General features: G+C 69.4%; 54 protein-coding genes and 1 pseudogene (1 of these 55 only partly in view). 27 read left to right on the plus strand and 28 right to left on the minus strand.

Annotated features, from left to right (window positions below):
- Positions 1-26: 26 nt before the first annotated feature.
- Positions 27-2,291, minus strand: a complete 2,265-nt coding sequence (ptsP, locus tag MKK58_RS14260; RefSeq protein ID WP_243912673.1) for a phosphoenolpyruvate--protein phosphotransferase — start codon at positions 2,289-2,291, stop codon at positions 27-29.
- A gap of 65 nt (positions 2,292-2,356) precedes the next feature.
- Positions 2,357-3,592, minus strand: a complete 1,236-nt coding sequence (locus MKK58_RS14265) for an aspartate kinase (protein WP_243912674.1) — start codon at positions 3,590-3,592, stop codon at positions 2,357-2,359.
- Between the two features lie 219 nt (positions 3,593-3,811).
- Between MKK58_RS14265 and ubiG the strand changes: the two genes are divergently transcribed.
- The 3 genes from ubiG (at position 3,812) to MKK58_RS14280 (ending at position 6,236) form a co-directional block, all read left to right on the plus strand.
- Positions 3,812-4,576 carry a bifunctional 2-polyprenyl-6-hydroxyphenol methylase/3-demethylubiquinol 3-O-methyltransferase UbiG gene (gene ubiG / locus MKK58_RS14270; RefSeq protein WP_243912675.1) on the plus strand — a complete coding sequence of 255 codons (765 nt, stop codon included), beginning with the start codon at positions 3,812-3,814 and terminating at the stop codon, positions 4,574-4,576.
- A gap of 50 nt (positions 4,577-4,626) precedes the next feature.
- Complete coding sequence (locus MKK58_RS14275; RefSeq protein WP_243912676.1) at positions 4,627-5,187, plus strand: YbhB/YbcL family Raf kinase inhibitor-like protein; 561 nt, start codon at positions 4,627-4,629, stop codon at positions 5,185-5,187.
- Positions 5,188-5,261: 74 nt separating this feature from the next.
- Entirely contained in the window at positions 5,262-6,236 is a 975-nt protein-coding gene (locus tag MKK58_RS14280; protein ID WP_243912677.1) for an NADPH:quinone oxidoreductase family protein, read from the plus strand.
- Positions 6,237-6,318: 82 nt separating this feature from the next.
- Here MKK58_RS14280 and MKK58_RS14285 read toward each other — a convergent pair whose 3' ends face one another.
- The 3 genes from MKK58_RS14285 to MKK58_RS14295 form a co-directional block, all read right to left on the minus strand.
- Positions 6,319-7,332: an adenosine kinase gene (locus tag MKK58_RS14285; protein ID WP_243912678.1), complete on the minus strand. Its 1,014-nt coding sequence runs from the start codon at positions 7,330-7,332 to the stop codon at positions 6,319-6,321.
- A gap of 83 nt (positions 7,333-7,415) precedes the next feature.
- Entirely contained in the window at positions 7,416-7,748 is a 333-nt protein-coding gene (locus tag MKK58_RS14290; RefSeq protein WP_243912679.1) for a hypothetical protein, read from the minus strand.
- Positions 7,749-7,825: 77 nt separating this feature from the next.
- Positions 7,826-8,740, minus strand: coding sequence for a sulfite oxidase heme-binding subunit YedZ (locus MKK58_RS14295; protein WP_243912680.1), 915 nt, complete (start codon positions 8,738-8,740; stop codon positions 7,826-7,828).
- A 248-nt stretch (positions 8,741-8,988) separates the two neighbouring features.
- Between MKK58_RS14295 and ligA the strand changes: the two genes are divergently transcribed.
- Positions 8,989-11,448, plus strand: coding sequence for an NAD-dependent DNA ligase LigA (gene ligA, locus MKK58_RS14300; protein WP_243912681.1), 2,460 nt, complete (start codon positions 8,989-8,991; stop codon positions 11,446-11,448).
- A 90-nt stretch (positions 11,449-11,538) separates the two neighbouring features.
- Positions 11,539-12,411, plus strand: a complete 873-nt coding sequence (locus MKK58_RS14305; protein ID WP_243912682.1) for a 3'-5' exonuclease — start codon at positions 11,539-11,541, stop codon at positions 12,409-12,411.
- Positions 12,412-12,420: 9 nt separating this feature from the next.
- Here the strand turns inward: MKK58_RS14305 and MKK58_RS14310 are convergent, their stop codons facing one another.
- Entirely contained in the window at positions 12,421-12,867 is a 447-nt protein-coding gene (locus tag MKK58_RS14310; RefSeq protein WP_243912683.1) for a DMT family transporter, read from the minus strand.
- Between the two features lie 94 nt (positions 12,868-12,961).
- Here MKK58_RS14310 and MKK58_RS27155 point away from each other — a divergent pair, with 94 nt between their 5' ends.
- The gene (locus MKK58_RS27155) at positions 12,962-13,285 is read left to right on the plus strand and encodes a LysR family transcriptional regulator (RefSeq protein ID WP_409565249.1); all 324 of its coding nucleotides are present in this window, start codon (positions 12,962-12,964) and stop codon (positions 13,283-13,285) included.
- Positions 13,286-13,467: 182 nt separating this feature from the next.
- Here MKK58_RS27155 and MKK58_RS14320 read toward each other — a convergent pair whose 3' ends face one another.
- Positions 13,468-14,460: an SH3 domain-containing protein gene (locus MKK58_RS14320; RefSeq protein WP_243912684.1), complete on the minus strand. Its 993-nt coding sequence runs from the start codon at positions 14,458-14,460 to the stop codon at positions 13,468-13,470.
- A gap of 283 nt (positions 14,461-14,743) precedes the next feature.
- On the opposite strand from MKK58_RS14320, the gene MKK58_RS14325 reads away from it, so the two are divergent.
- Complete coding sequence (locus MKK58_RS14325) at positions 14,744-16,114, plus strand: hypothetical protein (RefSeq protein ID WP_243912685.1); 1,371 nt, start codon at positions 14,744-14,746, stop codon at positions 16,112-16,114.
- 12 nt (positions 16,115-16,126) lie between these two features.
- Here MKK58_RS14325 and queC read toward each other — a convergent pair whose 3' ends face one another.
- The 3 genes from queC to queE are packed head-to-tail and all read right to left on the minus strand — an operon-like array spanning position 16,127 to position 17,894.
- Positions 16,127-16,849: a 7-cyano-7-deazaguanine synthase QueC gene (gene queC / locus MKK58_RS14330; RefSeq protein WP_243912686.1), complete on the minus strand. Its 723-nt coding sequence runs from the start codon at positions 16,847-16,849 to the stop codon at positions 16,127-16,129.
- Between the two features lie 11 nt (positions 16,850-16,860).
- On the minus strand, positions 16,861-17,226 hold the full coding sequence (gene queD / locus MKK58_RS14335) for a 6-carboxytetrahydropterin synthase QueD (RefSeq protein ID WP_243912687.1): 366 nt from the start codon (positions 17,224-17,226) through the stop codon (positions 16,861-16,863).
- Between the two features lie 35 nt (positions 17,227-17,261).
- Positions 17,262-17,894, minus strand: coding sequence for a 7-carboxy-7-deazaguanine synthase (queE, locus tag MKK58_RS14340; protein WP_243912688.1), 633 nt, complete (start codon positions 17,892-17,894; stop codon positions 17,262-17,264).
- Between the two features lie 355 nt (positions 17,895-18,249).
- Between queE and MKK58_RS14345 the strand changes: the two genes are divergently transcribed.
- From MKK58_RS14345 to MKK58_RS14355, 3 genes are all read left to right on the plus strand, one after another.
- Complete coding sequence (locus MKK58_RS14345; protein WP_243912689.1) at positions 18,250-19,803, plus strand: D-alanyl-D-alanine carboxypeptidase family protein; 1,554 nt, start codon at positions 18,250-18,252, stop codon at positions 19,801-19,803.
- Between the two features lie 97 nt (positions 19,804-19,900).
- Positions 19,901-21,016 carry a CobW family GTP-binding protein gene (locus tag MKK58_RS14350; protein WP_243912690.1) on the plus strand — a complete coding sequence of 372 codons (1,116 nt, stop codon included), beginning with the start codon at positions 19,901-19,903 and terminating at the stop codon, positions 21,014-21,016.
- A gap of 115 nt (positions 21,017-21,131) precedes the next feature.
- Positions 21,132-22,010: a hypothetical protein gene (locus MKK58_RS14355; RefSeq protein WP_243912691.1), complete on the plus strand. Its 879-nt coding sequence runs from the start codon at positions 21,132-21,134 to the stop codon at positions 22,008-22,010.
- 6 nt (positions 22,011-22,016) lie between these two features.
- On the opposite strand, the gene MKK58_RS14360 is transcribed toward MKK58_RS14355, so the two are convergent.
- The 5 genes from MKK58_RS14360 to MKK58_RS14380 form a co-directional block, all read right to left on the minus strand.
- Complete coding sequence (locus MKK58_RS14360) at positions 22,017-22,331, minus strand: HPr family phosphocarrier protein (protein WP_243912692.1); 315 nt, start codon at positions 22,329-22,331, stop codon at positions 22,017-22,019.
- A gap of 115 nt (positions 22,332-22,446) precedes the next feature.
- Positions 22,447-22,848 carry a PTS sugar transporter subunit IIA gene (locus MKK58_RS14365; RefSeq protein ID WP_238276371.1) on the minus strand — a complete coding sequence of 134 codons (402 nt, stop codon included), beginning with the start codon at positions 22,846-22,848 and terminating at the stop codon, positions 22,447-22,449.
- Between the two features lie 125 nt (positions 22,849-22,973).
- A complete protein-coding gene (locus MKK58_RS14370; RefSeq protein WP_243912693.1) occupies positions 22,974-23,486 on the minus strand; it encodes an HPr kinase/phosphorylase in 513 nt (170 codons plus the stop codon).
- A gap of 17 nt (positions 23,487-23,503) precedes the next feature.
- Positions 23,504-25,216 (minus strand): sensor histidine kinase, encoded by a 1,713-nt coding sequence (locus tag MKK58_RS14375; protein ID WP_243912758.1) that lies wholly within the window; start codon positions 25,214-25,216, stop codon positions 23,504-23,506.
- A 101-nt stretch (positions 25,217-25,317) separates the two neighbouring features.
- Positions 25,318-26,028, minus strand: coding sequence for a response regulator transcription factor (locus MKK58_RS14380; RefSeq protein ID WP_055947774.1), 711 nt, complete (start codon positions 26,026-26,028; stop codon positions 25,318-25,320).
- A 341-nt stretch (positions 26,029-26,369) separates the two neighbouring features.
- On the opposite strand from MKK58_RS14380, the gene MKK58_RS14385 reads away from it, so the two are divergent.
- Positions 26,370-27,161 carry a HugZ family protein gene (locus tag MKK58_RS14385; RefSeq protein WP_243912694.1) on the plus strand — a complete coding sequence of 264 codons (792 nt, stop codon included), beginning with the start codon at positions 26,370-26,372 and terminating at the stop codon, positions 27,159-27,161.
- A 27-nt stretch (positions 27,162-27,188) separates the two neighbouring features.
- Here the strand turns inward: MKK58_RS14385 and MKK58_RS14390 are convergent.
- From MKK58_RS14390 to MKK58_RS14400, 3 genes and pseudogenes are all read right to left on the minus strand, one after another.
- Positions 27,189-28,304: pseudogene (locus MKK58_RS14390) on the minus strand (methyl-accepting chemotaxis protein); the annotation flags it as partial.
- A 15-nt stretch (positions 28,305-28,319) separates the two neighbouring features.
- Complete coding sequence (locus tag MKK58_RS14395; RefSeq protein WP_243912695.1) at positions 28,320-28,850, minus strand: hypothetical protein; 531 nt, start codon at positions 28,848-28,850, stop codon at positions 28,320-28,322.
- A gap of 23 nt (positions 28,851-28,873) precedes the next feature.
- Positions 28,874-29,863, minus strand: coding sequence for a cytochrome-c peroxidase (locus MKK58_RS14400; RefSeq protein ID WP_409565250.1), 990 nt, complete (start codon positions 29,861-29,863; stop codon positions 28,874-28,876).
- 558 nt (positions 29,864-30,421) lie between these two features.
- On the opposite strand from MKK58_RS14400, the gene lepA reads away from it, so the two are divergent.
- Complete coding sequence (lepA, locus tag MKK58_RS14405; RefSeq protein WP_243912696.1) at positions 30,422-32,227, plus strand: translation elongation factor 4; 1,806 nt, start codon at positions 30,422-30,424, stop codon at positions 32,225-32,227.
- Positions 32,228-32,233: 6 nt separating this feature from the next.
- Here lepA and MKK58_RS14410 read toward each other — a convergent pair whose 3' ends face one another.
- The 8 genes from MKK58_RS14410 to MKK58_RS14445 all read right to left on the minus strand — a co-directional run bounded on the left by MKK58_RS14410 (position 32,234) and on the right by MKK58_RS14445 (position 39,654).
- A complete protein-coding gene (locus tag MKK58_RS14410; RefSeq protein WP_243912697.1) occupies positions 32,234-32,641 on the minus strand; it encodes a hypothetical protein in 408 nt (135 codons plus the stop codon).
- Between the two features lie 15 nt (positions 32,642-32,656).
- Positions 32,657-33,664 (minus strand): inorganic phosphate transporter, encoded by a 1,008-nt coding sequence (locus tag MKK58_RS14415; protein WP_243912698.1) that lies wholly within the window; start codon positions 33,662-33,664, stop codon positions 32,657-32,659.
- Between the two features lie 4 nt (positions 33,665-33,668).
- The gene (locus MKK58_RS14420; protein WP_243912699.1) at positions 33,669-34,325 is read right to left on the minus strand and encodes a DUF47 domain-containing protein; all 657 of its coding nucleotides are present in this window, start codon (positions 34,323-34,325) and stop codon (positions 33,669-33,671) included.
- A gap of 214 nt (positions 34,326-34,539) precedes the next feature.
- Positions 34,540-35,544: a GGDEF domain-containing protein gene (locus MKK58_RS14425; RefSeq protein ID WP_243912700.1), complete on the minus strand. Its 1,005-nt coding sequence runs from the start codon at positions 35,542-35,544 to the stop codon at positions 34,540-34,542.
- A 241-nt stretch (positions 35,545-35,785) separates the two neighbouring features.
- Positions 35,786-36,187, minus strand: a complete 402-nt coding sequence (locus tag MKK58_RS14430; protein ID WP_243912701.1) for a hypothetical protein — start codon at positions 36,185-36,187, stop codon at positions 35,786-35,788.
- 172 nt (positions 36,188-36,359) lie between these two features.
- On the minus strand, positions 36,360-36,746 hold the full coding sequence (locus MKK58_RS14435; protein WP_243912702.1) for a hypothetical protein: 387 nt from the start codon (positions 36,744-36,746) through the stop codon (positions 36,360-36,362).
- Positions 36,747-36,812: 66 nt separating this feature from the next.
- A complete protein-coding gene (locus MKK58_RS14440; RefSeq protein WP_243912703.1) occupies positions 36,813-38,672 on the minus strand; it encodes a methylmalonyl-CoA mutase subunit beta in 1,860 nt (619 codons plus the stop codon).
- 178 nt (positions 38,673-38,850) lie between these two features.
- Positions 38,851-39,654, minus strand: coding sequence for an undecaprenyl-diphosphate phosphatase (locus MKK58_RS14445; RefSeq protein WP_238279900.1), 804 nt, complete (start codon positions 39,652-39,654; stop codon positions 38,851-38,853).
- Between the two features lie 259 nt (positions 39,655-39,913).
- On the opposite strand from MKK58_RS14445, the gene MKK58_RS14450 reads away from it, so the two are divergent.
- The 3 genes from MKK58_RS14450 (at position 39,914) to MKK58_RS14460 (ending at position 42,677) form a co-directional block, all read left to right on the plus strand.
- Positions 39,914-40,606, plus strand: coding sequence for a glutathione S-transferase family protein (locus tag MKK58_RS14450; RefSeq protein ID WP_238279890.1), 693 nt, complete (start codon positions 39,914-39,916; stop codon positions 40,604-40,606).
- A 68-nt stretch (positions 40,607-40,674) separates the two neighbouring features.
- Positions 40,675-41,820: a tRNA epoxyqueuosine(34) reductase QueG gene (gene queG, locus MKK58_RS14455; protein ID WP_279578383.1), complete on the plus strand. Its 1,146-nt coding sequence runs from the start codon at positions 40,675-40,677 to the stop codon at positions 41,818-41,820.
- The gene (locus MKK58_RS14460) at positions 41,817-42,677 is read left to right on the plus strand and encodes an SDR family oxidoreductase (protein WP_243912704.1); all 861 of its coding nucleotides are present in this window, start codon (positions 41,817-41,819) and stop codon (positions 42,675-42,677) included. The genes queG and MKK58_RS14460 overlap by 4 nt, the downstream gene beginning before the upstream one ends.
- Positions 42,678-42,683: 6 nt before the next feature.
- Here the strand turns inward: MKK58_RS14460 and MKK58_RS14465 are convergent, their stop codons facing one another.
- A complete protein-coding gene (locus MKK58_RS14465; protein WP_243912705.1) occupies positions 42,684-43,721 on the minus strand; it encodes a GNAT family N-acetyltransferase in 1,038 nt (345 codons plus the stop codon).
- Positions 43,722-43,921: 200 nt separating this feature from the next.
- On the minus strand, positions 43,922-44,311 hold the full coding sequence (locus tag MKK58_RS14470) for a DUF2267 domain-containing protein (protein ID WP_238279887.1): 390 nt from the start codon (positions 44,309-44,311) through the stop codon (positions 43,922-43,924).
- 156 nt (positions 44,312-44,467) lie between these two features.
- Here MKK58_RS14470 and MKK58_RS14475 point away from each other — a divergent pair, with 156 nt between their 5' ends.
- The 12 genes from MKK58_RS14475 to MKK58_RS14530 all read left to right on the plus strand — a co-directional run.
- Positions 44,468-46,000 carry a helicase HerA-like domain-containing protein gene (locus MKK58_RS14475; RefSeq protein WP_243912706.1) on the plus strand — a complete coding sequence of 511 codons (1,533 nt, stop codon included), beginning with the start codon at positions 44,468-44,470 and terminating at the stop codon, positions 45,998-46,000.
- 191 nt (positions 46,001-46,191) lie between these two features.
- Positions 46,192-47,877 carry a methyl-accepting chemotaxis protein gene (locus MKK58_RS14480; RefSeq protein WP_243912707.1) on the plus strand — a complete coding sequence of 562 codons (1,686 nt, stop codon included), beginning with the start codon at positions 46,192-46,194 and terminating at the stop codon, positions 47,875-47,877.
- Positions 47,878-48,117: 240 nt separating this feature from the next.
- A complete protein-coding gene (gene rplU / locus MKK58_RS14485) occupies positions 48,118-48,432 on the plus strand; it encodes a 50S ribosomal protein L21 (protein ID WP_056215136.1) in 315 nt (104 codons plus the stop codon).
- 39 nt (positions 48,433-48,471) lie between these two features.
- Positions 48,472-48,738: a 50S ribosomal protein L27 gene (gene rpmA / locus MKK58_RS14490; RefSeq protein WP_238279885.1), complete on the plus strand. Its 267-nt coding sequence runs from the start codon at positions 48,472-48,474 to the stop codon at positions 48,736-48,738.
- A 134-nt stretch (positions 48,739-48,872) separates the two neighbouring features.
- Complete coding sequence (gene obgE, locus MKK58_RS14495; RefSeq protein WP_243912708.1) at positions 48,873-49,907, plus strand: GTPase ObgE; 1,035 nt, start codon at positions 48,873-48,875, stop codon at positions 49,905-49,907.
- 76 nt (positions 49,908-49,983) lie between these two features.
- Entirely contained in the window at positions 49,984-51,120 is a 1,137-nt protein-coding gene (gene proB / locus MKK58_RS14500; protein ID WP_243912709.1) for a glutamate 5-kinase, read from the plus strand.
- A 108-nt stretch (positions 51,121-51,228) separates the two neighbouring features.
- A complete protein-coding gene (locus MKK58_RS14505; protein ID WP_243912710.1) occupies positions 51,229-52,527 on the plus strand; it encodes a glutamate-5-semialdehyde dehydrogenase in 1,299 nt (432 codons plus the stop codon).
- Positions 52,528-52,554: 27 nt separating this feature from the next.
- A complete protein-coding gene (locus MKK58_RS14510; protein ID WP_243912711.1) occupies positions 52,555-53,178 on the plus strand; it encodes a nicotinate-nucleotide adenylyltransferase in 624 nt (207 codons plus the stop codon).
- 63 nt (positions 53,179-53,241) lie between these two features.
- Positions 53,242-53,685: a ribosome silencing factor gene (rsfS, locus tag MKK58_RS14515; RefSeq protein ID WP_243912712.1), complete on the plus strand. Its 444-nt coding sequence runs from the start codon at positions 53,242-53,244 to the stop codon at positions 53,683-53,685.
- 16 nt (positions 53,686-53,701) lie between these two features.
- Complete coding sequence (gene rlmH / locus MKK58_RS14520; RefSeq protein ID WP_243912713.1) at positions 53,702-54,202, plus strand: 23S rRNA (pseudouridine(1915)-N(3))-methyltransferase RlmH; 501 nt, start codon at positions 53,702-53,704, stop codon at positions 54,200-54,202.
- Complete coding sequence (locus MKK58_RS14525; RefSeq protein ID WP_243912714.1) at positions 54,199-55,539, plus strand: murein hydrolase activator EnvC family protein; 1,341 nt, start codon at positions 54,199-54,201, stop codon at positions 55,537-55,539. Before rlmH ends, MKK58_RS14525 begins: the two co-directional genes overlap by 4 nt.
- Positions 55,539-55,560, plus strand: the 5' end (the start) of a protein-coding gene (locus tag MKK58_RS14530; RefSeq protein ID WP_243912715.1) for a S41 family peptidase. Its footprint extends 1,301 nt past the window's final position; 22 of the gene's 1,323 nt are visible here — the first part of the coding sequence; its start codon is at positions 55,539-55,541; the stop codon falls past the right edge of the window. Before MKK58_RS14525 ends, MKK58_RS14530 begins: the two co-directional genes overlap by 1 nt.

Consider the following 55,560-nt stretch of genomic DNA (forward strand, 5'->3'; position numbering starts at 1 on the left):
GACCCGTTCAGATAGGCACGCCGGACCTAAATTGGCACACCGTGCGCCTTCGCGAAGGCGGCCAGCGTTGGGCGGAGGGAGGCACCGTCCCCCGCACGGGCGAGTTCGGTGTCGATCAGCGCCGCCACCGCCTTGGCGTCGAGGCCCAGCACCATGGCCTTCACGGGGCCGATGGCGGCGGGCGACATCGAGAGGTTGCGGAAGCCGAGCCCGATCAGCGCCATGGCCTCCAGCGGACGCCCGCCGATCTCGCCGCAGACGGTGGCAGGGCAGCCGGCCGCGGCCGCTCGCTCGGCAATGACACGGAAGGCCCGCAGGGCCGGAACGCTCAGGGTGTCGAAGCGGTCGGCGACGCGGCGGTTCTCGCGGTCCACCGCGAACAGGAACTGCATGAGGTCGTTTGAGCCCACCGACAGGAAGTCGGCGGCCTTGGAGATCTCGTCGATCTGGAACAGGAGCGAGGGCACCTCCACCATCACGCCGAGCTTGCAGTCGCTGGGCAGGGCATGGCCGTGCCGGCGCAGGTGCGCCTTCTCGCGCTCGACGATGGCCTTGGCGCGGGTGAACTCGTCCACCGTGGCCACCATCGGGAACATGATCTTGAGGGGGCGCCCGCCAGCCGCCTTCAGGAGCGCACGCAGCTGCACCCTGAGGAGGGCGGGCCGGTCGAGACCGATGCGGATCGCGCGCCAGCCGAGCGCCGGATTCTCCTCCTCGAGGGCCGGCATGTAGGGCAGGATCTTGTCGCCGCCGATGTCGAGGGTGCGGATCGTGACGGGCAGGTCGCCGGTGGCGGCGAACACCGCCTCGTAGAGCGTCTGCTGCTCGGCGGCCGAGGGCATGCGCTGGGCCACCATGAACTGCAGCTCGGTGCGGAACAGGCCGATGCCGTCCGCGCCGGTCTCGTGCAGGTGGCTCAGGTCGATGAGGAGGCCGGCATTCAGCTGCAGGCCGATCTTGGTGCCGTCGAGGGTGACGGCCGGCACGTCGCGAAGGGCCCGGTACTGCTCCTGCCGACGGGCGCGCAGGCGCACCATCTCGGCATAGGCCGCCTCGATCTCGGGGCCGGGCCGCACCTGGATCTCGCCCGTGGCTCCGTCCACGATGATCGCGTCACCGGCATCGCAAAGCGCGGTGGCGTTGGCGATCTCGCCCACCGCCGGGATGCCGAGGGCGCGGGCCACGATGGCGATGTGGCTCGTCGGCCCGCCTTCCTCCAGCACGACGCCGCGCAGGGCCGTGCGGTCGTAGTCGAGGAGGGCCGCCGGGCCCATGGAGCGCGCCACCAGGATCGCGTTCTCGGGCAGGACGCGCTGCGCGCCGTTGCCCTCCGCGCCGATCAGGGTGCGCAGCAGGCGGTTGGCGAGATCGTCGAGGTCGTGCAGGCGGTCCCGGAGATAGGGGTCGCTCTGGCGCATCATCCGAGCGCGGTTGTCCGACTGGACGCGCTCGACGGCGGCCTCGGCGGTGAGGCCCGAATGCACGGCCTCGCGCATCCGGCGCAGCCAGCCCTTGTCGTGGGCGAACATGCGCACCGTCTCCAGCACCTCGCGGGATTCCCCCGTGCCGATGCTGTCGCCGCGCTCGACGAGATCGTCGATGGCCGAGCGGACTTCGCCGATGGCCTGCTCCAGGCGCTCGACCTCGCGGTCCACGTTCTCGGCGATGAGCTGCTTGATGACGATGCGCGGCTCGTGCAGCACCACGTGCCCGAGGCCGATGCCGTCGGCCAGCGCCACGCCGCGCTGGCTCACCGCCCGGCGCGCGGCCGAGCCGGCCCCCGGCGCCAGCGCCTGCAACTCGCCCGACGCGATCATCTCCGAGAGCACCATGGCGGTGGTCTGGAGCGCTTCGATCTCTTCCTCGGAATAGACCCGGTAGGTCTTGTTCTGGACGACGAGGACGCCGAGGGTGTTGCCCGCGCGCAGGAGCGGGACGCCCAGGAAGGCGTGGTAGGCCTCCTCGCCCGTCTCCGGGCGGTAGGAGAAGGACGGGTGCGACTGGGCGTCGGAGAGCGAGAGCGGCTCGGCGGTCTTGGCGATGAGGCCGACGAGACCCTCGTCCGCCCGCAGGCGGGTCAGGTGGACAGCCTCGCGATTGAGACCCTCGGTTGCAAACAGTTCGAGGATGTTGTCATCGCTGAGCACGTAGACCGAGCACACCTCCGCGATCACGTTGGCGGCGATCAGCGTGACGATGCGGTCGAGACGCGCCTGCGGGCTGACCGGCTCCGCCATCGCTTCGCGGAGGCGGCGCAGAAGCAGGCGCGGGCCTCCGGGCGCAGCGGGCATGGTCTCCTCGATCCGGCTTCGGCCTCATCCGGTTGGCGCGCCTGGCGTTCGCGCGCTCCGGGACTTCAGGCCTGGTCGAGGCCGTATAGCGAGTGGAGCGTGCGAACGGCAAGCTCCGTGTAGGCGGCATCGATCAACACGGAGAACTTGATCTCCGACGTCGTGATGGCGCGGATGTTGATGCCCTTCTGCGCCAGGGCGCGGAAGGCCTTGGCGGCGACGCCCGCGTGGCTGCGCATGCCGACGCCGATGGCCGAGACCTTCACCACGTCGGTGGCGCCCTCGATCTGGCCGAACTCGATCGCGCCGCTCTGCGCGTCGAGGATCTTGCGGGCGCGCTCGTAATCGGCCGATGGGACCGTGAAGGTCATGTCGGTGGTCGACTGGTCGCCCGACACGGTCTGGATGATCATGTCGACGTTGATGTTGGCATCCGCCAGCGGTCCGAAGATGGCGGCGGCGATGCCGGGGCTGTCCTTCACGCGGCGAAGCGTGATCTGCGCCTCGTCTCGGGAGAAGGCGATCCCGGTGATGATCTGCTGTTCCACGATGTCGTCCTCGTCGCAGATGAGGGTGCCGGGCCGGGCATTGTCCGGCGGATCGAAGGAGGAGCGCACCGTGGTCGGCACGCGGTGGACCATGGCGAGCTCGACGGAGCGGACCTGCAGGACCTTGGCGCCGAGCGACGCCATCTCCAGCATTTCCTCGAACGTCACGCGCTCCATGCGCTTGGCCTTCTGGACCACGCGCGGATCGGTTGTGTAGACGCCGTCGACGTCGGTGTAGATGTCGCAGCGCTCGGCGCCGATGGCGGCCGCGATCGCCACGGCGCTGGTGTCGGAGCCGCCGCGGCCCAGGGTGGTGACCCGGCCGGTATCCTGGTGCATGCCCTGGAAGCCGGCGATGACCGCGACCTCGCCGCGCTGGAATCCGGCATCGAGGCGGGCGCCGTCGATGCCCTCGATGCGGGCGGAGCCGTGGGCGTCCGAGGTCAGGATCGGGATCTGCCAGCCCTGCCAGGAGCGGGCCTTGATGCCGTTCTTCTGGAGCGCGATCGCCAGCAGTCCGGCGGTGACGAGTTCGCCCGAGGCGACCACGGCGTCGTACTCGGCCTCTTCGTAGATCGGGTTCGCGTCCTTGACCCAGGCGACCAGCTCGTTGGTCTTGCCGGACATGGCCGAGACCACGACGGCCACGTCGTAGCCGGCCGCGACCTCGCGCGCCACGTGGGCGGCCACGTTGCGGATGCGCTCGACATTCGCGACGGACGTACCGCCGAACTTCATCACCAAACGGGGCATGTTCTCACCAGACGGAGCCTGTCGCGGCCGCGACACATCGCAGGACCCAGGGATTCCGGCATGACCAGAGATTGATCGGGCCGCGGGACGGATTTCCCCGCCCGGACGGCCTGCCGCGTCGCTTGGCTGCTGTACCGGGCAGGGCTTCGGCGGGTACAAGGGCCGCCCGGGCGTGTCAACAATGGTGCGCGCCCACCCCGCACGAGACATGCCGAGACGATGACCGGACCCACAGGTGCCTCCATCGACCGCGACGAGGTCGCCCGCTTCGAGGCCATCGCGGCGACGTGGTGGGACGAGGCCGGGCCGATGCGGGTGCTGCACCGCTTCAACCCCGTCCGCCTCGCCTACATCCGCGACACGGCCTGTCGGCATTTCGGGCGCGATCCGCACGCCCCCTTCGCCCTGGACGGCCTGACCGTCGTGGATATCGGGTGCGGCGGCGGCGTGCTGTCCGAGCCGCTGGCCCGCCTCGGCGCGCGGGTGACCGGGCTCGATCCGGCGCCCACGAACATCAAGGTCGCGCAGGCCCATGCCGATGCGGAGGGCGTACCGGTGGATTATCGCGCCCGCACCATCGAGGACGTGGTGGCCGGGGGCGAGCGCTTCGACATCGTGCTCGCGATGGAGGTCGTGGAGCACGTCGTCGACATGCCGGCCTTCGTGGCGCAGGCGGCTCGGGCGGTGAAGCCGGGTGGCCTCCTGTTCGCCGCCACCCTGAACCGGACCCTGCGCTCCTTCGCGCTGGCGATCGTCGGCGCCGAGTACGTGCTCGGCTGGCTGCCCAAGGGCACGCACGACTGGGACAAGTTCGTGCGCCCCGACGAACTCGCCCGTGCGGTGAATGACGGCGGCCTCACCGTCACCGACACGACCGGCGTGGTGCTCAACCCCCTGGACGGGTCCTGGCGGGCGAGCCGGGATACGGCGGTGAACTACATGATTACGGCGCAGCGCCCGGTCGGCGCCGGGCACCCGGCCTGAACCTTCCGGGGCATGCGCGGTTGGTCGCCATAGCTCGTGGGAGACCGACCTTGCTCGAAAAGATTCCGCACGCCGTGGGCGCCGCCCTGTCCGGCCTGAAGGCCGGGCTCGACAAGACCGCCTATCGGACCGCGTTCGCCGCGGTGCCCGAAGGCCTCGCGCTCACCAGCCTGGCCTTCGCGGACGGCAGCCCCATGCCGGCGCGCTTCACGGCCGATGGACCGGGCGCATCGCCGCCGTTGGCCTGGACCGGCCTGCCGCCCGGCACGACGCGGGTCGTCCTGCTCTGCGAGGATGCCGGCAGCCCGACGCCCAGCCCCCTGGTCCACCTGATCGCCTGGAACCTCGACCCCGGAGCGCCGCTGGCGGAGGGCGCGGCGAGCCAGCCCGAATCGGGGCTCGACCTCGGCCAGAACAGCTTCCTGAAGTCGGGCTGGCTGCCGCCCGACCCACCCACCGGTCACGGGCCCCACGTCTACCTGTTCCAGGCCTATGCCCTCGACCGCGCCCTGGACCTGCCCGAGCATCCCGGTCGGGGGGCGCTGCTGGAGGCGATGGTGGGACGCGTCCTCGCCAAGGGCAACCTCGCCGGGACCTACGAACGCCCCTGACCCGATCCGGCGCTTGCGCGGGCGCCCGTGCCGGTGCAAGCGCCCGGGAACGAAGTTCAGGCGGAGGTTTGGGCATGAAGGCGCTGCTGTGCACCCGGCTCGGGGGACCGGAGGATCTGGAAATCGCGGATCTGCCCGATCCGGTGGCCGGGCCGGGCGAAGCGCTGGTCCGCATCACGCTCGCGGCGCTCAACTTCTTCGACACCCTGATCATCGCCGGGCGCTACCAGGTGAAGCCCGACCTGTCGTTCTCGCCCGGCGGCGAGGCCTGCGGCGTGATCGAGGCCCTGGGCGACGGGGCCGAGGGCTTTTCGGTCGGCGACCGCGTCATCGTCCACCAAAAATTCGGCACCTGCCGCGAGCGGATCGCGGTCGCCACCCGCCATCTCACGCCCGTGCCGGCGGGCGTCTCGGACGAGCAGGCGGCCGGGCTGACCATCACCTACGGCACCTCGCTCCACGCCCTTCGCGACCGCGCCCGGCTGCAGCCCGGCGAGACCCTGGCGGTGCTCGGCGCCTCCGGCGGCGTCGGCCTCGCGGCGGTGGAACTCGGCGCGATCATGGGGGCCCAGGTCATCGCATGCGCGTCCTCCCCGGAAAAGCTGGCGACCGCGCAGGCCCACGGCGCCACGCGCACGGTGGACTACGCCGCGGACAACCTGCGCGAGGCCCTGCGCACGCTCACCGACGGGCAGGGCGTCGACGTGATCTACGATCCCATCGGCGGCGAGTACGCCGAGCCGGCCCTGCGGTCCCTCGGCTGGAAGGGCCGCTATCTCGTCATCGGCTTCGCGGCCGGCGACATTCCGCGCATCCCGCTCAACCTGGCGCTTCTCAAGGGAATCGACATCCAGGGCGTGCACTGGGGCGTGTTCGTGGATCGCGAGCCCGAGGCGCACCGGGCCAACCAGGAGCAACTGCTCGCCTGGGTGGCGGAGGGGCGCCTCACCGCGAAGGTTCACGGCGTATACCCGCTCGCCGGCTACGCGGCGGCGCTCGGCATCCTCAAGCGGCGCGAGGCCGTCGGGAAGGTGCTGCTGCGGCTGTGAACGCCGACCCCGCGCGGGATGGTCCCCGCGCGGACCCCGGGGGCCGCCGACCCGGGAACGCCCCGCGCTCGACGGGACGGCGTCAGAGCAGACCCTGCGCCTTGGCGAGGGCGACGAGATCGTGCTGCGGCCGGGCGCCGATGTGCTGGATCACCTCGGCGGCGGCCAGCGCCCCGAGTCGGGCGCTGGTCGTGTGGTCGAGGCCGCGGGCATGTCCGGCGAGGAAACCGGCCGCGAACAGGTCGCCCGCGCCGGTGGTGTCGACGAGTTCGTGCACCGGCGATGCGGAGACGGCCTGCACGTTGCCGCCCTGGATCACGAGGGCGCCATCGGCCGAGCGGGTGACGAGGCCGAGGAGGTCCTTGCCGCGGGCCGCGCTCTCGTCGCGCAGGGCCTTGATGGCGGTCTCGGCGTCGTCGGTCTCGTAGAGGCTCTGCAGTTCGGCCATGTTGGCGAACAGGATGTCGATGCTGCCGTCGCGGATCAGGCCCAGGAACTCGTCGCGGTAGCGGCCGACGCAGAACGCGTCCGACAGGGTCAGCGCCGCGGCGTTGCCGGCCTCGTGGGCGATGGTCACGGCCTTGCGGAAGGCGTCCTTGGCGGCCGGCGGATCCCAGAGATAGCCTTCGAGATAGACCACGCGGGCGCTCGCCACGGTCGCGGCGTCGACGTCGGCCGGGGACAGGCCCTGGCAGGCGCCGAGATACGTGTTCATGGTGCGCTCGCCGTCCGGCGTGACCAGGATGAAGCAGCGGGCCGTGGCCGGGCCGTCCGTGGCGGCCGCGACCGGGAAGCGCACGCCGGTGGCCTTGAGGTCGTGCGCGAACAGGCCGCCGAGCTCGTCGTCGCGGACCTTGCCGACGAAGCCGGTCCTGGCGCCCAGCATCGCCGCGCCTACGGCCGTGTTGGCGCCCGAGCCGCCCGACACGATGGTGGCCGGTCCCATGGCGGCGAAGAGCGATTCCGCCCGTGCCTCGTCGATCAGCTGCATCGCGCCCTTGGGCACGCCCTGCGCCGCGAGGAAGTCCTCCTCGGTGCGGGCGATGAGGTCGACGATGGCGTTGCCGAGAACGAGAAGGTCGAGGGATTCGGGCATCGGGCCGTCCAGTCTGGCGAAGGAGAAATCTGCGCCGGGCTGTGGCACCGCCCCCGTCGGGGGTCAAGCGAGCCCTGGAGCGATCATCGCTCCTGCAGGGTCTTCACCTCACACTGCGCGTAGTCGCTGCTCGCCTTCACGTAGGCGTTCAGCGCCTTGACGTAGGCGTCCGCCAGCGGGCGGAACGCGGCGGCCTTCTCGTTGTAGGTCTTGATCGCGTCGTTGTAGCTGTAGGCCTCCCAGCCCGGACAGCCGCCCTTGGCGTCGAGGCAGGGCGGCTTGGCGGGGAGCGGCGGCTTCGCCGGACGGTCTGCGACCGGCGGCGGTTCGGGCAGGGTGCAGGCGGCCCGTGCCGTGCCGGCCGAGACCAGAGCGCCGAGGCCGAGGGCTGCCGTCGTTGAGATCCGTGTCCGCATGCGGGCTTTCCCCTCCGTGACGCCGGCCGCTTCATGCGCGTGCCGGCCACCCGGAGCAAGTCCCGGAGCTCAGGCTCTCAGCGCGCGGCCACGGCCTCCCGCGTCGGCGCCGGGGTCTGACGCGGGGCGGGAGCGGGTTTCGCCTTGCCGCGCCCGCTCTTGTCCATCCGGGCCCGTACGGCGTTGAGGATCGGCACGGCGAGGCCGAGGGCCAGCACCCACCAGGCCGGTCGGACGGTGTCCGGAACGTCGAGGTTGGCCGACAGGACGAGGCTCGCCGGGATGCCGCTGGCGACGCCGTACCAGGCCGCTTCGAGCAGCGCCGTCACGAGGGCGGCGGCGACCGCGAGGCCCAGGAGGGTCAGCGGATTGGTCGGCCACCCGAGGCGCTGCATCACGCGGTGGCCCATGAGCAGCAGGAAGGCACCGGTCCAGAAGACCGGGTCGGACACGTCGATCTTGGCCTGCAGGTAATAGTGGATCAGCCCGAGGATCGCGATGACGTAGACGGTCTTGTGCAGGCGCGGCCAGGCCTTGCCGAGGCGCCGGATCATCCCGTCCGTGGAGGTAACGCCGAGGACCACGAGGCCGAGCAGCGCCACGAAACCGATGGTCAGGTAGATCCGCGACAGGATCTCGGTGACCACCTTGGTCAGCACGAAGTTCTGATCGACGACGTAGAGCATCAGGTGGATCAGCCCGTAGGCCAGCACGGTCAGGCCGAGCATGCGGCGCACCAGGATGAGTTTCGGCGCGTGGGCGATGCGCCGTAGGGGCGTCACCGCCAGCGACAGCATCAGGAACCGCACCGCCCATTCGCCGGTGCCGTGCAGCAGCGCGGTGATCGGCTTCGCCCCGAGGGCATCGGCCGCGTAGGCGCCGGCCAGCCACAGGCCCGGAGCCAGGGCGAACAGGAAGGTCGCGAGCTTCAGGCCGGAGACGCGTCCGGCGCGGTCGCGCCAGGGTGCGGAGAAGGCGGGCAGGGCTGGCATGGTGATCCGGGATCGTTGGGCGTTTGGTCGAAAGATAGGGGGCCGGGACGATCGTTGAGGCGGCGCGGGGTCGCAGCCGGCCTCGCGAGCGCGGGGGCATGGCGGTGTCGGCATACATTCGCCTGGCCGGCGCGAGCGGTTACAGGCCTGTGCAGAGCCTTGTTCCGGCCGGAACCTCGGCCGGTGCAGTCACGGTTCCCGATTGCTATAAGCCGACGCCGCACCCGCACTCGATCACGAAGCAGCTCATGCCCGCAGACAACGCCGTCGACAGCCTCGAGACGATGACCGCCGAGACGGCGCGGGCCGAGCACGCGGACCTGTCCGAACGGATCGCCGAGGCGGACCGCCTCTATCACCAGGAGGATGCCCCCGAGATCACGGATGCGGACTACGACGCGCTGCGCCGGCGTCTGGAGCAGATCGAGGCGTGGTTTCCGGATCTGGCTGGAACCGGCGCCGCCAGCGCGTCCGTGGGTGCCAAGCCGTCCGAGAAGTTCGCCAAGGTGCGGCACGCGGTGCCGATGCTCTCCCTCGGCAACGCCTTCGCGGACGAGGAGGTGGCGGAGTTCGTCGCCCGCGTCCGGCGCTTCCTGAATCGGCCCGAGGCCGAGCCCCTGGCCTTCACCGCCGAACCGAAGATCGACGGTCTCTCCCTGGCCCTGCGCTACGAGGACGGCCGCCTCGTCACGGCGGCGACCCGCGGCGACGGCGAGGTCGGCGAGGACGTCACCGCCAATGCCAGCACGGTCGCGGATATTCCACAGCACCTCGCCGGGGCCGACGTGCCGCGGGTCTGCGAGGTGCGGGGCGAGGTCTATCTCGGCCATGCGGATTTCGCCGCCATCAACGCGCGCCAGGCGGCGGCCGGCAAGGCCCTGTTCGCCAACCCACGCAACGCGGCGGCCGGTTCCCTGCGCCAGCTCGATCCCGAGATCACCCGCTCGCGTCCGCTGAAGTTCTTCGCCTATGCCTGGGGCGAGGTGGTGCCGGCCTTCGAGGGCACGCAGCACGGCGTGCTGGAGCGGTTCCGGGCCTGGGGGCTGCCGGTCAACGACCGCACCCGGCTCTGCGCCGACGCCGAGGCGATGATCGCGCATTACCGGAGCATCGAGGCCGAGCGCGCCGACCTCGGCTACGACATCGACGGCGTCGTCTACAAGGTCGACGACCTCGCCCTGCAACGCCGGCTCGGCTTCGTCTCGCGCTCGCCGCGCTGGGCCCTCGCCCACAAGTTCGCCGCCCAGAAGGCGCTGACCGTCGTCGAGGACATCGAGATCAATGTCGGGCGCACCGGCTCCCTGAACCCGCTGGCCAGGCTCCGCCCCGTCACGGTCGGCGGCGTCGTGGTCTCGAACGCCACCCTGCACAACGAGGGCTACGTCCAGGGCGTCGGCGGCGACGGCGAGCCGATCCGTGACGGGCGCGACATCCGGGTCGGCGACACCGTCGTGGTGCAGCGGGCGGGCGACGTGATCCCGAAGGTGATGGACGTCGTGCTGGAGAAGCGCCCGGCCGATTCGAAGCCCTACGAGTTTCCGACCCGCTGCCCCGCCTGCGGGAGCCGGGCGGTCCGCGAGATCAATCCGCGCACGGGCAAGCCCGACGCCGTGCGCCGCTGCACCGGCGGACTGATCTGCCCGGCGCAGGGCGTCGAGCGCCTGAAGCACTTCGTCTCGCGCAACGGCTTCGACCTCGAGGGCTTCGGCCAGACCTATATCGAGGTGCTGTTCGAGGCTGGTCTGGTGCGCCAGCCCGCCGACCTCTTCCGCCTCGAATTCGAGCCCCTGAAGGCCGCCATCGTGGCCCGGCGCGAGGCGCTCTCCGCCGAGCGCCGGGCGGAAGGGGTGCCCGCTCCGAAGAAGCCGACCAAGAAGAAGGGCGAGGAGGAGGACAAGGCGATCAAGAACCTCCTCGCCTCGGTCGAGGACCGCCGCAGCCTGCCGCTGAACCGCGTCCTCTTCGCCCTCGGCATCCCGGAGATCGGCGAATCCACCGCCAAGGCCCTGGCCAAGCGGTTCCCCGACATGCCCGCCCTGATGGCAGGTGTCGCCGCGGCCGCCCGCGACCAGGCCGGCCCGGCCTGGATCGAACTCTCGGCGCTGCCCCGCATCGGCCCGACCACCCGCGACCGCCTGCTGGAGGTGGGGTATCCCCGCGCGGGTGGCGAGGCGGAGGCCGCTGAGGACGAGGCGGCGGAGGCTCAGCCGCAGGGGCACGTGCGCCTGTCGGCGCCCCAGCGCGCCAGCCTGCTGGAGCATTACGGCGACGCGGATGCGATCGCGGCCGGCATCGCGCGGGCGGCCGGGCAGCGGCCGGGCGATGCCTATCGCCACTTCGCCGATGACGGCGAGATCGGCCCGGTGGCGACGGATTCGCTGATCGCCTTCTTCGCCGAGCCGCACAACGACGCGGCGGTCCGCGCACTGCTCGATCAGGTGAGGACCGAACCCATGGCGGCCCCCGCCACCGCGACCGCCTTCGCGGGCAAGACGGTGGTGTTCACCGGCAGCCTGGAGCGGATGACCCGCTCGGAGGCCAAGGCCACGGCCGAGCGCCTGGGGGCCAAGGTTTCCGGCTCGGTCTCGGCCAAGACCGACCTCGTCGTGGCGGGGCCGGGGGCGGGCTCCAAGCTGAAGGACGCCGAGAAGCACGGCGTCGAGGTCATCAGCGAAGAGGCATGGCTGGCGCTCGTCGCCAGCGCTTGAGCCGGGAATCGCGGGCGCCTAGACTCGGCGGGGCCCGCCCCCGCGGGCGTCTGGCCGCGCCCGGCCGGCACAGGATTCCCCGGCCACCGCATGACCGTCATCGCCCTCGATTTCGAGACCGCCAACGAGCGGCGCGACAGCGCCTGTGCGGTCGGCCTCGCCTGGATCGCCGGCGGCCGGGTGGTCCGACGCGAATCCCGCCTGATCCGCCCGCCGGATCTGCGCTTCTCGCCCGGCAACATCCGCGTCCACGGCATTCTCCCGGCCGACGTCCGCGACAAGCCCGATTTCCCCACCGTGATTGCGGAATTCCTGCCCGATCTCACCTCGGGGCTGATCCTCGCCCACAATGCCGGCTTCGACCTCGGCGTGCTGCGCGCCTCCCTGGCGGCCTACGGGGTCCGGCCTCCGGCCTTCTCCTACCTCTGTACGGTGCAGATCGCCCGGCGGGTGTTCCCGGCCGAGGAGGGCTGCGGCCTCGGCAAGGTCGCGGCGCGCCTCGGTATCCGGTTCGCCCACCACGATGCCGGCGAGGATGCTTATGCCTGCGCGGAGATCGCGCTGGCCGCCGCGAGGGAGACGGGCGCGCCGGACGTGCCCGCCCTGTCGCGGACGCTTCGCCTGCCGATCACCACGGTTCCGGCGGGGCCCGACCGTACGCCGCCGCAGGGCCGGCCGGTCTCCTCGACGGAGCGAGCCCGCGTCACAGTGAGCACGCGTCCCACGGCCTCGGCGGGCCTCCATTTCGCGGTGCGCGGCAGCAGCGGCAACCGCTACGCCGTGACTCTGGAGTATCGCAGCAACGGGCCGCACCTGCGCTGCACCTGCATGGCCGGACGCTACGGCACCCGGTGCCGCCACGTGACGGCGCTGCTCGATGGCGACATCACCGACCTCCTGTCGAGCAACCACGCCGACGTCGAGGTGCTGCGCCTGCGGATGAGCGCCACTGAGGTCGGGTGAGCCGAACCCTCAGCGCCGGATGAGGATGACGCCGCCGATCAGGAGCGCCACGCCGATCAGCCGCGGCCCGTCGACGGCGCGCTGGGCGAGGCCGAGCCAGCCGAAATGGTCGAAGGCCACCGAGGCGAGCATCTGCCCGGTGACGAGGAGCGCCAGGAAGGTCGCCGCCCCGAGCTCCGGCACGAGAATCGTGGCCAGCGCGATGAAGACCGCGCCGAAGAACCCCCCGCTCCAGGCCCACCAGGGAATGCGCGCGGTCAGGCTCGCAGCCGGCAACGGATCGCGCAAGGCCAGGGCCAGCACCACCATGGACAGGAGACCGACGAAGTAGCTCGCGAAGCCCGCCCAGGCGGAGGAGTTCAGGGCGATCCGCAAATTCGCGATCAGGGCCTGCTGAACCACGATGCTGGCCCCCGCCATGACGGAGAGGGCCACGGGAAGCAGGAGGTTGAGCATGGGTATGAGACCTGTGTGAAGGCGGGCGCCTTGACAACCATCCGGCGGCCATGCCGTCAAATGACGGATCGGTTCGTTTCGATGCGAGAAAGGCATGATCAACCCCGCGCATCTCGATCTCTTCCGCGCGGTGATGCGTCACGGCGGGATGACCCGGGCCGCCGAAGCCCTGGGGATCGGCCAGCCGCATGTCAGCCGGGCGATGGCCCAGCTCGAGGCGGAGACCGGCCTGCCGATCGTGCTGCGCCCGTTCCGGCCGGCCCTGCCGATCGAGACCCGGCTGATCCGCCCGGCGGCCCGCCCACCGGGGCGCCTTGTGGAGCGCCTGGTCGATTTCCTCCGGCTGGAACGCGACGCGCTGGCATCGCGCCGCACCGATGACGCGGCGGGATCGGATCGGACGGCCGTGCCCGAATAGGCAACGAACCCGCGGGTCTGGACGGCCCTCGTCCGGTACGGTGTCAAGGACATGCGCCGCGACTCCGTTCCCGACCTCCGGATTGGGGGCCGAAGGGACGCCACCATCGAGGTCCCGTCCCGCGCCATCGGCGGTTTGGCGTGGGGTTGGGGGATGAGAGGGGCCCCCGGCGGGATCGAGGATCACCCGACCTTGTCCAGGATCCTTCCAATCGTGACGTAGAAGCTGCGACGAAGGATGACGGAGCGGCGCACGGCCGCGTTCGGACTCGTGATCTGTCCGCCGTAGAGCCGGTGGATAATCTCGTCGATATCCGCCGCATCGGCCAAGGCGTTGAAGGGCTTGTAGTCGCGCCAGTACCAAGCCGTCGCTTTGATGTTGACCTCGATGTCGCTCAGGATCAGATCGGGCGTGGTAACGAGCCGGTTGTCCCCGAAGATGCTCCGACTGCAGGCGGCGTAGGTCGCTTCCCATGTCAACTGGTGCATGCCGCGGCCGTAATAGGGCGTATAAGCCTTTCCCTGCCCCTTTCCGTACTCGCTGAACGTCCGGAAGTAGTCGGTCTCGATGACCGATTGCGAGAGGAACGCGACCTCGCGCAGGCGCGTATTCGCGTCCGCGAGCAGCATGGCCCGGTTGAGCGCGTCCGCCACGACGTCGAGATCGAGCTTGGATCGGATGGGGATCCCGCCGCAGCCGTCCATGATTCCCTGCAGGATCGACTTGTCGAGCGGGACGAAGCTGCCCGTGCGCGCTGCCGGGCTCCGGTTTGGGGTGGCGGCATCCCGCTGCTCGTCACGAAGGAAGGAGCCGAAGACATAGCCGTCCGCGGCTCCATCGCCTTCCTGGTCGATCAGGGTCCAGGCCCCGTCCTGCTTGAGGATATGGACGCGGGTTCCGAGGGTGAGCGTGCGGATCGCCGGGAACTCAATACCGGGCCCGGCCCGGAGCTTGAGCCCGTCGCGGGCGATCACGATTCGAATGGCCGCGGCGGCCGGCGCCGCGAAAGAAATTGCACCGCCCGAATCCGGTGACGCACTGGTACTCAGAGCGAGATCGTCAGGCGTGATGTGGTCGGCATCGCCCCCGGGAATGGGATCGACGGCGCCTTCGGCCCCCGCCACGGCCGCAGGCTCCGGCGGTTGCTGGGGGGGTGTCCTCGGGTTGCGGGCCATCGCGTCGCCTTCCCTGCGGCAAGGTACTCGCCGAATCTTCGCACTGACGGATCACCTCTCGTAATGCAACAAGGCGGCGCTGTCGATGAGACAGTTCAGTGTTCAGCCTTGATTTTGCGAATGAATATTGTAGAAAATGATTATCTGGTGCGAAAGAGGACGAATTCTGTTCGCGTTGAAATCATTTTTGTATTAGAGATTTTTTACGCGGTCTCATGTAAATAGAATATCGAAACGTCATGAATTGAAGCGTCAACGTGAGTCACGAACAGAGGTGATTTTCATGGATGCGTCTGACGAACGCGATGGACCTCGGCCAACGTTACTCACGAAGACCACGAGCGGCGCCGACGGCGCTGTTCAGCGGGTCGAGGGCGCACATGCGCCGGGCGGAGCCGTTCCGCCGGCGGGGCATCCGCCCGACTTTCACCGCCTCGTCTTCCAGCAGGAATTGAACGAGGTCTACCTGCTGCTGGATTTCGTGTCCGGCCGTCCCGACAAGCATTTTGCCGACCTCAACGGCAAGATCGCCGATCCCGCCCATGACGGCGCATCGATGACCACGAGCGAGGTCATTCAGCGGGTTTCGAGCCTGCGCTACCCGCCCGACAAGCCGGAACGCGAGAATGCCCAGGACGCGGCCTTCCTGCTCCTGGTCAAGGATGCGCTCAACGTCCTCGCCTACCCAGCGCGCGGCATGACGATCGCCTACACGACGATGTTCATGGAGGACCCGTCGGAGGTAGCGACGAACCGGGTCGAGGCGGCGCGCACCGCCTATCCGTCCCTCTACGCGAGCGCGACGGCCTTCCGCAAAATCAAGGACCGGCTGGCTTGGCTGGGCCTGATCGTGACCGTGCTGTCGGCGATCCTCCTCTGGCAGGTCACCTACGGGGCGCAGCTCGCCGCACGCTTCGACGAGGCCAAGCGAAACGATACGCTGACCGCTGCGAAGGTGCACGAGGAGCTCAACAAGCAGAGATCCGCCCGGAAGGACACCCCGTACGATCTTCAGCGGGTCTGCAACCTGCGATCGGACAGGAAGGACACGTCCGACGACGAGCGGGACTCGACGATCCAGCAATTGTGCGGCGAGTACGCCTATCGCCATGCGCAGCTCTGCGTCGCGGTCGCCGATGTCGGGCAGTACAGTCAGTACTGGCTCTTCCGCGTCGCGACGGCTCTGCTGCCGATGCACGATCCGGAGCCGGCCCTGAGCTGCGGGGCCGGGGTGGACGACAGCCCCGACCCCGGCAAACGGGGCCGCCAGGAAGACGCGCAGTCGATCGCCGGCGTCCTGACGATGATGTCCAACTACCTCCTTCCGATCCTGTTCGGCCTCGTCGGCACGTTGGCCGCCCTCGTGCGCGGCGTGCAGGACAAGGTGACGGACAGCTTGCTCTCGCCGCGCGACCGCACGCTCGCCTTCATCCGGCTTCCCCTCGGCATGGTGGCCGGCGTCTGCGTCGGTCTGTTCCTGAGCCCGGAGAACGTCGCCGCGCGGACGGCGGGCGGGATCGGCAGCTTCACGATTTCCGCCTCCGGCATCGCCTTTCTCGCCGGCTATGGAGCCGAGGCGTTCTTCCGGGCCCTCGACGGCCTGCTAGGACGGGTCTTCAGCTTCGGCGGCTCGCAGAGCGCCGCGCAGAAGTGAATCGCCGCCCCGTCAGCTGGCCACGGCCTCGGCGGTGAACCGTGCATAGCCCTTGGCGCGCAGGTCGCAGGCCGGGCATTGGCCGCAGCCGTGGCCCCAGGGGTGGCGGTCGCCGCGCGTGCCGAGGTAGCAGGTGTGGCTGTCCTCCACGATGAGGTCCACCAAGGCCTGCCCGCCGAGATCCTGCGCCAGCCGCCAGGTCTCGGCCTTGTCGATCCACATCAGCGGGGTGTGCAGGACGAAGCGGCGATCCATCCCGAGATTCAGCGCCACCTGCAGCGCCTTGACGGTGTCGTCCCGGCAATCCGGGTAGCCCGAAAAATCCGTCTCGCACATGCCCCCGACGAGGTGAGTCAGGGAGCGGCGATAGGCGAGGGCTGCCGCGAAGGTGAGGAACAAGAGGTTGCGGCCCGGCACGAAGGTGTTGGGCAGGCCGCCATCCGTGAAGGCGATCGCGGTGTCGCGGGTCAGCGCCGTCTCGGAAACCTGGCCGAGGGCGTCGAGGGCGAGCGTATGGTCGTCCCCGAGCCGCGCCGCCCAGTCGGGCTTCAGGGCCGCGATCCCCCGGCGCAAGGTGTCCCGGCAATCGAGTTCGATGCGGTGGCGCTGGCCGTAATCGAAGCCCAGGGTCTCGACACGGTCGAAGCGCGCGAGCGCCCAGGCGAGGCAGGTGGTGGAATCCTGCCCCCCCGAGAACAGGACCAGGGCGCCCCCGCTCATCGCCGAGTCCCTCATCGCCGAGTCCCTCATCGCAGCGCCTCGCCCTCGTACTCGGCCCAGGACATCGGCGTCTCGTAGACCTTCACGGAGGAGAGGGCCGGCAGCGCCGCCTTGGTGCGCTCCCAGATCCAGGCCGCGATGTGTTCGGCGGTGGGGTTCTCCAGCCCCTCGATCTCGTTGAGGCAATAATGGTCGAGGCGGGCCAGCACCGGCGCGAAGGCATGCTCCACGTCGAAGAAATCCACCACCCAGCCGGTGGCCGGATCGACGGTGCCCGAGAGGGTGAGTTCGACCCGGTAGGAATGCCCGTGCATGCGGTGGCAGCGGTGGGTCTCGGGCACGTTCGGCAGGCGGTGGGCCGCCTCGAAGGTGAAGGCTTGCGTGATCTTCATTGCGAAAACTTCATGGTGCGAGCGGGATGGGAGCCTCAAGGGATCCCGATGATCTTGTGCGTCTGGAGCGAGAGGCGCCAGCGCGCGTCGCGCCGGCAATAGGCGACGGCCTCGGCGGTGTTGGCGAGCCGCTCCGGCCCGTCCATCGGCTGGAGCCAATGGTGGTGGAAGTCGAGCTCCGCGAAGGCCTCCGGGAGGGCTTCAACCTGCGGGAAGACGAGCTTCAGCTCGTGTCCGCTGCGCTGCACGATCGGGTTGCCGGCCTTCGGGCTGACGCAGATCCAATCGATGCCCGCGGGTGCCGGAAGCGTGCCGTTAGTCTCCACCGCGATCTCGAACCCGTGCGCATGGACGGCGGCGATGAGGGCCGGATCGAGTTGCAGCAGGGGTTCGCCGCCGGTGAAGACCACGTAGCGGTGCCGCGGGCCGCCCTCCCAGGTGCGCGCGATTGTGTCCGCGAGGTCATCCGACGTCGCGAAGCGTCCGCCGCCCGCGCCATCCATGCCGATGAAATCGGTGTCGCAGAAGGTGCAGGCGGCGGTGGCGCGGTCCTCTTCGCGGCCCGACCAGAGATTGCAGCCGGAGAACCGGCAGAACACCGCTGCCCGCCCCGCCTGCGCGCCCTCGCCCTGGAGGGTGTGGAAAAGTTCCTTGACTGCGTACGCCATCACGTTCCCGCGCCGACTGAGGCCCTGCTGGGCGGCGACGCTCCGAATTTTGAAATACCCCGACCGACGCATCGCACATAGGCGTGGCGGCCATCCGGAGCCACGGACGGGCCGCGGGCCGCACCCATGCGCCGAGCGCGGTCATACCATGAAACCGCCCCGATCTCGCATCCGCGAAGGGCTTTGCCATGCTCTCGCCACGGAACGCCGGTTGTTAGGCGTTCAGTCACGGCCAAGTCGTACCATGCTTGACGACGATCTTCCGTCGGCCCGCCTCAAGCTTGGCCGTTGACCGGCCGACCCGCGCGGGCCGATATTCGTCGGGCCGGGGGCATACCTTCTTGAGACAGGTCAGATGTCGAACGGATTGTTGAGGCGCCTGGCCGCTGGCCTGGCGATGGCGGCGAGTGTGCTGGCCGCCGCGCCGGCGGATGCCGTGACGTCGCCGATCCTCGTGGTGGAGGTCGATTCCGGCAAGGTGATCTACGGGCAGGCGGCCACCGATCCGTGGTTCCCGGCCTCGATCACCAAGCTGATGACCACCTACGTCGCCCTCGACCTCGTGCGGCAGGGCCGGCTCTCCCTCGATTCGCTGATCACGATCTCGGCCGCCGCCGCCGCCGAGCCGCCCTCGAAGATGGGCTTCCGCCCGGGCACCAAGCTCACCCTCGACAACGCCCTCAAGATCATCATGGTCAAGTCGGCCAACGATGTCGCCTGGGCGATCGGCGAGAATCTCGGCGGCTCCATCGAGGGCTTCGCCCAGATGATGAACGAGACCGCCCAGCGCATCGGCATGCGCGAGAGCCGCTGGACCAACCCCAACGGCCTCCCCGACGCCCGGCAATGGACCACGGCCCGCGACATGGCGATCCTCGGCCGCGCCCTCATCCGCGACTTTCCCGAGAGCCGCGCCCTGTTCTCCATCAGCGCCATTCAGTTCGGCCGCTCGGTGATGGCCAACCACAACGGCCTTCTCGGCCGCTATGCCGGCGCGGACGGCATGAAGACCGGGTTCATCTGCTCGGGGGGCTTCAACGTGGTGGCGAGCGCCACCCGCAACGGCCGGCGCATTATCACCGTGGTGATGGGCCAGCCGAGTGCCCGTGAACGCGACCTCAAGGCCTCCGACCTGTTCGATTACGGATTTTCGCAGAGCGCCGGCTGGACCGCCCAGACCCTTGACGCGCTGCCGACCTCCAACCTCGGCGAGCCGCCGGACCTGCGGCCCTACATCTGCGACAAGCGCAAGGCCTTGCCCGTCGACGAGGGCCAGGGGGCCATCACGGCGAGCGCCGGAGCGGCCGGCGCCAGCGCCGACAACGCCAACGCCCAGCTGATGGCCGCCGCCGCGCCGCCCTCCGCCGCGCTCGCCTTCGCCACCATGAACAGCGCGGCCCTGCGCAACCGCGCCCTGCCGCCCCGCGCGCCGCTGCAGCCGATCCTGGTCTGGATCGGTCGCGACCCCGCCGAGGGCGCCATCGCCCTCAACGAGCAGGAGGAGGCCGAGAAAGCGGAGAAGGCCGCCAAGCTCGCCGAGGCGCGCAAGGCGAAGCTGGAGGCGATCGCGGCCAAGCGCGAAGCCGCCCAGGCGGCCCGGCAGGCCAAGGGACCGGCAGCCGGCGCGGCCAAGGCAGCCAAGCCCGAGGCGAAGAAGGCCCTGGCCCGTGGCAAGGGCGGCGTCCCCGCCACGGCGAGCGCCTTCGCCCCTGCGGAATCCACCCCCGTCATGGAGGGCGCGCCGAAGCTGAAGGTCGATACGGTCCGCAAGCCGTCCGCGAAGGCCGCCGTGAAGCCCCAGGCCAAGCCGGAAGCGAAGGCGAAGCCCGCCGCCAAGGCCTCGAGCACGAAGCCCGCGACGGCGGGAAAATCCACCCGGTCGGCGAGCAAGGCTCAGGCGGACGACTGATCCCGCCCGTGCCCGGACGCACCCGGCGATCGGCGGTGTTATAATATTACACCGCCGCAGGATTGAGCGCCGCGTCCCGGAAGGCTAGGTCAGGGACATGACCGAACTGTCCAAGCCCGATCCCCGCGCGCCCGAGCCGATTCCGCTGACCGTCCTCACCGGGTTTCTCGGGGCGGGCAAGACGACCCTGCTGAACCGGATGCTGCGCGACCCGGCGCTCACCGACACGGTGGTGATCGTCAACGAGTTCGGGGAGATCGGCCTCGACCACCTCCTCATCGAGACGATCGACGAGGGCATGGTCCTGCTCGGCGCCGGCTGCCTCTGCTGCACCGTGCGCGGCGATCTCATCGCCACCCTCGAAGATCTGCTGCGCAAACGCGACAACGGCCGCATCCAGCCCTTCCGCCGGGTGGTGATCGAGACGACGGGCCTCGCCGACCCAGCCCCGATCCTGCACGCGCTGATCTATCATCCCTACCTCGTTATCCGGTACCGCCTGCAGGGCGTCGTCACCGTGGTGGACGCGGTGAACGGGGCCTCGACCCTCGACGCGCATGCCGAAGCCGTGCGGCAGGTGGCCGTGGCCGACCAGATCGTCGTCACGAAGCGGGATCTGGCGGGCGAGGACGGCGATGCGCTGGAAACCCGGCTGCGGGCGCTGAACCCGTCGGCTCCGTTCCGGGACGCGTCCGTGCCGCCGTCTGAGCTTCTCGGCGGCTTGTTCGGCCTCGACGGAAAGAGCGACGACGTGCGCGCCTGGCTCGGCGCCGAGGCCGAGCGGGCCGAGCATCACGACCATGGACACCATCACGGCCACCACCACCACGACGTGAATCGGCACGATGCCGCGATCCGGGCCTTCAGCCTGACCAGCGACGCACCTGTGCCGCGCGCCGCCTTCGAGATGTTCCTGGATCTGCTGCGTTCCAGCCACGGCCCGAACCTCCTGCGCCTCAAGGGGCTGGTGGCCCTCGCGGACGCGCCGGAACGACCCCTCGTGGTGCACGGGGTCCAGCACGTCATCCACGCACCCGTGCATCTCGCGGCCTGGCCGGATGCGGATCACCGCTCCCGCCTGGTGCTCATCGTGCGCGACCTCGACCCGGCCTTCGTCACCCGCCTGTGGGACGCCTTCCTCGGCCGTCCGCGCGTCGACGGCCCGGACGCCGCGGCGCTCACGCACAATCCCCTCGCGATTCCCGGCAGCTGAGACCGCGCTCGCTGTCCGGAATCGGCTGGTCCCGTTCTTGAAACCTGAACCCCATAGAGCGCCCCATGGCGCGAGGGTGTCCCGCATCGGGACGCATTCGGGATCGGATCGAGACATGAGACACCGCTTCACGGTCATCGAGGGCGGCGCATCGCTGATCGACGCGGTGGTCGAGGCCGTTGCGGACGAGGCGCCCGTGGCTTGGCGCGTCGACCTGCATCGGCCGGCTTCCGTCGGCGCGGGCGAGGTCGCGGCGTGGCGGGCACTGCTTGCGCGCGCCGCCGTCGCGGATCCCGTCCGGGCCGACCCGGACTACCTCCTCTCGGCGGCCCAACATCAGGCGGGCGGGCGGGACCTCGTTTTCGCCCTGGCCTGGGCGGTGGGGAACGGTCCGGACCGGCTCGGCGCCGTGATTCCCCTGGCCATGCCGCACACGCTCTTCGGGCATGGCCGGATTGTGGTCTGGCAGCCCTACGGCAGCGCGCTCGCTCCGACCTTCGCGCCCGGCAGCGTCGAGCCGGTCCGCGCGGCGCTCGTGACCGCGCTGCAGGCGATCCGGCCCCGTGCGACCCTGGTGCTCGACACGCCGGCCGCTCCGGAGATCCCGGAGGCCGGGCCGGCGTCCCGTCTCCGGGCCGTGACCGCGCGCGGCACGATCCCGGCGCACAGCCTCGTCGGTGTGCGTCCCGTTCACGCATCCGAGCCTGCCCGCATCGAGCGTGTGCGTGATCCGAATCAGGTGCGAGACGCGGTGGAGGCTTTTCTCCTACTCGACGCCGAGGCGTCGTCCGCGCCGATCATCGGCGACCCCTCCGAAGCCGCGATGGTGCGGGTGGTGACGCGCCTGTTCGCCCGCCGCAATCAGGTCACGGTGACGCTGACCCGACGCGCGGACAGGATCGTCGCGGCCACGATCACCCTCGGCGCCGGTGCGTCCGCCTTGGTCTGGCGTCAGGCGGAAGTCGTGCCGGAGCGGCTCGAGCGCTCGGCCTGAACGGGGCTACTCGTCCTCGCCGAACTTGTTGGCGAGGAGATCGCTGATGGCCTGCATGCAGGCCTCGGCGTCGCTGCCCGAGGCCACCACCGCGATCGAGGTGCCCTGCGCGGCGCCCAGCGTCAGCAATCCCATGATCGAGCGTCCCCCCACCGTTTCGCCGGAGCGTGTCACGGTGACGGCGGCGTCGAAGCGCTCCACCGTCTGCACGAACTTGGCGGAGGCCCGCGCGTGCAGGCCACGCCGGTTGATGATCGGAAGCACCTGGATCAGACCACCCTCGGGCACGGTCGGCAGGTCGTCGATGTCGTCGTCGCTCATGGGCGTTGGCAATCCCCTCCGTGGCGTCCCGCGCCGCTTGACGCGGCTCCGGCGGGCCCGCTGGCGGAGCAGGGCCTTGGAATGGCTGTAAGCTGTGGCGCGAGGGGAAGGAAGGCTATTTGCCGGCGAGCACGCGGGACGCGACGTTGATGTACTTCCGCCCGGCTTCCTGTGCGTGCAGGACGGCCTCGCCGAGGGGCTCGGCGTCGCGCACGCTGGCGAGCTTGATCAGCATCGGCAGGTTGATGCCGGCCACCACCTCGACTTCGCCGCCGTTCATGCACGAGAGGGCGAGGTTCGAGGGCGTGCCGCCGAACATGTCCGTGAGCACCACGACGCCCTTGCCGCTGTTGACGCGGCTGACCGCATTCATGATGTCGAGCCGGCGCAGCTCCATATCGTCCTCGGGACCGATGGTGATGGTCTCGATCTGCTTCTGCGGCCCGACGACGTGCTCAAGGGCAGCCTTGAACTCCGTTGCCAGCAGCCCGTGTGTGACGAGCACCATTCCAATCATCGACGCGGGTTCCAACGCCTTGTGAGCGGAGCCGCCATCTTGTGCAGCGCAAGGTCGAGCGCAAGGTGAATGCGGCATTTTGTGTGCTCGAACGTCATGATCATGCCACGGTGGTGGCCCCGGCGCTACGGTTCGGTGCCGGGCGACAGGAACAGAACCGGAGCCTGCGGCATGCGGGCCACGCCGGGGCACCCCTCCAGAGCGTCGAGCACGAGGCGTGGCCCGAGCCCGGCGCGCAGCATCGCACGGTCGAGGACGAGACCCGGCCGGGCGAGGCCGAGGAGGGTCACCCCGCGCATCGGTGCCTCGGGGAGGCGCGGGCAGGCCTCCACGAGGTCGACCACGAGGTGGATCGGCGCATCGGCCAGGGCCTTCGCGGCCGGCACGAGGCCGAGGCCACGCACCTCGATACGGGAACCGAGCGCGGGGTGAGGCCGGGCCAGAATCACGCCGTCCGCGCGCGTGAGGCCGACTCGATCGTCGCCGACGAGCCCGGCATTCCCATGCGCCGCGTCGACACGGTCGAGGAGAAGCAGGGCGAGGCTCGACTTGCCCGACCCCGACGCCCCCCGGATCAGGATGCCGGCGCCGTCGATGGCCACGCAACTCGCATGGACCCACGCGACGGCGTCCGGCATCGAGAGGGCCTCGGCGCTCAGCGGGCCGCCGCCGGAAGGCGCACGATGAAGCGGGCGCCTCGCACGGTGGGCTCGCCCTCCTCGTCGGCGGGGCCCGGCCGGTTCTCGGCCCGGATCGTGCCCCGGTGGGCCTGGACGATCTGGCGGGAGATGGAGAGGCCGAGGCCGGAATTCTGGCCGAAGCCCTGCTCGGGGCGATCCGTATAGAACCGCTCGAAGATGCGCTCCAGGGCGTGTTCGGGGATGCCCGGCCCCTCGTCCTCGACGATCAGCTCCACGTCGTTGCGAACGCGGCGAAGGGCCACTCGCACCTTGGCGTCGGGGGGCGAGAACGAGCGGGCGTTGTCGAGGAGGTTGTTGACCACCTGGCCCAGCCGGCTGTCGTGCCCGAAGATCGTCAGGGGCGATTCCCCTTCGCCGGCCGGCGCGTCGACGTCGAACTGGATCGGGGCGTCCTTCGGGCGCCGGCGCTCGTTGGCCACCGAGACCACGGTGGTCATCAGCTTGCGCATGTCGACGCGGCGCGCCTCCGCGCGGGCAAGCTCGGCATCCAGGCGCGAGGCGTCCGAGATGTCCGAGATCAGCCGGTCGAGGCGCTTCACGTCATGCTGGATGATCGCCAGCAGCCGGGTCCGCGAATCGTCGGATTTCGCCAGCGGCAGGGTCTCGACGGCGCTGCGGAGCGAGGTCAGCGGGTTCTTCAGCTCGTGGCTGACGTCGGCGGCAAAGCTCTCGATGGCGTCGATGCGCCGGTAGAGTGCCTGGGTCATGTCGCGCAGGGCGCCCGAGAGGTGGCCGATCTCGTCGGTGCGTCCGGTGAAGTCGGGGATCTCCTCCCGCGACTTGATGCCGAGCCGCACCTTCTCGGCCGCATCCGCGAGGCGCCGTACCGGCCCCGCGATGGCACCGGCGAGCAGGATGGACAGGACCAGCATCACGGCCGCCGCGATGAGGAACACCTGAAGCAGGCCGAAGCGCTCCGAGGCGATGACCCGGTCGATGTCGCCCCCTTGCGTCGAGAGCATCAGGGCGCCGCGGACGGAATTCGCCCGCTGGATCGGCACCGCAACGGACACGATGGTCTCCCCGGCCGGATTGCGCCGCACGATGTTGCCGCGCGCGCCGCCGAGCGCGACCTGCACTTCCTTGAGGCTGCGCCCACTGGCGGGGCCGACATCCTCGGTGACGCCGGGGGACGGCGTGCTCCCGGCGAATTTCGACTGCACGACCTCCCAGGCCTTCTCCAGCCACGTGCCCTTGCGCGGGCGGACATCCGGATCGCTGCGGCTCATCTCGCCGCGGGCCGAGAGGGTTCGGGTGTCGAACAGGAGGCCGCCCTCCTGGTCGTAGACCCGGGCGCGGTTGCCCGTCGGCGTGATCAGCCGGCGCAGCAGCGGGGCCACGCGCTCGGGGTTCAGGGAGAAGGTGAGGGGGGAGGAGGGCTCTTCCGCCTCGCCGGCCTGGAGCTGGAGCAGCTTGTCGGGGTCGATCCGGATCGCGTCGGTCTCGACCGAGGCCGACGAGGCGATGGCGCCCGCGATGATCTCGCCCTGGATCAGCAGGCTCTGCACCCGGGCCTGGATCAGCCCCTGGCGGAACTGGTTCAGGTAGAGGAAGCCGAACAGCAGGGCGATGAGCCCGACGAGATTGAGCACGACGATGCGCCGCGTCAGGCTCGACGAGGCCCGTTGACCGATCCCGTTCCAGATCTGGCGCGGCCATCCCAGCATGCCGCGCGACGGGGTTTCGGCTTGGTCGGTGGTGGCCACGGGCGTCCGGTGGTGAAGGAACAGCGTTGCGGGGAGGGGGCGCCTGAGGCCCGGGCGGGCGCTCAGCTCTCCTTGAAGCGGTAGCCGACACCGTAGAGCGTCTCGATCATGTCGAAGCTCGTGTCGGTCACCTTGAACTTCTTGCGCAGGCGCTTGATGTGGCTGTCGATGGTCCGGTCGTCCACGTAGACCTGATCGTCGTAGGCCGCATCCATCAGGGCGTTGCGGCTCTTCACGACGCCGGGCCGGTGCGCCAGGGCCTGAAGAATCAGGAACTCCGTTACCGTCAGGGTGACGGGCTCGCCCTTCCAGGTGCAGGTGTGGCGCTCGGGGTCCATCATCAGGAGCCCACGCTCCAGGGAGCGTGCGGCGGCATCGGCCTCGCGGGCGGCGGCGCCCGGACCGTCCTTGGGGGCGAAGCGGCGCAGCACGGCCTTCACGCGCTCGACCAGCAGGCGCTGCGAGAACGGCTTATGGATGAAATCGTCGGCGCCCATCTTGAGGCCGAACAGCTCGTCGATCTCCTCGTCCTTCGAGGTCAGGAAGATCACCGGAAGGTCGGATTTCTGCCGCAGACGCCTGAGAAGCTCCATCCCGTCCATGCGCGGCATCTTGATGTCGAAGATCGCGAGGTCCGGCGGGGAATGCTTCAGGCCGTCCAGCGCCGAGGCGCCGTCGGTGTAGGTCTGGATGCGGTAGCCTTCGGTCTCGAGGGCGATCGAGACGGAGGTGAGGATGTTTCGGTCGTCGTCCACGAGGGCGATGGTCGGCATGCGCGTGTCCTGTTGCTCGGATGCGGCTCGGCGAACGTCTGATGGCGCCCGCCCCTCCGCATCCCACCCCGATTCACCGTCGCGGACGGCTCACAAGGATCGGCAAAAACGCGGTGGCGACCGTGCCGGGGGGCGGGCCGCGTTCGCGCGGAGAGTCAGGCTGTGTAATGACTCTGTGCGATAAAAGCGAGCGACCTCGGTCGTTTGTTCGTTTGCGGCTTGACTGATGCCAACGGGCCGCAGTCCGGTGCCCTCGTGCGGAGCCCGAAACCCTGGCTATGATCGTCCGGCTGAACGCGGCCTGAGCGCCGGTTCGCGGGCATCGAATCGGGGGAGGATCCATGGCCGAGGGCGAGACCAACACGGGGGGCGAGCGGCGCGAGCCGGCGGTGCCGCTGCCGGCGGCCGAAGCGCCGTTCGACGCGATCGGGCTGGCCCGCCATCTCCTGCGCTCGATTCGCTCGGGCGCGCTCGCCACCCTCGATCCGGAGGACGGCACGCCCTTCGCCTCCCTGGTGACCATCGCCACGGATGTCGACGGCACCCCCCTGATGCTGCTCTCGCGCCTCTCGGCGCACACCCGCAACCTGCTGGCCGACCCGCGCGCCTCGCTGCTGTTCAGCGCCGGCGGCAAGGGAGACCCGCTCGCGCATCCGCGCCTGACGGTGACGGGGCGCGTGACGCAGACGGCCGATCCGCGTGCCCGCGCCCGCTTCGTCGCGCGGCACCCGAAATCCAAGCTGTACGCGGACTTTCCGGATTTCGGCTTCTTCGCCCTGGAGCCGGGCGCCGGACATCTCAACGGGGGCTTTGCCAAGGCCGCCGTGCTGAGGGCGGATGAACTGCGGCTCGATCTCGCGGGCGCCGAAGGGTTGGTGGCCGGCGAGGCCGGCGCCGTCGAGCACATGAACGCCGATCACGCCGACGCCCTCGCGCTCTACGCCGTCGCCTCCGGTGCCGAGCCGGGCCCCTGGCGCCTCACCGGCCTCGATCCGGAGGGCATGGACCTCCTGGCCGCGGACCGGACCGCGCGGGTGCTCTACCCGGAGCCGGTCCGCGAGATGGGGGCCTTGCGCAAAGTGCTGGTGACGATGGCGGCCGAGGCGCGCCGGGGCGAGGCGAAGGCCGAATAGGCCGTCGCCCCGGCACCCCCCATTCGCTCAGGCGGCTCGGACGTTGCGCAGGAACTGGTCGATTTCCACGTGCAGCGTGCGCGCCTGTTCGGCGAGGACGTCGGCGGACGTCGCCACGGCGTGAGCCGCCTGTCCGGCGCCATCCGCCGAATGGGCCACTTCCGAGATGTCGGCCGTCACTTGGCCGGCACCGGCGGACGCCTCGGCCATGCTGCGCACGATCTCCTGCGTGGTGACACCCTGCTCCTCGATGGCGCTGGCGATGCTCGTCGTCACGCCGCTCATCGCCTGGATCTGCGCGGTGATCTCCTGGATCGCCTGCGCGGCTCCGCTGGTGGCCGTCTGGATCGCTCCGATCTGACGGCCGATGTCCTCGGTCGCCCTGGCCGTCTGTGAGGCCAGTTCCTTCACTTCGGTCGCGACGACCGCGAAGCCACGGCCCGCCTCTCCGGCGCGGGCCGCCTCGATCGTGGCGTTGAGAGCGAGCAGGTTCGTCTGACCCGCGATGGTCGACACCAGGCCGACGACGTCGCCGATCCGGGTCGCGGCGTTGGACAGGGCCGCCATGGTCTCGGCGGTGCGGGTCGCGGTGTGGACGGCGGTCGACGAGATCCCGGCGGCCTGCACGACCTGCCGGCCGATCTCGTTCACCGTCGAGCCCAGTTCGTCCGCAGCGGCGGCCACGGCGTCGACGTTGTCGGACGTCTGCCGCGCGGCATCCGCCGCGCTGGTGGAGCGCAGGGCCGTCCCTTCGACGGCCGACCGCATGGAGCCCGATGAGGCCTGCAGGCCGGCCACGGCCCGTGACACACCCGCGACGATCCCGCCGACGGACGTCTCGAACCGATCGGCGAGGTCCCGCAGCAAGGTCCGCCGCGCCTCCTCCGCCCGCATGCGTGCGGCCTCGGTGGTCTCGAGTTGCCGCGCGGCCTCCGCGAGGGACATGTCGCGGATCGCCACGACGGCCCGGGCGATGTCGCCGATCTCGTCCCGACGGGTCGCGGCCGCGAGGTCGACCCGCGTATCGCCGGCAGCGAGGCGTGAGGTTTCCACGGTCAGCCTCATCAGCGGCCGTGCCAGATTGCCGGCAAGCCACCAGGCCGTGCCCGAACCGGCCAGGACCGCCGCGCCGCTCAGTCCGAGCATCGCCCAGATCTCCTAGACCGTCGCCGCGCGGGTCGCCTGAATCTGCGCCCGCGCATCCTCGGCGGCCAGGGCCACGGCCTCGTCGAAAAGTTGCCGCAACCGCTGGCTGCGCTGGGTCAGGCGCTCCAGGGTCGGGACCTTGCGCGCCGACCGGAGGCCGAGCAGGATCTCCGCGTCGCGGCGCCACTGCCCCGCCTCGGCTTCCGTGCTTCGCGACAGGATCCGCATCCGCTCGGACAGGGCGTTGGTGGTCAGGCTTTCGAGAAGGACGGTCAGCTTGTCGCTCGCGGCCGTGAATTCGGCATTGACCGGCGCCATGTCGATGAGGTCCGTCATCGCGCTGATGCGTCCGACGAGTTCCTCCATGCGGCGGAAGCGGTCGCGGGCCGCGCGGCTCGCGTCGTTGACCTCGGTGGTGCGCTCGGCGAGGGTCGACAGGTCGCCGGCCACCCGGAGGCCGAGCAGGCCGGTGACTCCGGCCAGGAGGCCCGCCAGGAGCATGAAGCCGAGGAGCGGAAGCAGGATCTTGTAGCGGATCGACATCGTGGTGCGTCCTGTCTCGGGCGTCAGTTCGGCAGGTTCGGCAGGGCGATACGCGTCTGTTCCGCGGTCAACGAATGCAGGAAGGCGATGAGATCCTCGCGTTCCTGCGGTTCGAGCCGGATGGGTTTCATCAACGGAGACCTCGAGGGCCGCGCGATGCCTCCCGTTTCGTAGAAGGCGACGATCTGGTCGAGATTCGCGAACTGGCCCGCATGGCCGAAGGGGGCGCGGTAGGTCAGGTTGCGCAGGCCCGGCGTCTTGAACGCGTGTTTCGCCAGCGGGTTGTCGGGCTCGAAGGCCGCACGGCCTATGTCCTTCGTCTGCACGCCCAGGTCGTGGAACTTGTTGTCGGTGAAGTTCCAACCGGTGTGGCAGGCCGCGCATTGGCCCTTGCCGGTGAACACCGCGAAACCGCGCTGAGCGGCGGGCGAGATCGCCGTCGCGTCACCCTCGACCCAGCGGTCGAAGGGCGCCCATCCCGACACCACCGTCCGCTCGTAGGTGGCGATCGCGGTCAGGATGTTGTCCTGCGTGACGCCGTCGCGGGGAAACAGCTTGCCGAACCAGGCCTCGTATTCCGGCGTGCCCTTCAGGCGGGCGATGATCTCCGGGAACTTCCCGTCCATCTCGGCATCGGCCGTGATCGGACCCATCGCCTGCGTCTCGAGGTCGGGAGCCCGCCCGTCCCAGAAGAGCGTCGGAAGCCAGGCTGCGTTCAGCACGGTCGGCGCCTTGCGGGCCAGGGGCTTGTTCGTCGCTCCGATCGCGCCGGACACGGGGACCTCGAAGCCGAAGGATGGATTGTGACAGCTCGCGCAGCTGAGGTTCTGCTTGCCGCTCAGGCGCGGATCGAAGAACAACATCTTGCCGAGTGTCGCCATCTGGGGCGAATACGGAGCATCGTCTGGAAACGGAATCGAGGTCGGACGGCGGTAATTCAGTTTTTCCGTCGCGAATCCTTGGGCGTTCACCGAATTGACCCCGAAAGCCAATGCGCTTACCGCCAAAAGGATGAGTTTTCGCGCTGATGACATCATTGGAATTCGCTTTAGATCGATTCTTCGAGATTTTTCATCGTTTATTTCTTTGGACAGATAAATCGACAATGATTAAATATAGGTTTAAGTCTGCCGTTGTGCGCAAGTACTGTAAAAGTTTATATCTAATAGTATCGCTTTGATTTATTTTCTCCTGATCGAAGATCAGGCTGCCGTCGGTTTGGTCTTCGGGATGTCGATGGCGGCGAACCAAGAAGGTCTGGCGGCCGGAACGCTGCCATGCGTCGGCACCGTGCGGTGGCGATCACCTGATCGGCCCCATGGCCGCTCCGCCGATTGCATCTCATCAAAGCCGGCAACTACCGATACCGTCGGCGAGCCGGGTCGCGCCGGCGAAGTATCGGGCATTCATCGCAATGGGTGCGGCCCGGCTTCATCCGCGGCCTGGCTCCCGCGCTTGGCGCACGGAGCCTGCGCTGCTATCTGCGAGCGATCAGTTTCCCTCACTCATGAGACCGTGCGCCGGGTCCGTCCCTTGACGGCGGGCCGCGCGCGCCGGAGATCGCATCCTCGATGACAACGACGCCCATCGACAACATCCGCAACTTCTCCATCGTCGCGCATATCGACCACGGCAAGTCGACGCTGGCCGACCGGCTGATTCAGACCACCGGCACCGTGGCCCTGCGCGACATGAGCGAGCAGATGCTCGACTCGATGGACATCGAGAAGGAGCGCGGCATCACCATCAAGGCGCAGACGGTGCGCCTCGAATACAAGGCCGAGGACGGCAAGGACTACATCCTCAATCTGATGGACACGCCCGGCCACGTGGACTTCGCCTACGAGGTGTCCCGGAGTCTGGCCGCCTGCGAAGGCTCGTTGCTGGTGGTCGATGCGAGCCAGGGTGTGGAAGCGCAGACGCTGGCCAACGTCTACCAGGCGCTCGACGCCAACCACGAGATCGTGCCTGTCCTCAACAAGATCGACCTGCCGGCCGCCGAGCCGGAGCGCATCCGCGCGCAGATCGAGGAGGTGATCGGCATCGACGCCTCGGAAGCCGTCGCGATCTCGGCGAAAAGCGGCCTCAACATCGAGGCGGTGCTGGAGGCCATCGTCACCCGCCTGCCGCCGCCCAAGGGCGACCGCGACGCGCCCCTGAAGGCCCTGCTCGTCGACAGCTGGTACGACGTCTACCTCGGCGTCGTCGTGCTGGTGCGCATCGTCGACGGCGTGCTGAAGAAGGGCATGAACATCCGCATGATGCGGGCCGATGCCGTGCACGGCGTCGACAAGATCGGCGTGTTCCGCCCGAAGATGGCCGATATCGGCGAGCTCGGCCCCGGCGAGGTCGGCTTCTTCACCGGCTCGATCAAGGAGGTTGCGGACACCCGCGTCGGCGACACCCTCACGGAAGACAAGCGCCCGTGCAAGGAGATGCTGCCGGGCTTCAAGGACGTGCAGTCGGTCGTGTTCTGCGGGCTGTTCCCGGTCGACGCGGCCGAGTTCGAGACCCTGCGCAGCGCGATGAGCAAGCTGCGCCTGAACGACGCCTCGTTCTCCTACGAGATGGAGACTAGCGCGGCCCTCGGCTTCGGCTTCCGCTGCGGCTTCCTCGGACTGCTCCACCTCGAGATCATCCAGGAGCGTCTGGAGCGCGAGTTCAACCTCGACCTGATCTCGACGGCGCCTTCGGTGGTCTACCGCCTGCAGATGACGGACGGCACCATCAAGGAGCTGCACAACCCGGCCGACATGCCGGACGTGATGAAGATCACCGCCATTGAGGAGCCGTGGATCCGCGCCACCATCCTCACGCCGGACGAGTACCTCGGCGGCGTGCTCAAGCTCTGCCAGGATCGGCGCGGCACGCAGGTCGACCTCAATTACGTGGGCAAGCGCGCCATGGTCGTCTACGACCTGCCGCTGAATGAGGTGGTGTTCGACTTCTACGACCGCCTGAAATCGATCTCGAAGGGCTATGCCTCGTTCGACTACCACATCTCGGATTACCGCGAGGGCGATCTCGTGAAGATGTCGATCCTCGTCAACGCCGAGCCGGTGGACGCTCTCTCGATGCTGGTCCACCGCACCCGCGCCGAGCATCGCGGCCGGGCGATGTGCGAGAAGCTGAAGGACCTCATCCCCCGCCACCTGTTCCAGATTCCGGTCCAGGCGGCCTTGGGCGGCAAGATCATCGCCCGCGAGACCATCAAGGCCCTGTCCAAGGACGTGACCGCCAAGTGCTACGGCGGCGACATCTCCCGCAAGCGCAAGCTCCTCGACAAGCAGAAGGAGGGCAAGAAGAAGATGCGCCAGTTCGGCAAGGTCGAGATCCCACAGGAGGCCTTCATCGCCGCCCTGAAGATGGACGATTGACCCGTCTCAGATCAGGCGCGGCTCGCCCGTCAGCAGCTTGAGCGGTCGGGCCAGCTTCTTCGAGAGGCGCCCGACCGGCTCGACCGTAACGTCCTCGCCGCTCGCCGCCTCGACGATGGCCAGCGCCACCGCTTCCGAGGCCGTGAGGACCGCGTAGACGCGCAAGGCTTCGCGCCGGCGTTTCACCCCGACGAGGAAGGCGTGCGCCTTGGGGGAGGGCGCCTTGGCCGGCTTCAGTTTCAGGGATGGCGCCTTGGGTGGAGGGACCTCTGGTCCCGGCGCCTTCGCCGGTTGGAGTTTCGCGTCCTGGGTTTTCGCCTTCAGGGCTTTGGGTTCGGCCTTCCTTGGTGCGACCGTCCTCCGCGTGATCGTCTTCGGCGCCGCCTTGGCGCCTTTCGGGGATGAGGACGGCACGGCGAACCCGATCGTCTAGCGGAACAGGGTGGTGATGGCGTAGCAGGCCGCCGAGACCAGTCCCGCCGCCGGTAAGGTCAACACCCAGGCGACGACGATGTTGCTGGCAACGCCCCAACGCACGGCGGAGGTCCGGCGTGCCGCGCCGACACCCACGATCGCTCCCGTGATCGTGTGGGTGGTCGAGACCGGCACCCCCGCGAAGGTCGCGGCGAAGAGCGTGATCGCGCCGCCGGTCTCGGCGCAGAAGCCCTGCATCGGGTTGAGCCGCGTCAGTTTCGAGCCCATCGTGTGAACGATGCGCCAGCCCCCGCTTAGGGTGCCGAGGGCGATGGCGCCGTGGCAGGAGAGCACGACCCAGAGGGGGACATGGAACTCGCCCCCGAGATAGCCTTGCGAGTACAGCAGGAGGGCGATGATCCCCATGGTCTTCTGTGCGTCGTTGCCGCCATGCCCCAGGGAGTAGAGGGAGGCGGAGGCGAATTGCAGGATGCGGAACGTGCGGTCGACCCCGAAGGGCGTCGCGCGCCGGCAGATCCAGGAGACGATCAGCACCAGCAGCAGCGCCAGCAGGAAACCGACGAGCGGCGAGAGCACGATGGCGGCCGCCGTCTTCAGGACCCCGCTCCAGACCACGGCGCTGAGCCCGACCTTCGCCAGGCCCGCCCCCAGGAGACCGCCCACGAGCGCGTGCGACGAACTCGACGGAATGCCGAAGATCCAGGTGACGACGTTCCAGACGATCGCGCCGACGAGAGCGCTGAAGATCACCTGCGGGGTCACGATTCCCGCATCGATGATGCCGGTGCCGAGGGTCTGGGCCACGTGCAGGCCGAAGAACAGGAATGCGATGAAATTGAAGAACGCGGCCCAGAGCACCGCGTATTGCGGCCGCAGCACCCGCGTCGACACGATGGTGGCGATGGAATTGGCCGCGTCGTGCAGGCCGTTCAGGAAATCGAACAGCAGCGCGACCGCGATCAGGCCGACGAGGAGCGGGAAGGCGAGGGCGACGTCGGTCATCGCCTCAGACGTTCTCGATCACGATGCCGCTGATCTCGTTGGCGACGTCCTCGAAACGGTCGACGACATCCTCCAGGTGGCCGTAGATCTCGGCACCGATGAGGTAGGCCATGGTGTCGCCGTCGCCGCCGTTCTTGCGGTGGGCCTGGTAGAGAGCCTTGAGCCCGCGCTCCTGCATCTCGTCCGAGCGCCCCTCCACGCGGGTGATCTGCTCGGTGAGGGCGTTGAGGCGGCCCGCGTGCTTGTCGATCGCGGTGAGCAGGGGGATCGCCTCGGCGGTGAGGCGTGCCGCCTCGATGACGGTGCCGCCCATCTCGCGCATCAGGGGCTCGAAGCTGCGCACCTCGTAGAGCGCGATGGTCTTCACCGTCTTGTTCATCTGGTCGATGGCATCGTCCATCGATTGGATCAGGTCCTTGATGTCGCCCCGGTCGAAGGGGGTGATGAAGCTGCGGCGCACGGCCAGGAGCACCTCGGCGGTGATCCCATCGGCCTCGTGCTCGCGATCGACGATGACCTGGCAGTAGCGCGGCACGGACTCACCGCCCTCCAGAACGCCCTGGAGCGCTTCGGCACCGGCGACCAGCGTCTGGGAATGCCGCGCGAACAGATCGAAGAAGCGATCCTCCCTGGGCATCAGGGCCTTGAACCAGCCGAGCATTCACGGGCTCCCATGACGGTCCGGATACCGGACGCCGCCGTCACATCTCGAATTCGGCCGGGTGCGGACCGGCAGTCGCCGTACGCAGCATCGAACCCTTAATGGTCTTCGTGCAGTCCCGATATTAATCTATGTGGTAATGCCCGTGACTTTTGCGGGCCATGTCGCCCGTGCGACATTCTTCGCGCGCGTTCGGGGCGACCCACACATACGGTCACGAACCGCTGCAATTTGCGTCGATGCCCGCGCGGGAAAGATCCGGGGCCGCAAATCCGATCCGGCCGCGTCCCGCGAGCTTGGCGGCGTACAGGGCCTTGTCCGCCCGATCGAACAGCTCCGCAGGCGAGGAGCATCCGGCGCGGGCAAGTCCCACCGAAGCACCGAAGCCGAGCCTTGCGGTTCCGTGGGGGAAGGGGGCACGCATCGCGTCGACGATCCGCTGTCCGAGCGATTCTCCGAGACGGCCGTTGGGATCGTTCGTGATCAGCACGGCGAATTCATCCCCGCCGATCCGCGCCACGAGGTCGGTGCCGCGGCAGGTCGCGCCGAGGCGCCCGGCCGCTTCCTTCAGGCAGGCGTCGCCGGCGGCATGGCCGTACACGTCGTTGATCGCCTTGAAGCCGTCGAGGTCGACGAGGAGAAGGGTTCCATTCTCGGGCAGAGCCGCGAGATGCCGTTCGAAGACGGCCCGGTTGGCCAAGCCGGTGAGGTAGTCGAACTCCGCCGAGTAGCGGATGCGTTCGGAGCGTAGCCGCTCGTCCGTGATGTCCTGCTTCAGGCCGAAGATGCGCACTGGTACGTCGCCTCGGCATTCCACCGTCGCCGTGATGCGGATCCAGCGTCGTGTACCGCGCCTGCCGATGATCTCGGTATCGAGGGTGAAACTTGAGCGGCGGGCAATGGCTTCGCTGCGGGCTGCAATGAGCCTTTGGCGCGCCTCGTCCGGGTAGCAGGCGAGGGTGACTGCGCGATCCGGAGTCGAACCACGGGGAAATTCGAACAGGTCGCAGACGGTGTCGCTCCAGCGCAGCGTCTCGCTCGGCAGATCGCATTCCCAGACGCCGATCTGCGCTGCGGCCGCCGCACGGTCGAAGGTGGTTTGGATCTGCGAAATGAGATCGGCCTGGGACCTGATGAGCGCGGCCTGTGTGGTGACCTGGGTACGCAGCGCGGCGATCGTGGCCGCATCATAGGCATACCGGGTCTCCGCCGCATCCATCACGCGATGCGCGAGATGGAGAGCCGCCGCCGAAAGTCCGTGCACACCCCTGCGGTCGAGACGCTCCGATTCAAGCGCCGCGCTCTCACATTGCGTTGCCAGCGGCCCCTGCGTGGCCGAGCGTGGGGAGGCCATCCGAGATCGTTCCAAAACCGCCGGGAAAGCCTGCTTCGCTCGGGATTTCCGCGCGTCGACGATAGCAGAATACGAGTTAAGACAATCGTCTTATCGCACGGCAACCCTATTCCGACGGCTTGTCCGCCTCGGAGGCATCGCCCTTATCGGCCGGAGGCTCGGCGCTGGCCATGGCCTTGCGCTCCAGCGTCGGCTGCAGGCGTTCCGCGAGTTCCCGTCCGAGGTGGCGGGTATAGGCATTCTGGAAGTAGCGCGTGCCGGTCCCGCGGCCGTAGAGCTGGTCGTGCACCCGGATCATCGCGTCGACTTCCGGACGGCAGAGAAAGCCCGTCACGCTCGCCGCCTCGTACCAGCGGCCGGCGCGGGCGTGGCGCGTGGCGGCGGGATTCGCCAGCACCGTCTCGGCGAAGCAATCCGTCGCGGCCTTCTCCAGGGGCGACATGACGGCGTGGGGCTGCACCGGGTTGCGCCCGGCCGCCACCGCAACGCTGCCCAACCCGAACGTCATCGCCAACGCGCCGAACAGCAAAGCCTTCATATTGGGAAGCCCCGTGCGAAATCGATCTCGATTCGCACCCAGTATTCCCTGCCGATTTGGTCCGGAGAAGGGCAGATCAGCGCGATGCGTTCACTCGGATCGCGATGGCGCGGCGTTGTGGCTCGCTCACCACAAATCCGGTTCAGCCCCGGCGCTCGGCGTTCCAGCGCCCGCTGCAGGCGATCAGTCCGGTGGTGGTCCAGGTGCCGTTTCCGACGCCCTGCCGCCCCAGGCGGCCCACCACGTCGGCGGCGTCGTTGCCGCGCGAGATCACGGCCCGCACCGCGCCGCTCTGCGACACCCGGCCCCGGATGTTGAACTCGCCGCCGGCATAGCTCGCCTCGCCGCGACGGATCTGGACGCCGTAGCGGTAGGCCCGGTCACAGGGACCGTCGAGGGTGACCACCTCGATGCTCCAGGCGCCGTCGTAGCGGTTCGGCACCTGGACCTTCTTCTTGGCGGCGTCCGCAACTCCGGCGGAGGCGGTCAGAAGGGCGAGGGTGGTCACCGCGAGGGCTGCGCGTCGCATGGGATTCCGTTCGTGTTTCGAATCGACTGGGCCAGGAACGACCGTGGTGCCGCGTCGGTTGCGCGCCTATTCGTTCGTCGCGTGCGCCAGCGCTCCTGTCAGCAGCGCCAGAACGTCGCCCCCCGCGTGGAGATAGCCGTCGACACCCGCTTCCTTCAGGGGCTCGGCGAGGTCCCCCGCCTTGCCGGCGAGGTACAGCGTGGTCGCGCCAGCTGCCTTGAGGGCGCGCGCGGCCTCCACCGCGTGGGTGGTATAGAGGGCGTCGGACGAGCACAGGCAGGCGATGCGCGCGCGCGAGGCGCGGAAGGCCTCGGACAGGGCCGCCGGATCGGTGAAGCCCTCCTGGTTCACCGCCTCGATGCCGCCGGCCGCGAAGGCATTGGCGGCGAAGGTCGAGCGGGCGTTGAAGACCGCCACGGGCCCGAGATTGGCCAGGAACACCGATGGGCGGCGGCCCTGCGCGGCGAGCACCGCGTCGGACGCGTCGCGCAGAGCCTCGTAGGGCTCGGCGAGGCGCAGCGAGGGCAGGGGTGCCGCGGTGATGGCCGCTCCGCCGCCGAAGCCGGCGGCCGGGGGCGCCGCCACCGGGGCGGCGTCCAGCACCGTGACGGGCTTCTCGGCGAGGTAGGGGAACTCGCTGGCGCCGGTCAGGGCCTCGCGCCGGGTGGCGACGTTCCGGGCCCGGATCGTCTGCGTGGCGGCGATCCGCCCCTGGATCGCGCCGGCCTGCAGGCTCGCGACGATGCCGCCCTCGCGCTCGATTTCCTGGAACGCGGCCCAGGCCGCCGTGGTCAACTCGCCCGTCAGCGTCTCGAAGCTGCCGGCACCGGCGGCCGGGTCGGCGACGCGGGCGAGGTTGGATTCCTCGATGAGAACGATCTGGCTGTTGCGCACCACCCGGCGCGCGAAGGCGTCGCTCAGGCCGAGTGCCGCCGTGTAGGGCAGGGCGGTGATCGCGTCGGCGCCGCCGAGGCCCGCCGAGCAGGCGGCCATGGCGGTACGCAGGATGTTCACGAAGGGGTCGCGACGGCTCATCATCCGCCAGGCGGTCTCGGCATGCAGGCGGAGCGGCTTGGGGGACAGCCCGCAGGCCGCTTCCACCCGGGCCCACAGCCGGCGCATGGCCCGGAACTTGGCGATGGTCAGGAATTCGTCGGCATCGGCGGTCAGCAGGATCGCGACGGCATCCCGAGCGCGCTCCAGCGCGTGCCCGTTGGCCTCCAGCACGCGCAGGTAGGCCACGGCGGTGGCGAGCACGGCCGCGAGTTCGGCGGCCTCGCTGGCCCCGGCCTCATGGTAGGGCCGGCCGTCGGCGAGGCAGGCGCGACCCGTGAAGCCCTCGGCATCGAAGGCCGCGAGGGTGCGGCCGAGTTCGGCCCCGTGATCCTCCGCCAGGGAGCCGCCGGAAGCGAGGGTGCCGATGGGGTCGAGGCCGAGGTCGAGGTCGAGGCCCTTCAGGGTCTCGCCGCGGGCCTTGACCACGTCCCGGATCAGGAAGGCGGCTTCGATCCCACGCGCGCCTGCGTCCAGACGTGTGGCGATCAGGGGAAGCATGACGTTGCCGAGCGCCGCGTCGAGGTCGGCGGCATTGGTCGCGGTGAGGCCGTAGCCCCGCGCGGCGGGGGCGCCGGCGAAGACCAGCGTCAGGGCGTCCGCGCCGCCCTCGAGATCGGCGAGGGCTAAGGCGCTCGCCTGGGCGCCGTCCGGGTGGTCGACCCGCTGGGAGACCCGCCAGGGGCCGGGGGCCCGCACGGGCTGCGCCACCGGCGCCGCGGCGTCGTAGAGGGGTTCGATGCGGATGCCGTCGGCCGTCTTCGAGACGAGGCGCTTCTCGAAATCTCCGCCTTTCAGGACACCGTCGACGAGGCCGAGCCAGCGCTCGCGGGTCGCGGGCGGAAACAGGTCGGCGAGGGGACGGTCTTCCATCGGGGCTGGCCTCCGCATGTGCTTGGCTCCGGCCAAGCGGCTTGGCTCCGGCCAAGCGCGGCCGGGCTGTCTTTCCGGACAGCCCTTGCACGCCGTCGCGCGCGGACGCAATCGCCCTCGCGTCTTGTATTTTAAATCCCAATCCGCCCGGGCGCCGCCCCCGGTCGTGGAGGTCCGATCAGCCGAAGATGATCAGGCCCGCGAAGCCGAGCGAGCCGACGATGATGCGCCACCAGGCGAACAGGCGAAATCCGTGCGAGGCGACGTAGTCGAGCACCGTCCGCACCACGATGAAGGCCGAAATGAAGGCCACGATGAAGCCGATCACGATCAGGCCGGTGTCGTCGCGCGAGAGGTTCTTGTAGTTGTCGAGCAGGTCCTTGGCGAAGGCGCCTGCCATGGTGGGGATCGCGAGGTAGAACGAGAATTCGGTGGCCGAGCGCTTGTCTGCGCCCATCAGCATCGCGCCCACGATGGTGGCGCCCGAGCGCGACACGCCGGGGATCATGGCGAGACACTGGAACAGGCCGATCTTCAGGTCCATCGGCAGGGTGAAGTCGAAGACGTCGCGCTTCTTCACCTCGAGGTCGGTGTCGTCGAGGACGAGCAGCACCAGACCGCCGGCCACCAGGGTCGCGCAGACGATCCAGGGGTTGAACAGGTAGAACTTGATGTATTTCGAGAAGAGGCCGCCGATGATGGCCGCCGGCAGGAACGCCAGCAGGATGCCGGCCACGAAGCGGCGCGCCCTGGGGTCGTTGGGCAGCGCCAGGGTGATGCCGAGCAGCCGCCGGAAGTAGACCGCCAGGATCGCCAGGATGGCGCCGAGCTGGATCAGCACCTCGAAGGTGTTGTTGGGGGACTGGAAGCCGATGAAGTGCCCCACCAGGAGCTGGTGCCCCGTCGACGAGACGGGGATGAACTCGGTCGCCCCCTCCACCACGGCGAGCACGACCGCCTTCGCGATGCCCATCGCATCCATCATCTCATCGCCTCGACGGTTTGGGTGTCTGGGAAGGCCCGGCCGGTGACACGCTCTAAGCCCGGTGGTTCATCCGGCGGCGCTTCCATCGCGGATCGAACGTGATCCATCAAGGTTGACGGATGGTTATCGCGTTCGCGACGGGCGTGTTAATGAGGCGGCAATGATCGGGCAATAAGTCTTACCCGGCCGACCATCCCCGCCGGGCACCGACGCGGTTCGTTCCCCCGGCAAACCTTCCCCGTGCGAAACGGCCTCGATGGCGACGCTTTACCACTCTCCCTTCTGCCCGCATTCCCGGTTCATCCGCCTCGTTCTCTCCGAGATGGGGATGGAGCCGACGCTGATGGAGGAGCGTGCCTGGGACCGGCGCGAGGCCTTCCTGCTGATCAACCCGGCCGGGACCACCCCGGTGCTGGTGGAGCAGACCGGTCTGGCCGTGCCCGGCGCCGGCATCATCGCCGAGTATCTCGACGAGACCCGGGGCCTCGGCCTCAGCGGTCGGCGCCTCCTGCCCGAGACGACGGCGGCGCGGGTCGAGGTGCGCCGCCTGCTCGACTGGTTCCTGGTGAAGTTCAACGCCGAGGTCACCGAGTACCTCGTCACGGAAAAGATCTCGAAGCGCTTCATGAACAGCGCCAACGGCGGCGGCCCGCCGGACATGCATGCCATTCGGGCGGCGCGCACGAATGTGCGCTACCACATGAAATACATCGGCTACCTGATGTCCCGCCGGAAGTGGATCGCGGGCGACCATCTGACCTATGCGGATCTCGCGGCGGCGGCCCACCTCTCCTGCGTGGATTATCTCGGCGACGTGCCATGGGACGAGGACGAGACGGCGAGGGACTGGTACGCGCGTGTGAAGTCGCGTCCGTCCTTCCGCACGCTCCTGGCGGACCGGGTGCCCGGCATGGCGCCGGCCGACCACTACGCGAACCTGGATTTTTGAACGCATCACCACCGGCGCAGGCAGCGCGGTCGACGAAGGCACCGCGCAAGGTCCTGGCGGGCGCCGACCTGCGCCGGGCGGTCGAGGCACGGGCGCGCCTCCTCGGCTTCGAGGCTGTCCGCATCACGCGGCCCGACGCCGTCCCCGAACTCCGGGACAGGTTGGTCGCCTGGCTCGCGGACGGCCACCACGGCGAGATGGACTGGATGGCGGAGCGCGCCGACCAGCGCGCCGATCCCGCCACCCTGTGGCCCGGCGTCCGCAGCGTCGTCGTGCTGGGGATGAATTACGGGCCCGAGGGCGACCCCCTCGCGCTCCTGGCGCAACGTAAGCGGGGCGCCATCGCGGCCTATGCCCAGCGGCGCGACTACCACGAGGTGGTCAAGGGCAAGCTCAAGGAACTCGGCGGCTATCTCTCCGCCAAGGGCGACGTCCGCGTGAAGGTCTTCGTCGACACGGCGCCCGTGATGGAGAAGCCGCTGGCGGCTGCCGCCGGGCTCGGCTGGCAGGGCAAGCACACGGTGCTGGTCTCGCGCGACCTCGGTAACTGGCTGCTGCTCGGCGCGATCTACACCTCCGCCGAGCTGGAGCCGGACGCGCCGGAGGGCGACCATTGCGGCTCGTGCCGCCGCTGCCTCGACATCTGCCCGACGAACGCCTTCCCGGCTCCCTACCAACTCGATGCGCGCCGCTGCATCAGCTACCTCACCATCGAGCACGTGGGACCGATCCCGACCGAGTTCCGCGCCGCCATCGGCAACCGGATCTTCGGCTGCGACGACTGCCTGGCGGTCTGTCCCTGGAACAAGTTCGCGGCCGTGGCGGCGGAGGGGCGCATGGCCGCCCGCGCGGACCTCGCCGCGCCGCCGCTCGCCGACCTCGCCCGCCTCGACGACGCGGCCTTCCGCGCGCGCTTTGCCGGCACGCCGGTCAAGCGCACGGGGCGCGACCGCTTCCTGCGCAACGTCCTCGTCGCGATCGGAAATTCCGGCGCGCCCAGCCTCGCGGACGCGGCGGAGGCGAACCTGTCCGATTCCTCGCCCCTCGTGCGCGGCATGGCGGTGTGGGCCCTCGGCCGCCTCGTCGCCCCGGCGCGGCTGCGGGACCTTTTCAACGCCCGGGGTTTGGGCGAAACCGACGACGCCGTCCGGGACGAGTGGCGCATCGCCCTCGATTCCGATGGCTCCGGGATACCAGGACACGCCGCCTCATGAACCTTTTCGTCTTCGGTCTCGGCTTCACCGCCCGCCGCTTCGTCGAGCGTGCCCGTAGCCGCTTCGACACGGTGCGCGCCACGGTCACCGATCCGGCGCGGACCGGACCGGGCGCTATCGCCGAGATGCGGGCCTTCGGACCGGATTCCGACGATCCCCGCATCGCGGCCGATCTCGCCGACACGGACGTGCTCCTCGTCTCGGCGCCGCCGGGGCGCGACGGCGACACGGTGCTGGAGCGCTACCGCGCGTCCATCGCCGACAGCCGTATCGGCTGGATCGGCTACCTCTCGACCATTGGGGTCTACGGCGACCACCAGGGCGCCTGGATCGACGAGGAGACGGCCCCGAGCCCGGTGAGCGGACGCTCGCGCGGGCGTCTCTCCGTCGAGAACGACTGGCTGGCGCTGGGCGCCGAGACGGGCAAGGCCGTGCAGGTGTTCCGCCTGTCGGGCATCTACGGACCGGGGCGCAATCCGATCGTGAAGCTGCGCGAGGGCAAGTCGCAGCGTATCATCAAGCCGGGGCAGGTCTTCAACCGCATCCACGTGGACGATATCGCCACGACGCTGCTGGCCTCGATCGACCGGCCGCGCAACGGCGCGGTCTATAACGTCACCGACGACGAACCGACGCCACCGCAGGTGGTCACCGAATACGCCGCCAAGCTCGCCGGGCTCCCGCTGCCCCCGGAGGTCGATTTCGAGACCGCCGACCTCAGCCCGATGGCGCGCAGCTTCTACGGCGAGAACAAGCGGGTGCGGAACCTCCGTATCCGGGAGGAACTCGGCGTCGACCTCGCCTATCCGACCTATCGCGAGGGACTTGCCACCCTCGTGGCGGATGCCCGGGCCTGACGTCGATCAGGCCGCCTGCCGGTTCGCCGCCGGCCCGAAATGGTCGCGATAGCGCGCCGCGATCGCCGAGACCGGCAGCACGACGAAGACGTCGGTGGTGCCGAACTGGTGATCGATGACGGCGCCGTCGCCGAAGGTGGCGCCGACGCGCAGGTAGCCCTTGATCAGCGGGGGCAGGGCCTGCAGCGCCGCCTTCGGGTCCACGGCCTCGCGGGCGAGGCGGTTCATGGGCACGTAGCGCTCGGGCAGGGCGCGGGCGCACCAGCCCTCGGCGGCCCGGGCGTGGTGATGGAGGAAGCTCAACGGCAGGGCGAGCCGCTCCGGGTCCGTCCCCTCCAGGCTGGCGCAGCCCAGCATGGCGTCGATGCGATGGTGCTGAACATAGGCCCAGATGCCGGCCCAGAGCAGTTCCACCGTCCGCTTCGTCCGGTAGGGCTTCAGCACGCAGGAGCGGCCGAGTTCGAGGAAGCGGGCACCCGGATTAGCCGCCATCACCGGAGCGATGTCGTATTCCCCCGCCGTGTAGAAACCGAAATGGCGGTCCGCCGCCTCCTGGCGCAGGAGCCGGTAGGTGCCGACCACCTTCGGCCGGGGCCGGCGGAACGGCTTGGCGGCGAAGGGCGTGGCGTCCACCGCCGCGTGGTCGATGACGAGGAGATGGTCGCAGACCGCATCGTAATCGTCGATGTCCCGGCGCGACAGCATCGCGAGGCCGCTCGGGACCGCCGACATCTCCTCGTAGAACACCCGGTAGCGCAGGCGCTGCGCCCGCCGGATCTCCGAGACGGTGGTGGCGAGCCGCACCTCCAGGCTGCCGATGCGCCCCAGGGTCGGCGCGAGGCCGGGCGCGGCCAGGGGCTTCTTCAGGCGCGGCTTGAATCGGATCGGAGTGGCCCCCGGCGGGAGCAGCAGGCCGCGGGGATGGAAGCCCGGCAGGCCGGCTTCCGCATTGCGCTGCTTGAGCCGGGCGAAGGGGGCGTGCACGTGCGCCTCCCAGCCATTGAGCCACGCCGTGGAGGCATCGCGCGCGAAGTTCGGGACCATCGTCCAATCCGCCCTGTCGGGACACCGAGGCGGCTCCGCGGGAGCCCCTGGCCTCGTGCCTTCGGAGGGCCACAACATCACGAAGCGCACACGCTTTTATGACACGGATTACCGTTTTGCCAGAGGGGTTTGCAAAGTGAGGAGCCCGGTCCTCCGTGGACGCCGCGATGGGTAGTCGCCGAAGGACCGGACTCGGGATCTCAGACGAACTGGTTCAGGCCCGGGATCGAGCCGACGATCGGCCCCATGACGTCCTCGCCGGCCTTTTCGCGGCCATAGGCGAACAGCTCCTGGCCGAGGGGCTGCATCTGGCCCATCGGCACGCCGGCCGACATCAGCTTCTGGCCCAGAGCCATCACGCCGCCCCCGCCCATCATGCCGCCGAGCATGCCCATCAGGCCGCCACCGCCCTCGCCGGCATTGGAATCGGCGATCGCGGTCTCGGATCCCGGCAGAGCGCCGAGCAGCTGGCTGACCTCGGTGGCGGGCCCCTCCTTCTGGAGGAAGGCCAGGATATGGCCGATGGCGGTCTGGGCCGTCGCGGCATCGAGGCCGGTCCGGTTCGTGACGCGGGCGATCAACTCTTCCATCTTCAAACAGCTCCAGCACGGTCGGGACCTAGTCCTTCCGGCCTCACCGCCGCGAAATCAAGGGCGGTCCGCGAAGCGCTGGAAAATGACGCGGGCGCGGCCCATAACCGTCACGGTCGATGCCGCGCCCCGGCCGGCGATGAGGAGCGGACGGTCATGCAGGACGACGGCACGATCCTGGTCGGCAAGGCGCCGCTCAGGGATGGCACCCTGAAGGCTGAGGGTCTGACCCTCTGGCTCGCGAACCGCCACGGCCTGGTGGCGGGCGCCACCGGCACCGGCAAGACGGTGACCCTGCAGGTGATGGCGGAGGGCTTCTCCAACGCCGGCGTCCCGGTCTTCGCCGCCGACATCAAGGGCGACCTCTCGGGCTTGGCGGCGGCGGGCGAATCGAAGCCGGTCTTCGTCAAGCGGGCCGAGGAACTCGGAATCCCCTACGAGCCCGACCGCTTTCCGACGGTATTCTGGGACCTGTTCGGCGACCAGGGCCACCCGATCCGCTGCACCGTGATCGAGATGGGGCCGCTGCTGCTGGCGCGCCTCCTGGAACTCAACGACACCCAGGAGGGCGTGCTCAACATCGCCTTTCGGGTTGCCGACGACAACAAGTGGCCGGTCCTCGACCTCAAGGATCTGCGCGCGCTCCTCCTTCACCTCACCGAGAACCTGAAGGCGATCTCGGGCCAGTACGGTAACGTCTCGGCGGCCTCTGTCGGCGCCATCCAGCGCCAGCTCCTGATGCTGGAGAACCAGGGCGCCGACCGGTTCTTCGGCGAGCCGGCCCTCGACCTAAACGACTTCATGCGGGTGGACCGCGAGGGACGGGGCATCGTCAACATCCTGGCCGCCGACAAGCTGATGCAGCGGCCCCGGCTCTACGCCTCGTTCCTGCTCTGGATGCTCTCCGAACTCTTCGAGCAGCTTCCGGAAGTCGGCGACCTCGACAAGCCCAAGTTGGTATTCTTCTTCGACGAGGCGCACCTCCTATTCGACGACGCCCCGAAGGCGCTCCTCGACGCAGTGGAGCAGGTGGTCCGCCTGATCCGCTCGAAGGGCGTCGGCGTCTATTTCGTGACGCAGAACCCCCTCGACGTGCCGGAATCGGTGCTGGGCCAGCTCGGCAACCGGGTGCAGCATGCCCTGCGCGCCTTCACGCCCCGCGACCAGCGCGCCGTGAAGGCCGCCGCCGAGACGTTCCGGCAGAATCCCGGCTTCGACGTCGCCAAGGCGATCACCGAACTCGGTGTCGGCGAGGCTCTGGTGTCCTTCCTCGAGGCGAAGGGCACACCGTCGGTCGTCGAGCGCGCCCTGATCGCCCCGCCGCAGGGCCGCGTCGGCCCGATCACCCCCGCCGAGCGCGCCGAGATCATCGCGAAAAGCCCGTTGCGGGGCAAGTACGACCAGTCGGTCGACAACGAGAGCGCCTACGAGATGCTGGCCGCCCGCAAGGGCCTCGATGCAGGCGGTGGCGGCTCCGAGGGCAGCGAAGGCGGGCTCGGTGGGATGCTCGGGGGATGGCTCGAGAACCTGGTCGGCACGCAGCCGGCCGGCAAGAAGGGCCGGAAGCCGCCGCCGGGCCTCGCCGAGCAGGTCCTGGGCAATGCCGCCCGCTCGATGGCGCGCCGGGTCGGCACCGAGGTCGGGAATGTCATTCTCCGCAATGTTCTGGGTGGTTTGACGAAGCGCTAGCGCTTCGGCGCTCGCGTCCGTTGCCGCCGGTATCTCCTCGTCATCGACGTTTCGGAGATGAGCCAGTCGCGCATGAGGGTCCTCCAATGCGCGCTTGCTAAACGATCCATGTTGCGCCACGAAAATATGATCTTTAATCGGACTTTAATTATATTCGTGATCAATATCCCCTACAAGGCAAGGGGACGATCATGCTCGGACGAATGAGGGTTATTTATAAAATCGGGCTATCCATTGGAATAATTAGCACAATCCTTGGTTTGTGCGTATGGTATTCGACCGCGCGGCTGAATGAAATCAGCGGAAGTTACTCGGGGTTCATCGCGCGGGAGGCGAAGGGCGCAGCCAATGCGCGCCGTGCCAACCGGTTTGTCTTCGAGATGAACCATGCGCTGTACCGGGCGATCATGGAGCCGGACGCCGAGACCAAGGCCCTCTATCTTGCGCAGATGGACAAGGCGTATCCCCAGCTCAAGCAGCTGATGGACAGGCTGTCGGTCGAGGCTCCAACCTTCGCGTCCCGCCTGCAACCGATCGCCGTTCGGATCGACCGCCTGATCGAGGACAGCCTGAAGGTGCGCGCGCTCCTGGAGAAGGGCCAGCCCGCGCAGGCGCTCGACCTCATGCACAATGCAGTCGATCCGAACTTCAAGGAAATCTATATGGCGTGCGGCACGCTGTCTTCGGACATCGCCGCGTACATGGATACCGAAGCCGCCGCCCTGAGGGCCCAGGCCGAGACGACCCGGACGACCGTCCTCGCCTTCAGCGGGATCGGCGTGGTCCTCAGCTTGATCTGTGCGGCTCTCATCGCGATGTTCGGCATCTCACGGCCGTTGGGCAGCCTCGTCACCGTGCTCCAGCGCATGGCCGCAGGCGAGACGGATATCAGCATCCCGGAGGGCAAGCGCGGCGACGAGATCGGCGCGGTCGGGCGCGCCGTCGAGAACATCCGCTCCATGGTCGCGAAGAAGGCTGCGGAACAGGCCGAACTCGCCCGGATCACCGATGCCGCCGCCGCCTCCGAACGCCGCCGCGCCATGATCGAACTCGCCGATGGTTTCCAGGAGGCCGTGGGTGGCATCGTGGGCATGGTCTCCTCGTCGGCGACCGAGTTGCAGGCCACGGCCTCGACCATGACGGCGACCGCCCGCGAAACCGCCAGCCAATCGATCGCTGTCGCCGCCGCCGCCGAGGAGGCTGCCACCAATGTCGGCACGGTGGCGGCGGCGGCCGAGGAACTCGGCTCCTCCGTCCAGGAGATCGGCCGGCAGGTCGCGAGTTCCGCCGATCTCGCCCAGATGGCGGTCGGCGAAGCGGACCAGACCGCCCGCCTCGTGACAGAGCTGAGCCAGGCCGCGAACCGCATCGGAGACGTGGTGAGCCTGATCTCCACGATCGCCGGGCAGACCAACCTGCTCGCCCTGAATGCGACGATCGAAGCGGCGCGAGCCGGCGAGGCCGGCCGCGGCTTCGCGGTGGTGGCCACCGAGGTCAAGGAACTCGCGAGCCAGACGGCTCGGGCGACCGAGGAGATCTCCGGTCAGATCGCACGGATCCAGGGGGCGACGGGCGACGCCGTCCAGGCTATTTCCGGCATCTCGACCCGCATCCGCGAGATCAACACGGTGGCGGCCACGATCGCGGCGGCCGTCGAGGAGCAGGGGGCAGCCACCCAGGAGATCGTGCGCAACGTCGCGCAAGCCGCGACGGGGACCAGCGAGGTCACCGGCAACATCTCCGGCGTCGCGGGCGCGGCGGAAGAGACGGGAGCTGCCGCCACCCAGGTGCTGGCCTCCGCTTCGGAGCTGTCGCGCCAGTCCGAGCACCTCAATGCCGAAGTCGGACGCTTCCTCGCCACCGTGCGGGCGGCGTGAGCAAGGTCGGGACGGGGGCCGCCGGGCCGGGATTGGGCCCGCCGCCCCGTCCGCTTCGTTGACAGGGGCGGGAAACCTCATTAACGCAGCGACTCATACGCGCGGCTTCCTCGACGAAGTCCGCGCGTTTCGCGTTCGCCCCCGGCTCGATCCGACGGTGCGGATGACCTGAACAAGAAGACGGTCCAGGATTCGCCGCGAGGCGCGCCGGAGGCCGGCAGAGAACACGAAGAGAGAACGATGTTCGCAGTCATCAAGACGGGCGGCAAGCAGTATCGCGTTGCCGCCAACGACACCATCACGATCGCCACGCTCGCGGGCGAGGCCGGTTCGGCCGTTACCTTCGGTGACGTGCTCCTGTTCACGAATGGCGAAGGCGCCACCCAGGTCGGCGCGCCGCTGCTCTCAGGGATCAGCGTCACCGGCGAGATCGTCAGCCACGGCCGCGACGCGAAGGTCATCGCCTTCAAGAAGCGCCGCCGTCAGAACTCCCGCCGCAAGCGGGGCCACCGCCAGCACCACACGGTGGTCCGCATCACCGGCATCAGCGCCTGACGATCCGACCTGAGATTCAAGAATTCGGAGTAACTCCCCATGGCCCATAAAAAAGCAGGCGGCTCGTCCCGCAACGGCCGCGACTCGGCCGGTCAGCGCCTCGGCGTGAAGAAGTTCGGTTCCGAGGCCGTCATTCCGGGCAACATCATCGTGCGCCAGCGCGGCACCAAGTGGCACCCCGGCACCAACGTCGGCATGGGTACGGACCACACCCTGTTCGCCAAGGCCGCCGGCCGCGTGCTGTTTGAGACGAAGCGCGGCCGCGCCTTCGTCACGGTCGTGCCGGTGCAGGAAGCCGCCGAGTAAGGCGCTTGGCCTGGGCCTTCCGACAGGCGGGCCCCACCACCAGATGATCCCGGGGAAGATGGGAAACCGTCTTCCCCGTCGTCGTTTCGGCGACGCGTCGAAATCCCGATGCCTGAACGAAGCCGAGTCCGCCCGTGAAATTCCTCGACGAAGCCAAGGTCTATGTCCGCTCCGGCGACGGTGGCGCCGGCTGCGTGGCCTTCCGCCGTGAAAAGTTCATCGAGTTCGGCGGGCCGAACGGCGGCGACGGCGGGCGCGGCGGCGACGTCTGGGTCGAATGCGTCGACGGCCTCAACACCCTGATCGACTACCGCTACCAGCAGCACTTCAAGGCCCGGAAGGGCGAGCACGGCATGGGCTCGAACCGCCACGGGGCCAACGGCGCCGACGTGGTGCTGAAGGTGCCGGCCGGCACCGAGATCCTGGCGGAGGACGGCGAGACCCTGATCGCCGACATGACGCATGTCGGCCAGCGCGTGCGCCTCGCCAAGGGCGGCAACGGCGGCTTCGGCAACGCCTACTTCACCACCTCGACCAACCGCGCTCCGAAGCATGCCAATCCCGGTCTCGAAGGCCACGAGCAGTGGGTCTGGCTGCGCTTGAAGCTCATCGCGGATGCGGGCCTCGTCGGGTTGCCCAACGCCGGCAAGTCGACCTTCCTCGCCGCCGTCACGGCGGCCAAGCCGAAGATCGCCGATTACCCCTTCACGACCCTGCACCCGGGCCTCGGCGTGGTGCGCTCCGACGAGCGCGAATTCGTGCTGGCCGACATCCCGGGCCTGATCGAGGGCGCCCATGACGGCGTCGGCCTCGGCGACAAGTTCCTGGCCCACGTGGAGCGCTGCCGGGTGCTGCTGCACCTCGTGGAAGCGACCAACGAGCATGCCGGCCAGACCTATAAGCTCGTGCGCCGCGAACTCGAGGCCTACGGTCACGGCCTCGACGAGAAGCCCGAGATCGTGGCGCTGTCGAAAGCCGACGTGGTCGATCCGGACGTGCTCAAGGAGCAGGTCGCCCGCCTGAAACGCGCCTCAAAGAAGAAGCCCCTGGTCCTGTCCTCGGCCACCGGCCTCGGCGTGCAGGATGCCCTCCGGGCGCTGGCCCGCGAGATGGACGCGGCCAAGCTCGCCGAGGCCGAGGCGCAGCCCGCGCCGGCGTGGCAGCCCTGAGGAGAGGCTGCCAGCCCTTGTGTGTCGCGCTAGCGGTCGTCACAAGCGGACAATCCTCCTCCCGCCGACGCTGCCGATGACCCTCGACGTCCAGATCCCGAACCTCCAAGATTTCCGCCGCATCGTCATCAAGGTCGGCTCGGCCCTCCTCGTCGACCGGGTGCGCGGGCGCCTGCGCCATGCCTGGCTTGCCGCGCTCGCCGAGGACATCGCCGATCTGCATGCCAGCGGGGCCGACGTGCTCGTGGTCTCCTCCGGCGCGATCGCGCTGGGGCGCACGGTGCTGGGCTACCCGCCCGGCCCCTTGCGCCTCGAGGAAAGTCAGGCGGCCGCGGCCGTTGGGCAGATCGCCCTGGCGCGGCACTGGTCGGAGGCGCTGGGGCATCACGGCATCGCGGCTGGTCAGATCCTGGTGACGCCGCAGGACACCGAGGAGCGCCGGCGCTACCTCAACGCCCGCGCCACCGTGCTGAAGCTCCTCGAAGTGCGCGCTGTGCCGGTCGTCAACGAGAACGACACGGTGGCGACGTCCGAGATCCGCTACGGCGACAATGACCGCCTCGCCGCCCGCGTCGCCACCATGATCGGCGCCGACGTGCTGGTGCTGTTCTCGGACATCGACGGGCTCTACACCGCCCCGCCGCACGCCGACCCGGCGGCGCGACACCTGCCGCTGATCGAGCGGATCACGCCCGAGATCGAGGCCATGGCCGGCGGGCCGGCCTCGGAACTCTCGCGCGGGGGCATGCGCACCAAGGTCGAGGCGGCCAAGATCGCCGCCAGCGGCGGCACCCACATGATCATCGCCGACGGACGCGAGAAGAATCCGCTGCGCACCATCCTCCGGGGCGGGCGCTGCAGCTGGTTCCTGTCGGGCTCCAATCCGGTCACCGCCCGCAAGAGCTGGATCGCGGGTTCGCTCGAACCACGCGGCATCCTCACGGTGGATGCCGGCGCGGCGCGCGCCCTTCAGGGCGGCGCGAGCCTGCTGCCGGTGGGCGTCACCAAGGTGCAGGGCGGCTTCGGGCGCGGCGACGCCGTGGTGATCCGGGACGAGGCCGGCCGCATCCTCGGGCGCGGCCTCGTGGCCTACGACAGCGACCAGGCCGTGCGCATCATCGGCCGCCCGAGCCGTGAGATCGCGGATCTCCTCACCCATCCGGGCCGCGCCGAGATGGTGCATCGCGATGACCTCGCCATGGTGGGGGAATAGCAGGTCTGTCAGCGGCAATGCTTGTTCTTACCGCGCTCGACGTGGCATGACGGATACGAACACATGGCGGCCGCGCCCTTTTCCGCGACGGTCGCGAGGATGAAGGCCGTGCCCGTTCTGAACCTGCGAACCGATTTCGCGCCCCCCGGCGATCTCTCCGAGGAGATGAACGCCCTCGGCCGGCGCGCCCGCGCCGCCGCCCGCCAGATCGCCCTCGCCCCAGCTCAGACCAAGGACACGGCCCTGCGCCTGATCTCCGAGCGCTTGCGCGCCGAGCGGGACGACATCCTGGCCGAGAACGCCCGCGACGTGGAGGCGGCTCGCGCCGCCGGCCAGACCGAGGCGCTCATCGATCGGCTCACCCTGGATGCAGGCCGGCTCAACGCGATCGCGGATGCGGTCGCCAAGATCGGCGCGCTGCCCGATCCCGTCGGCCGGCAGGTGGCTGCGTTCGAGCGGCCGAACGGCCTGCTCATCGAGCGCATCGCCGTACCGCTCGGCGTGATCGGCGTGATCTTCGAGAGCCGACCCAACGTCACCGCCGATGCCGGCGCGCTCTGCCTCAAGGCCGGCAATGCCGCGATCCTGCGCGCGGGCTCCGACAGCCACCGCTCGGCCATGGCCATCGCCCGCGTCATGCGCGCCGGGCTGGAGGCCGCCGGCCTGCCCGCCGACGCCATCCAGATCGTGCCGACCCGTGATCGCGCGGCCGTCGGCGCCATGCTGTCGGGACTCGACGGCGGCATCGACGTCATCGTGCCCCGCGGCGGGCGCGGCCTCGTGGAGCGTGTGCAGGCGGAGGCCCGCGTGCCGGTCTTCGCCCATCTCGACGGCATCTGCCACGTCTACGTGGCGGCGGGCGCGGATCTCGACATGGCGCTCAAGGTCGTTCTCAACAGCAAGATGCGCCGGACCGGCATCTGCGGCGCTGCCGAGACGCTGCTCGTCGACCGGGCCTGCGTGGAGACCCACCTCGCCCCCCTGGTCAAGGCGCTGCTCGATTTCGGATGTGCCGTGCGCGGCGACGCGGCCACGCAGGCCGCCGACGACCGGGTGACGGCCGCGAGCGAGGCCGACTGGCGCACCGAGTACCTCGACGCCATCATCTCGGTGCGGGTGGTCGACGGGCTCGACGCGGCGATCGAGCACATCGAGACCAACGGCTCGCACCACACCGACGCGATCATCACGGACGACATGGCGGAGGCGACCCGCTTCCTCGCCGAGGTCGATTCGGCCATCGTGACCCACAACGCCTCGACCCAGTTCGCCGATGGCGGCGAATTCGGCTTCGGTGCGGAGATCGGCATCGCCACCGGGCGCATGCATGCGCGCGGTCCGGTGGGCGTCGAGCAACTCACCACCTTCAAGTATCGCGTCCACGGGAACGGGCAGACGCGCCCTTGACGCTCGCCCGTCCGACCCGGGACCCCGATGCGCCTTGACGCGTCGGGGCCGGCGCGCCTGCCGCCCGTCGCGCCGGGCCTGCGCATCGGTCTCTACGGCGGCTCCTTCAATCCGGCCCATCTCGGGCACCGGCATGTCAGCCTCGTCGCCCTGAAGCGGCTTCGCCTCGACCGCATCTGGTGGATGGTCACCCCCGGCAATCCGCTGAAGGACCGGGGCGAACTCGCGGCCATCGACCGGCGGGTCGAGCGAGCGGCCCAGATCGCCGATCATCCCCGCATCGCGGTCACGGATTTCGAATCACGGATCGGCGCGCGCTACACCCGCCAGACGCTCGAATTCCTCACCCGCCGCAACCCGGCGCTGCGCTTCGTCTGGATCATGGGCGCCGACAGCCTCGCGACATTTCACCGCTGGCAGGGATTTTTCGAGATCGCCGGCCTGATGCCGATGGCGATCGTCGATCGGCCGGGCTTCACCCTGACGGCACCGGCTGCCCGGGCCGCCCGGGCACTCGCGCCCTGGCGCATCCCCGAGACGGAGGCGGCGAGCCTGCCCGACCGTGCGCCCCCCGCCTGGGTTTTCCTGCACGGGCCCCGCTCGACCCTCTCGTCGACGGCGCTTCGCGCCAAGCCGGGCGGCCCTGCATAGGCCGCACGTGGAAAAGGCAAGCGCCACGTTCCACTTTATCCCTATCCGGGGTACGATGATGGGATGACGATGGCGATAGCAGGAACCCAGACGCTGAACGACGCGGCCCACACCGGAGTCCCGAGCTCCGAAGAAACCACCAACCGGAAGATCGACGATCTCCGGAGCCTCGCTCTCGAGTGCCTCGAGGACATGAAGGCCGAGGAAACGATCGAGATCGACCTGATGGGCCGAACCTCCCTGGCCGACACCATGATCATCACCTCGGGCCGCTCGCAGCGCCATGTCGGCGCGATCGCGGATCGTGTCCTGCAGGAGATGAAGACCAAGGGCCTCGGCACGGCCCGGGTCGAGGGTCTGCCGGCCTGCGACTGGGTGCTGATCGATGCCGGCGACGTCATCGTGCACATCTTCCGCCCCGAGGTGCGGGGTTTCTACAATCTCGAGAAGATGTGGGGCGCCGACCGTCCCGCCGCCGCGCTTCCCTCCGTCGCCTTGGCCGAGTGAGAACCGGCGCCGCATCGTGCGCCTGCTCGTGGCGGCGGTCGGCCGCCTGAAGCCCGGTCCCGAGCGCGATCTCGCCGCGCGCTACCGCGAGCGTGCCGCGCAGGTCGGGCGCGGGCTCGGCTTCACCGCCTGCGACATCGCCGAGATCCCTGAGAGCCGGGCCCGCCGGGCACCGGATCGGGCGTCCGAGGAGGGCGCGGCCATCCTGGCGCAGGTCGCCACCGGCGCGGTCCTCGCAGTCTACGACGAGCGCGGGCGTTCGGACCTCACCAGCGAGACCATTGCGGCGCGAATCGGCGATTGGCGCGATGCGGGCCGCGCCGCCCTCGTGCTGGCCATCGGCGGCGCCGATGGCCTCGACCCGGCGGTGCGGGCGCGGGCCGAACTCAGCCTCTCCTTCGGAGCCGCGACCTTGCCGCACGGGCTTGTGCGCGTGCTGGCGCTGGAGCAGGTGTATCGTACGCTGACGATCCTGGCCGGCCACCCGTACCACCGCGGAAACCTCGACGAGCGATGAATTCGGCGACCCGACGCAGGCGAGATGGGGTGAGGCGCGGCCTGCTGCTGGTGGCCTGCCTCTCCGTGTCCTCCGCGCCCCGCGCCGAGGAACCGTCGACGCCGGTCGCGGTCCAGAAGGCGCTCGACGAGAAGACCCGCCGGGCCGAGAACCTGAAGCGCATCGAGGAGGCCCTGGCCGCCAGCACGGGCGCGCGGGCGAAGTACGAGGCAGAGATCGCCGCGATCGGTGGCGACCGGGCGAAGCTGAATACAGCGCTCCTCGACGCCGCCCGCCAGGCTCAGGCCACCGAGGTGCGCATGAGCCGCCTTGAGGAGCGCCTGAAGACGCTCGGTGCCAGCGAGACCGCCCTGCGGCGCTCCCTCGAGTCGCGGCGCGGGGTGATCGCTGAGATTCTGGCGGCGCTCCAGCGCATGGGACGGCGGCCGCCGCCGGCCGTGCTCGTGCGGCCCGAGGACGTGCTGGCGGTGATCCGCACCTCCATGCTTCTCGGCGCTGTGGTGCCGGAATTGCGCGGCGAGGCCGAGACCCTGGCCGGGGACCTCTCCGAACTCGTGCGCCTAAGGGGCCTGATCGCGGCGGATCGCGAAGGTTTGACCAGCGATCTCGCGGGCTGGGCGCGGGAGCAACAGCGCCTGAACGCCCTCATCGCCACGCGCCGCACCCGGCAGGCCGAAGTCGAGAGCGGATTGGCCGCCGAGCGCACCCGCACCGCCGAACTCGCCGTGCAGGCCCGCAGCCTGAAGGACCTTCTCGACCGGATGGAGGGCGAGGTCGCCTCCGCGCGGCGTGCCGCCGAGGAGGCGCGGGCCGCGGAGACCCGCGAGGCCCGCGCGACGCAGGAGCGCTTCGCGGCGGCCGGCGCCCGCGACCCGGCCCGGCTGGCGCCAAAGGTGCGTTTCGTGGATACACGTGGCGACCTGCCCCGTCCGGTCAGCGGAGCCACCCTGCGCAGCTTCAACCAGCCCGACGGGAACGGCGGCACGACCCGCGGCATATCGCTCGCGACCCGGCCGAAAGCCGTGGTTTCGTCACCGGCCGATGGCTGGGTGTCCTTCGCCGGGCAGTTCCGCTCGTACGGGCGACTCTTGATCATCAACGCCGGCGATGGCTACTATCTCTTGTTGGCGGGGATGGACCAGATCAACGTCGAGGTCGGCCAGTTCGTGCTCGCGGGCGAGCCGGTGGCGGCGATGGGGGAGGGTGGCACCGGCGCCGATTCGGCAGCCGGTGATCGCGGCGATCCGGTCTTATACGTCGAGTTCAGAAAAGACGGCGGCTCCATCGACCCGGAGCCTTGGTGGGCGAAAAGCCCCAGCGAGAAGGTTCGCGGATAATGCGCAAGGTTTCCCTGGTTC

This window comes from Methylobacterium sp. J-078, from assembly GCF_022829285.1.
GTDB lineage: Bacteria > Pseudomonadota > Alphaproteobacteria > Rhizobiales > Beijerinckiaceae > Methylobacterium.

Bases quoted from the DNA above. Each gene is read 5' to 3' on its own strand.
- ptsP (WP_243912673.1), bottom strand. From the start codon at position 2,291: ATGCCCGCTGCGCCCGGAGGCCCGCGCCTGCTTCTGCGCCGCCTCCGC.
- MKK58_RS14265 (WP_243912674.1), bottom strand. From the start codon at position 3,592: ATGCCCCGTTTGGTGATGAAGTTCGGCGGTACGTCCGTCGCGAATGTC.
- ubiG (WP_243912675.1), top strand. From the start codon at position 3,812: ATGACCGGACCCACAGGTGCCTCCATCGACCGCGACGAGGTCGCCCGC.
- MKK58_RS14280 (WP_243912677.1), top strand. From the start codon at position 5,262: ATGAAGGCGCTGCTGTGCACCCGGCTCGGGGGACCGGAGGATCTGGAA.
- MKK58_RS14285 (WP_243912678.1), bottom strand. From the start codon at position 7,332: ATGCCCGAATCCCTCGACCTTCTCGTTCTCGGCAACGCCATCGTCGAC.
- MKK58_RS14290 (WP_243912679.1), bottom strand. From the start codon at position 7,748: ATGCGGACACGGATCTCAACGACGGCAGCCCTCGGCCTCGGCGCTCTG.
- MKK58_RS14295 (WP_243912680.1), bottom strand. From the start codon at position 8,740: ATGCCAGCCCTGCCCGCCTTCTCCGCACCCTGGCGCGACCGCGCCGGA.
- ligA (WP_243912681.1), top strand. From the start codon at position 8,989: ATGCCCGCAGACAACGCCGTCGACAGCCTCGAGACGATGACCGCCGAG.
- MKK58_RS14305 (WP_243912682.1), top strand. From the start codon at position 11,539: ATGACCGTCATCGCCCTCGATTTCGAGACCGCCAACGAGCGGCGCGAC.
- MKK58_RS14310 (WP_243912683.1), bottom strand. From the start codon at position 12,867: ATGCTCAACCTCCTGCTTCCCGTGGCCCTCTCCGTCATGGCGGGGGCC.
- MKK58_RS27155 (WP_409565249.1), top strand. From the start codon at position 12,962: ATGATCAACCCCGCGCATCTCGATCTCTTCCGCGCGGTGATGCGTCAC.
- MKK58_RS14320 (WP_243912684.1), bottom strand. From the start codon at position 14,460: ATGGCCCGCAACCCGAGGACACCCCCCCAGCAACCGCCGGAGCCTGCG.
- MKK58_RS14325 (WP_243912685.1), top strand. From the start codon at position 14,744: ATGGATGCGTCTGACGAACGCGATGGACCTCGGCCAACGTTACTCACG.
- queC (WP_243912686.1), bottom strand. From the start codon at position 16,849: ATGAGGGACTCGGCGATGAGCGGGGGCGCCCTGGTCCTGTTCTCGGGG.
- queD (WP_243912687.1), bottom strand. From the start codon at position 17,226: ATGAAGATCACGCAAGCCTTCACCTTCGAGGCGGCCCACCGCCTGCCG.
- queE (WP_243912688.1), bottom strand. From the start codon at position 17,894: ATGGCGTACGCAGTCAAGGAACTTTTCCACACCCTCCAGGGCGAGGGC.
- MKK58_RS14345 (WP_243912689.1), top strand. From the start codon at position 18,250: ATGTCGAACGGATTGTTGAGGCGCCTGGCCGCTGGCCTGGCGATGGCG.
- MKK58_RS14350 (WP_243912690.1), top strand. From the start codon at position 19,901: ATGACCGAACTGTCCAAGCCCGATCCCCGCGCGCCCGAGCCGATTCCG.
- MKK58_RS14355 (WP_243912691.1), top strand. From the start codon at position 21,132: ATGAGACACCGCTTCACGGTCATCGAGGGCGGCGCATCGCTGATCGAC.
- MKK58_RS14360 (WP_243912692.1), bottom strand. From the start codon at position 22,331: ATGAGCGACGACGACATCGACGACCTGCCGACCGTGCCCGAGGGTGGT.
- MKK58_RS14365 (WP_238276371.1), bottom strand. From the start codon at position 22,848: ATGATTGGAATGGTGCTCGTCACACACGGGCTGCTGGCAACGGAGTTC.
- MKK58_RS14370 (WP_243912693.1), bottom strand. From the start codon at position 23,486: ATGCCGGACGCCGTCGCGTGGGTCCATGCGAGTTGCGTGGCCATCGAC.
- MKK58_RS14375 (WP_243912758.1), bottom strand. From the start codon at position 25,216: ATGCTGGGATGGCCGCGCCAGATCTGGAACGGGATCGGTCAACGGGCC.
- MKK58_RS14380 (WP_055947774.1), bottom strand. From the start codon at position 26,028: ATGCCGACCATCGCCCTCGTGGACGACGACCGAAACATCCTCACCTCC.
- MKK58_RS14385 (WP_243912694.1), top strand. From the start codon at position 26,370: ATGGCCGAGGGCGAGACCAACACGGGGGGCGAGCGGCGCGAGCCGGCG.
- MKK58_RS14395 (WP_243912695.1), bottom strand. From the start codon at position 28,850: ATGTCGATCCGCTACAAGATCCTGCTTCCGCTCCTCGGCTTCATGCTC.
- lepA (WP_243912696.1), top strand. From the start codon at position 30,422: ATGACAACGACGCCCATCGACAACATCCGCAACTTCTCCATCGTCGCG.
- MKK58_RS14415 (WP_243912698.1), bottom strand. From the start codon at position 33,664: ATGACCGACGTCGCCCTCGCCTTCCCGCTCCTCGTCGGCCTGATCGCG.
- MKK58_RS14420 (WP_243912699.1), bottom strand. From the start codon at position 34,325: ATGCTCGGCTGGTTCAAGGCCCTGATGCCCAGGGAGGATCGCTTCTTC.
- MKK58_RS14425 (WP_243912700.1), bottom strand. From the start codon at position 35,544: ATGGATGCGGCGGAGACCCGGTATGCCTATGATGCGGCCACGATCGCC.
- MKK58_RS14430 (WP_243912701.1), bottom strand. From the start codon at position 36,187: ATGACGTTCGGGTTGGGCAGCGTTGCGGTGGCGGCCGGGCGCAACCCG.
- MKK58_RS14435 (WP_243912702.1), bottom strand. From the start codon at position 36,746: ATGCGACGCGCAGCCCTCGCGGTGACCACCCTCGCCCTTCTGACCGCC.
- MKK58_RS14440 (WP_243912703.1), bottom strand. From the start codon at position 38,672: ATGGAAGACCGTCCCCTCGCCGACCTGTTTCCGCCCGCGACCCGCGAG.
- MKK58_RS14445 (WP_238279900.1), bottom strand. From the start codon at position 39,654: ATGGATGCGATGGGCATCGCGAAGGCGGTCGTGCTCGCCGTGGTGGAG.
- MKK58_RS14450 (WP_238279890.1), top strand. From the start codon at position 39,914: ATGGCGACGCTTTACCACTCTCCCTTCTGCCCGCATTCCCGGTTCATC.
- MKK58_RS14460 (WP_243912704.1), top strand. From the start codon at position 41,817: ATGAACCTTTTCGTCTTCGGTCTCGGCTTCACCGCCCGCCGCTTCGTC.
- MKK58_RS14465 (WP_243912705.1), bottom strand. From the start codon at position 43,721: ATGGTCCCGAACTTCGCGCGCGATGCCTCCACGGCGTGGCTCAATGGC.
- MKK58_RS14470 (WP_238279887.1), bottom strand. From the start codon at position 44,311: ATGGAAGAGTTGATCGCCCGCGTCACGAACCGGACCGGCCTCGATGCC.
- MKK58_RS14475 (WP_243912706.1), top strand. From the start codon at position 44,468: ATGCAGGACGACGGCACGATCCTGGTCGGCAAGGCGCCGCTCAGGGAT.
- MKK58_RS14480 (WP_243912707.1), top strand. From the start codon at position 46,192: ATGCTCGGACGAATGAGGGTTATTTATAAAATCGGGCTATCCATTGGA.
- rplU (WP_056215136.1), top strand. From the start codon at position 48,118: ATGTTCGCAGTCATCAAGACGGGCGGCAAGCAGTATCGCGTTGCCGCC.
- rpmA (WP_238279885.1), top strand. From the start codon at position 48,472: ATGGCCCATAAAAAAGCAGGCGGCTCGTCCCGCAACGGCCGCGACTCG.
- proB (WP_243912709.1), top strand. From the start codon at position 49,984: ATGACCCTCGACGTCCAGATCCCGAACCTCCAAGATTTCCGCCGCATC.
- MKK58_RS14510 (WP_243912711.1), top strand. From the start codon at position 52,555: ATGCGCCTTGACGCGTCGGGGCCGGCGCGCCTGCCGCCCGTCGCGCCG.
- rsfS (WP_243912712.1), top strand. From the start codon at position 53,242: ATGACGATGGCGATAGCAGGAACCCAGACGCTGAACGACGCGGCCCAC.
- MKK58_RS14525 (WP_243912714.1), top strand. From the start codon at position 54,199: ATGAATTCGGCGACCCGACGCAGGCGAGATGGGGTGAGGCGCGGCCTG.